The sequence below is a fragment of the Bradyrhizobium sp. genome (genome assembly GCF_030646015.1).
In the GTDB taxonomy this organism is placed as follows: Bacteria; Pseudomonadota; Alphaproteobacteria; order Rhizobiales; family Xanthobacteraceae; genus Bradyrhizobium.
The window spans coordinates 56,619-111,466 of sequence record NZ_JAUSLT010000087.1; the positions used below are offsets into that span (position 1 = coordinate 56,619).

Sequence of the window (54,848 nt, forward strand, 5' to 3'; positions counted from 1 at the left end):
CTGTTTCGCGAACTCGCGGCGGGCGTCACTACGCGGATTTTCGCCGGCGAGCATGCGATGCTCTCGGTGGTGACGCTGGAACCGCATTCGGAAGGGACCCGGCATCATCATCCTGAAGAGCAATGGGGCGTGTTGCTCGATGGCTCGGCGATCCGGTTTCAGGGCGACGAGCAGATCGAAGTGAAAAAGGGCGATTTCTGGCGCACCCCGGGCAACGTGCCGCACACCATGCGCGCCGGGCCGGAAGGCGCGCGCGTGCTCGATATTTTCAGTCCGCCGCGGCCGGAATATAAAAAGCCCGGATCGGGTTTCGGCAATTCATAGATCTGCGAATTAAAAAAACAGCGCAATCACCGGAGGAATAGCAATGCGGAAGATCACGAGACGTACCATGCTGGCGGCGTCGGCCGCTTTCGCCGTCACTCCGGCGCTGGCCCAGCCCGCCAAGATACTGACACTGGTGGTGCCGTTTCCGCCGGGAGGTTCCACCGACGCGCTGGCGCGGCTGCTGCAGGCGCATCTGCAAACCAGGCTCGGCCGCACCGTGCTGGTCGAGAACAAGTCCGGCGCCGCCGGTTCGCTCGGCGCCGCCCAGGTCGCCAAGAGCGCGCCGGATGGCCTGACGTATCTCGTGACCTTCGACTCGCATGCGGTGATTCCCGCCATTCTCGAAAAGCCGCAGCTCGACGTCGAGAAGGACCTGGAGCCGGTGTTCCTGGTCGGCACCGCGCCCTATGTGATCGCGGCCAACGCCAGCCGGCCGTTCAAGACCTTCGCCGACGTCATCGCGGCCTCGAAAGCCAAGCCGGGCTCGATCCAGTACGCCTCGGTCGGCATCGGCACGCTCGGCCATCTCGCCATGACGATGCTCGCCAAGCAGGCCGGCGTGGAAATCACCCATGTGCCCTACCGCGGCGGCGGTCCGGCCATGAACGACGTGCTCGGCGGACATGTCGATCTGATCGCGGGATCGGCGGCGCTGGTGACGGCGCAGCTCGGGCCCAACCTTCGTCCGCTGCTGCAGCTGGGGCGTGAGCGGCTGCCGTCACTCAAGGACACCCAGACGGGCATCGAAGCCGGCTTCCCGGATTCCGAGACGCTGGCCTGGTGGGGCATCTTCGCTCCCACCGGCACGCCTGCCGAGGCCACCGCCAGCATGGCGAAATCGGTCCGCGAGATCCTGAGCGAGCCCGCGATCGCAGCACAGCTGCGCGATACCCAGCAGATGTCACTGCTGCTGGCCGACGGCAAGGAGTTCGGCTCCTTCTTCGCCAAACAGGTCAGCCTCTGGGGCAAGGTGGTGCGCGAGAACAACATCAAGGCGTAGGCGCCTCATCGGCCCGGATCGAAGCCATCCGCCACGCTTTCGCTTTGATGCGTTGTCAGGACGTGAACAGGCAGCCCCCGCGCATCAGGCGCGGGGCCGGCTGTTGGTGGCATCCGGTGATGAGGCGACGCGAACGAAATGAAAGTCCTGTTCGCTATTGTTCTCTCCCTGCCGTTGAGCCTCGGCAGCCCGGCATCCGCAGAGCCGTCGCCCGCATCGCTGATTTCGGAATTCCGTGCGAAGCAGGGCGAAGGCAGTGTCGTCATCGATGCGACCCTGAACCGGATCGCATTGGACCAGGCCAGGGCCATGGCCGCCAGGGACAGGCTCGACCACGACGTCCTCGGATCCTTCAATTCGAGAATGGCGCCGGCAAAAGCCGGGCGGGCCGCCGAGAATATTGCGTATGGCTATGAAGATTTCAAAAGGACGCTCGACCAGTGGATCAACTCGGCGGGCCATCGCAAGAATCTGCTGCTCCCGAAAGCCTCCCGCGTCGGCGTCGCCAGCGCCAGGAGCGTCACCTCCAAAACCTATTGGGCGATGGTGATCGCAGGGGACTATGAGAAGCCGCAGCCGGCGGCCAAGAAAACCGCGTCGAAGACGGAAAGCAGAAAGCCCAGGCAGTCCTGCCGGATGACGGTGCTGGGTATCTGCTTCTAAGGCGCGGTCCTGCGCCACGCCGGAACTGGGCGTCGGGCAGGCTCTCGTCCGAAAACGCCATGGCAACGGTCTCCGGAGGGCTGGCGATCACCCGTCCGCTTTGGTATGAAACAGCCAAGCCCCCACGCATCGCGCGGGGCTTCGGTCCCGTAGCTCAGCCGGATAGAGCGACGGTTTCCTAAAATAATGCCCCATCATAAGTCATTGAGTTGATAGGGTTCACGAGATACACCCAGCCGCAGGTGAACACCGTCAAAGTGAAAAGAAAAGCGAGAGTGATGCCCCACTTGTCAGTGATGGCTTCGAACTTCTGGAAGACAGCGTTCATCACACCGCCCGGCGAAGGATGTGTGATGTGTCCGTGATGCGCCGGCTCATGATTGATGACCGGCGGCTGCGCCTTCGGTCGATCAATCTCAATAGCCTTAGGGATATGCTCGATAACGTCAGCAGGAGGCGTAGACATTTTAGGTCCTCGTTTCCGTGCGGGGACCGTCTCTTCGCCGTTTCTTTAATGAGTAGCCCTGCGTGGGCGACTTAAAGAAACGAAAGAACGGTACACCGCGTTTCGGTGCATGCTTTCCCCGCCATCAACCAAAAGGAGGCGGGAGCCTTCCGTCCGTCGTTGCTTTAAGTCGCGTCATCCCTTGGAGGGGACTTCGTCGGTTCGCCTCCGACTGCCAGTCATTTGGAACAGATGGGTAGTTCCCCACCTGGCGGCTGTCCGGCCTCTTGTCCGGATACCTACCGACTGACACACGACCACAGGCACGTGCGAAACTAGCTCCAAGGTAGAGCCCGAGTCGGGGGTTAGTCAACAGTTGCGCCTACGCGTTATCGCATTGGTGCTATAATATTTTCGTGTTCAACGCAAAAACATGAGCAATATCTATACGTTCGTCGCAAAACAGCGGGACGGCTGCTGCTCAAATAAGGTCACAATTACCGAGGGATACGGCTTTCCCAGTACGAAACCTTCCGGACCATTTTTACGATAACGACCGATTCCCATCCGGAAATACCGACAGCCTCGATCGCGAGAAGCCTTTCTTCAACATCGTGTCGTTGCGCAAGAACGTGGCCATACGTGCCACGGACCTCGACACTAAGGATGAAAAGATCGAGAGCGAGCGGATCACCAAGACCAGCTACGCCGAAACCTTCCTGCTCAATCTCGAGAGCCGCAATTGGATGAAGCTGGCGGGCTTCGCCCAATTCCTCAATCGTATGGGACAGACCCGCGCCAAGTACGGCGGCGTCCTGGTCAAGAAGACTGAGGCGGACGGGGGAGCTCGGCATCCATGTCGTCGCGAAGCTCACCTGCACCGGTTCAGCCGATCGCATCTCAACAGGCTCAAGATGCATAGCTACTTTTTGGCTGGGGCTTGGCTCCAAACAGTTTCGTCTTCCTCGCTGGGCGAGAACCCGAGTTTCGCGGCCAAGGCTTTGCCGCCGCGAGTAACAGGTTGAAGCTTTAGGTCAGGAAACTTGGCGCACAATGCCTCCAGCATGTTTGCACCGAATCCTTTGCGTTCCATACCATCGCGCGTTGCTATCGTGACAATTTCGCCCTTCTCTGGCTCGTAGTGCGCAAACGTAAGCGGTCCCTTTTCATCGCGTATGATCCAAATCTTTCCGGCCTCGCAATGCTCCTTAACCCAGCGGAGGAGCATTTCACTCTCGCCCCCTCGTAGGTTTTCATTCCGGTTTTGCTGAACACCTTGTTGTACAGCTCAGCTACTTGCTCTGCATCGTCAGCGGTCGCCTGCTCGACCTCCCCCATACTCGTCCCCTTATCCCCATGACAGCAGAAGATTGCAACAGCGTCGCGTTACACTCAAGGCATGACCCCCGACAAACGTGCGCTCGTAACGGCTTTCCTCGCAAACCCTCTGTTGGTCGAGGCCGTGCCAGCCGTGCGGTAAGACGTTTCGCTTGGACCTTGGATGCAATCTGCATCTGGCTTCGATGATCGCCTTGCTCACGCGGTTGTTCTAATCGGATCGGCCACCACAGCAATGTGGTGGCCTTTTCGTTTTAGAAGGTGCGGTCTTCCACGCGCTTCATTGCCGGACTGTTCGGGTTCTTAATCTTCAGCCAGCGCTGCGACCTCCCGCTCTCATAAGCGAGATCCTTGCTTCGCGACAATCCACTTCATGGCCGAGCTTGCAGACGTGCTCGAAGATGGCGGTGCCGTCACCTTCGATGTGGGCGTTGAACTCTATTCCGCCCTTCGCCTTCGCCAGCAGCTTCTGCAACTTGGACTTCCGATCGATCAGCGGCTCCCGGCGCAGTTCGGCACCATTCAGCTCCAGCAGGTCGAATGCCATGAGCGGTACGGCTTTGTCGTGCTTCCGTGAGTGCAGCAGGTCGAAGCTGGGCATGCCGGCGTCGTCGTACACGAGGCCTTCGCCGTCGATCAGCGCTGAGTGAGCCTTTAGCTGGCATACGGCTTCACTCCTCTGAGCCGGCACTAAGCTACAATAGGTTAATATCCAACAGAAACCTACGACAGCTCCGACACATATAGCGCGAGAGAATGGCAACGGCGGGCGACCAAAAAAGGGAGTGCCGCTCGCCCTTAAGCCTCTTTCCGATGCTTGAACGGTGTTTGCGCTATTGGCGGGCTCAATGAAAAACTCGCTTTAAGGCGAAGGTCTTTCTCTTTTGTCTCGCTCCATTCAGTAGTATTGTCGCTCAACTCCGAGGAGAAAATACCCATGAGTGATGCGTCTGTTCCTCCCGGAACAATGTCTATCCTGCGCGAGGTCTTGGACGCTTGGGTGAACCGCAATGAGCGCAAAGCTGCCAAGGGAGCCGGCAGTCTAACGTTTTGGCGGGATGGGATGTTGAGCCAACTGGACATAATCGCAAAGGATGGACCGTCTCCCGCTGTGGTGAAGGAGCTAAAGCAAAATTTCGAAAGTTCCAAGGACAGGGTTGATGACGCGATACAGGAGCTTCGGCAAGTTCGCTCGAAGATTGGCCCGACCAAGATCGGCGAACAATTGGATGCGATATTGCACCATCATATATACGGAAAATCCGGTATCAGAGACGATATTGAGCGGTTGATTCACCGTTGTGAATGGACTGATACCCCAGATCACTTACTCGAACTCCATAAGCAGACAGTCAGAGAGGACGCGCAGTTCATCGGGCGCCAAATCGAATCGTTCAATGGCGAGGTTCGTAGACTTCAGAGGTTAGTTCGCCCAAGTTAGAAGGCCTCACGGAAAGGGAGGCCTTCGGTAGAGCGAGTATAACCCGCCTTTGAAGCGCCTGTGGACGAAGGCGTGAAACGCTCCCGCGACCGTTGCGGACCGCCCATAGGGTCGTGCCCTTCACGTAGACGTAGGTTGTTGCGGCTGCCGAAAACGGTGGGTCCCAAATGTTCTCTTCACCCACTCGACGAGCAACGAGACGACCCAGGGTGAGGGCAGCGTCGCCATCGATGCGACCCTGAACCGGATCGCGCTGGATCAGGCCAAGGCGATGGCCGCCAAGGACAAGCTCGATCACGACGTCCTCGGCCCGTTCAATTCGCGCATGGCGCCGGCCAAAGCCGGGCGTGCCGCCGAGAACATCGCCTATGGCTACGAGGATTTCAAAAGGACGCTCGACCAGTGGATCAACTCGTCGGGCCACCGCAAGAATCTGCTGCTGACCAAAGCCTCCAAGGTCGGCGTCGCCAGCGCCAGGAGCGCCACCAACCGCACCTACTGGGCCATGGTGATCGCCGGGGACTATGAGAAGCCGCGGCCGGCGGAGGGGAAGAAGAGCGGGTCGAAAGCCGAAAGCAGAAAGCCCAGGCAGTCGTGCCGGATGACCTTGCTCGGTATTTGCTTCTGAAGCACGGTCCTCGCCACCCCTGAACTGGGCGTCGGGCAGGCTCTCGTCCGAAAACGCCATGGCAACGGTCTCCGGAGGGCTGGCGATCACCCGTCCGCTTTGGTATGAAACAGCCAAGCCCCCGCGCATCGCGCGGGGCTTCGGTCCCGTAGCTCAGCCGGATAGAGCGACGGTTTCCTAAACCGTAGGTCGCATGTTCGAGTCATGCCGGGATCGCCAACGCTCCAAGCACCACAAAACCAGCAGCAGATTTTTGGGTGCCCACTCGGTTCGGCGAGACGTGTTTCCGCCGCCACACACCAGATTTCCTGCAACCCGTCCCGATCTCACTTCGCCGCAGCAATCGCCCGTTCGACCGTATGCGCGGCATCGAGCAGGGTTTCGGCCACTTCCGCCTCGCGCCGCGGGTTGAGCCGGTGGCGGACCGCCGAGATGGTAATGGCCGCCGCGGGCGCGCCGTCCGGACCTCTGATCCAGGCCGAGAGGGACTTCGTTCCCGGCACCAGGCCGATGTCGCGCAGTTCATAGCCCCGGCGCCGCGCGGCCTGAATCTGCCCGAGCACCGCCGGCATGCTGGTGCGGTAAGCCTTGAACCTCACCTGATTGGCCGCGACGATTTTTCGCGCGTCCGGCGCCGGCAACGCGGCGAGGATGGCGACGCCGGCACTGCTGACGCCGAGCGGGCGCCGCGCGCCGACTTCGATCGACAGCACCTGGATCGGATAGGAGCCGATCCGGCGCGCGACGCACAGCGTATCGAGCCCGGTCCGCACCGTCAGGAACAACGTGTCCCCGAGTTGTGCGGAGACCTTCGCCAGATAGGGTTCGGCCGCGACCAGCAGCGGGGAGCGCGACTGCCGCGCCAGTGCCAGCTCGGACACCTGCCGGCCGATGACGTAACGCCCGCTCTTGTCGCTGCGCTCGGCAATGCCTTCCTCGACCAGCACGTGCACGATGCGGTGAACGGTGGGCCGGGTCAGGGCGGTGGACTGCACGACCTCCGAAAGCCGCACGCCCTCCTCACGCCCCGCCGCGAGAATGCGCAACACCGACAGCGCCCGCCGGATCGCCTGGGCGCCCGGTCGGGGCTGCGGAATCTCCCGTCCCGATGCGCTTCGCCGCTCCGCCATTGTCCTGAGATCCCGCCTCGCCGACGTCCATAATGTGGACATATCCAGCACAATTCCGTCGACAACGAACGGGGGCCGGCCATGATCGCGGCGCCCGACCAGCGACAGGTGCGCGGGCAGTTCCGGTTCACACCGCAACAACAATCTGGCGGCTCCAGCCGCGCGGCATTCGGGAGGATATGATGAGATTTTTCGCGATCATGTGGGCCGCCGTCGCCTTGTTGATGACCCCGCTGACCGGTCCGGTGGCAGCCCAGCAGTGGCCCGCGCGCACCGTGCGCCTGGTGGTGCCGTACCCGGCGGGCGGCAATGTCGACGGCGCGGCGCGCATCATCGGCAGCAAGCTGCAGGAAATCCTCGGCCAGACCTTCATCGTGGAAAACAAGGCCGGCGCCGGCGGGCTGATCGCCGGTGAGGCCTTCGCCAAATCCGCGCCCGACGGCTACACATTATTTGTAGGCGCCAACGGGCCGGTGCTGTTCGCCCCCGAAATCGCCCAGCGCGATGCCTACAACTGGAAGCGGGACTTCCTGCCGATCACCTCGATCTCGATGACGCCGCTGGTGCTCGAAGTGCATCCGTCGGTGCCGGCCAAGACCCTGAAGGAATTCTTCGAGCTTGCCCGCCGCGAGCCCGGCAAGCTGACGATGGCCTCGCCCGGCCCGGGCACCACCAATCATCTGCTCAGTGAACTGGTGCAGTCGACCCTCGGCCTGCAGTGGCTGACGGTGCAGTACCGCGGCAACGCGCCGGCTTCCACCGATCTGATCGGCGGCCAGGTCCAGTTCGCGTTCGACCAGATTTCGGTTGGCCTGCCCTTCATCAAGAACGGCATGGTGCGGGCGCTCGCGGTCACCGGCGCCAACCGCGCATCGTGGATTCCCGATGTGCCGACCTTCACCGAGCTCGGTTACAAGGAATTCGACGGCCAGACCTTCACCGGCCTGTTCGCGCCCGCCGGCACGCCCGCCGAGATCGTGACCAAACTCCACGACACGCTGGCCAAAATCCTGAAGGACCCTGAAGTCGTCGCGAAATTCAACGCACTCGGCGCCGAGGCGGTGGCGATGACCCCGGCCGAGTTCAAGAGCTACCTCGAGCGCGAGGATGCCAAATGGATTCCGGTGGTCCGCAAGGCCAATATCAAGGCCGGATGAACGGGGCGTTTGATGCGGATCGATCCGTCTGACCTTGCAGCCGAACAGGCCTACCGGCTGCTGACCGGCATCGTGGTGCCGCGCCCGATCGCGTGGGTCACCACTCTGTCCGGTGACGGCGTCGTCAATCTCGCTCCCTTCAGCGCCTTTACCTTCGTGTCGCCGAAGCCGCCGATGCTGGCGATCAGTGTCGGCCGCAAGGCCGGGGTCTACAAGGACACCGCGCACAATATTCTCAACAACGAGGAGTTCGTCGTCCATATCGCCGACTCCTCGCTGATGAATGCGGTGCATGAAAGCTCAACCGAACACCCGCCCGATGTCAGCGAGGTCGAGGAGCTGAACCTGGAGACGCTGCCGAGCGAGCGCGTCAAGGTGCGCGTCTTGCCGTGGCGCCAATCGCGATGGAGTGCCGGTTTCGGCAGTGTCTCGAATTCGGCGAGACTCGCAGCCGCCTCTTGGTCGGCGAAGTCCTGGTGTTCCACATCCGCGACGGCCTTCTCAACAACGGCAAGATCGAGACCGAAGCGCTCGATCCGATCGCCCGCATCGGCGGGCCACGCTACGCGCGCCTCGGTGAGATCTTCACCCTGAAACCGGTGTTCCAGACTTCGAAGTCGCCATCCTGAAGAAATGATTTCAGCCGTCTGAACGCGCTGATCCGGAGATCGAATTATGCGTCTTCTAAGTTATCTCGCGAGCGGCAGACCTGGCTACGGCGCTGCCGTCGATGCCGGCATCGTCGACCTGACCAGGCGGCTCGGAGCGCCATTTTCCGATCTGCGGAGCCTGATCGCCGGCGACGGGATCGACGCCGCGCGCAACGCTTGCGCCGGTCAAACGCCCGATTACGCGCTCGACGACGTGGTCCTGCTGCCGCCGGTCCCGGCACCCGAAAAGATCTGGTGCATCGGGGTGAACTACAAGGATCGCAATGCCGAATACAAGGACAATTCGGACCTGCCCAAATATCCGAGCCTGTTCGTTCGCAACCCGTCCTCGGTGGTCGGGTCCGGACAGGGAATCGAGAAGCCCAAGATATCCGAGCAACTCGACTATGAGGGCGAGCTGGTCATCGTGATCGGCAAGGAGGGGCGGCATATCCCGCGCGAGCGCGCCCTTGAACACATCTTCGGCATGACGCTCTGCAACGAGGGCAGCGTGCGCGACTGGCTGCACCACGGCAAGTTCAACGTCACGCAAGGCAAGAATTTCGACCGCTCCGGCAGCATCGGGCCGTGGATCGTCACGGCAGACGAACTCGATCCGCGCGGTCCGCACGACATCCTCACCCGCGTCAATGGCGAGTTGCGGCAGCAGGACTCCACCGAGCGGCTGATGTTCCCGTTCGATTTCCTGATCGCCTATCTCTCCACCTTTGCGACGCTGAAGCCCGGCGACATGATCGCCACGGGAACGCCGACCGGTGCCGGCGCGAGATTCGATCCGCCGCGCTGGCTGAAGCCCGGCGACGTGGTCGAGGTCGAGTCCTCCGGGATCGGCATCCTGCGCAACACCGTCGTCGCCGAGAAGTAGGCCCATGCTCGACCAGCCCACCATCGATCGCCTCGCGCACCGCCTCGACGAAGCCGAGCGCAGCAAGTCCCTGATCCGCGCATTCACGCAGGAACAGCCTGACCTGACGATTGAAGACGCCTACGCGATCCAGCGCACCTGGACGGGGCTGCAGCTGGCGCGCGGACGCATCGTCAAGGGCCACAAGATCGGGTTGACATCGAAGGCGATGCAAAGCGCGGTGGGCATTTCCGAGCCGGACTACGGCGTGCTGTTCGAGGACATGTTCTATCCCGACGCCAGCCCAATTCCGTTTGATCGGTTCCACGCGCCGCGCATCGAAGTCGAGTTGGCGTTCATCCTGAAAACCGCGCTGAAGGGGCCGGACTGCACCATCTTCGACGTGCTCAACGCCACCGATTACGTCACGCCCGCGCTCGAGATCCTGGAAACCCGCATGCATCGCATCGATCCCGAGACCAAGGCGCCGCGCAAGGTGATGGATACGATATCCGACAACGCGGCCAATGCGGCGCTGGTGCTGGGCGGGCGGCCGTTCCGGCCGCTGGATGTGGATTTGCGCTGGATCGGCGCGCTGCTGTTTCGCAACGGCCAGATCGAGGAAACCGGCATCGCCGCGGGGGTGCTCAACCATCCCGCGCGCGGCGTCGCATGGCTCGCCAATCGCCTGGCGCCTCACGGCGAGCAGCTCGAGGCCGGCGAAGTCGTGCTGGCGGGATCGTTCACCCGCCCGGTCGACATCGTCAAGGGCGACACGTTCCATGCCGATTACGGTCCGTTCGGGTCGGTGTCCTGCCAGTTCGCCTGAACCTACAGATATGAGGAAGCAGCGATGACGCGACGCAAGAGTATTCACATTGGCGAATTCAAGCATGCCAATCCGATTCCGAACGCCTGCCGCATCGGCAACTTGCTGATGTCTGGCGTCATTCTCGGCCGCGACCCCGCGACCGGAATCATGCCGGAGCGGATCGAAGACCAGTGCGCCAACATGTTCGGCCACATGAAGACGATCGTGGAGGCCGGCGGCGGCAGCACCGACGACATCATCAAGATGACGGTGTGGCTGCAGGACCGCAGTCAGCGCGCGCCCGTCAACACCGAATGGCTGAAGATGTTTCCCGACGAACGCTCGCGCCCCGCCCGCCATGCGCTGCAGATGCAGATGGATGGCGGTGCGCTGGTGCAATGCGATTTTACGGCCGTGATCGATTGAGAGACACGATCGACTGACCCGGCGTCATCAAGAGGACCTGCGAATGCCGACTTACCTTGCCTTCGATCCGAACCCGCGCCGTCCAACCCGGCTGCCGCCGCCGAAAAGCATCGACAGCCAGTTTCATGTGATGGGGCCGGTCGATAAGTATCCGGTGCGCCCGGGCGCGGCCTACGAGATGCCGACGGCGACATGGGAGGCGGCGCTGCGGGTCCACAAGGCGCTCGGCATCGAGCGCGGCATCATCGTGCAGACCACGACCTATGGCGCGGACCATGCGGTGGTGCTCGACGCACTCGCCGCCATGGGTCCGAATTACCGCGGCTGCGCCAACGCGCTGGTGTTCGCGGAAGCCGACGATGGCTATCTCGGCAAGCTGCACGACGCCGGCGTGCGCGGCGCGCGCTTCAGCTTTCGCAAGGAACTGGGCGCGGTGCTGTCGGACGCCGACTTCGCCCGCGCCATCGCGCGGATTCGCGAACTCGGCTGGTATGCAAAAATTCAACCGGAAAAGGACGGCATCGTCTCCAGCGTCGCCAAATATGAATCGCTCGACGTCCCCGTTCTGATCGATCATATGGCGCGCCCGGACCCGGCACGCGGCAACGACGATCCGAACCTGCGGAAGATGCTGGAGCTTTTGTCCAAGGGAAACTTCTGGGTGATGCTCTCGCTCGGCGAGAAGACCTCGAAGGCCGGGCCGCCGTGGGACGACGTGATTCCGATCGCGCGCGCCTATATCGATGCCGCGCCGGATCGTTGCGTGTGGGCGAGCGATTGGCCGCACCCGGTCTCGGTGGTGCAGCCGCCCAACGATGCGGATCTGCTCGAACTGCTCTATCGCTATGCGCCTGACGAGGCGGAGCTGCAGAAGATCCTGGTGACCAATCCGTCGAGACTGTTCGGATTCGATACTTAGGAGCAAGCGCTGTTGGCCGCGGCAGGGATCGCCAGAAAGCTGATGCTTGTTGGCGCGATCGACACAGCGCCGCGAGAAGTCCTGATACCCTGAAGGCGCGGCAGTTCGCCGCCGGGCTCCAGGGCGAGCGGACGGCCGTTCAGCCGCACTTGCGCATCCAGCAAGCCCGCCGCTTCCAGCGTATAACGTTCGGAATCATTGCCGAGTTCCAGCGTGTGGGATGCGTCGCGGTCGGTGTTGATGACCAGCAGGGTTACGCCACCCGGCATCCCGCGCTGGCAATGGGCATAAATGTGCAGGCCGGCCCGAATCGGCATACGTGAGTCGAGCACGCCGGTTCCCATCAACCGTCGCCACAACAGCGCGCCCCAGTAATTGGGCCGGGGCGCCAGCGTCTTCTCATCGAGCAGGCCGTAGTCGCTGGCCGCGAGCGTGTTGTGCATCACGACTTGAACGCCGGCCCTCGCCAGCCGTCCCAGCTGATCGAGATATCTGAACGTGTCCAGGAAGGTCGCGGCCCAGCGGTTGCCGCCGCAGGCGGCTTCCGCGGTTTCGGTGAGCCAGATCGGCTTGCCCGGTTCGAACCTGTCGCGCAGCAAGCGGTAGAACGTCAGGGTCTGATCGGTCCGCGCCAGCCATTGTTCGGACAGCGCCGCTTCCGGGGTATGCCCGCCGCGGCACCGCTCAGACAGCGTGCCATAGTGATGATATGAAAACGCATCGAGCCCGGTGGGGCCGGATGCAACGAGCAGCTCCGAAGCCGTTTCGGTCTCCCCGACCGTGCCCGGACCGAGCACCATGATGTCGGGAAAATTCTGCTTCACGAACGCATGGAAGTGCCTGAAGTCGCGTCCGTAGGCTGCTGCATCATAGCCGGCCGGTGCGCCGCCCATCGCGGCGAGGTTCGGCTCGTTCATGAATTCGGCGGCGGCGATCGCCCCGCCAACCGAGCTTGTGTAGGCGAGAAGGCGGCGCGCCTGCTCCGGCGTCCAGACGCCGGAGGGATCGCGGGTGCCCGGGCTTATGGCGAAAGAAGTCACGATCCCGGCCCCGACCGATTGCGCGAAATCGACCACGCCGCGCCATTGCCGGCGGCTGAGAATCCCATTGAATCCAGCCGGTGGCGCCGATGGCGCGGGTTCGGAGTCCGCAAACCAGGTGGCGTTGGCCCAGGTTCCGCTGACACGCACATAGGCCGGCGCCAGGGCCGCAGCGAGCATTCGTAGTCGAGGGTTGGTCAGGTCAATCGGCGTCCGCCAGGCGTACAGATCGGCGTCCGATGGGTTCGGCGCGTACGGCCGCCAAAATCTTCCACCGGTCACCTCGACCATTTCAACATTATAGGACTGGAAGCGTTCGTCGACCGTGCCGATGCGGGCCATGGTCGCGGGCGTCACCGTGACCGTCTCGGCGAGAGCTGGCGGGCAGACAGCTGCGATGAGCAGCGTGGAGATCAGGCCGGCCCGAAGGCAGGGCCCGATCCGCCGGACCTGCTGCACGCCAAAGCTCTCCGTCCGACCGAACAATACTCCCTCCCCAGCGCAGACGCACCATGGGGCGCAAGCGCCGTCCGAGTCATCGGGACTTCGAATCCCTAACTGCGGACGGGCGTGTCAGGTTGCACGATACCGGGGCTTTTCTCGGTCGGAAACACGCTTTCATAGAGGGCGCGTGACTGCTGAATAAGCCTGGCCTTATCGACTGCGGGATCGGGCTTCCGGAATTGTATTACTTCGCCCATTTGCTTTCCAGTCCATGAGGAATCGGTTCTGAGGAATTGGCTTGCATTTCACGCTTCGCGTTTGGGCGTGTATGTGCCCGCGACGCATTTGTAACCTTGCAGCCGCCACTCCCGGTAGGGACCCGTGGTCATCCACTGGGCAATGCCGATTTGCGCGTTGACCTGACAGGCAGTCATGGTGATGCCCGACTGATCACTGGTCGTGACGACTTTCTCAATGCATAGCTGGCTGCTGCAGAGAACAGCGACAAGGGTAACAAGCATCATGCACCTTTCCGACGAGAGAGCCCGGTCACTCCGCCTATGCAGCAATCGTGCCACGATTGATTGCAGCAATCGTGCCACGATTGAGTCGGCTGGTACGGGCGCGTTGGCAGTTGGACGCATCCGGCTGTCACAGCACGAAATTGCTGCAGCTCTCAAAGTGAAGCAGCGATGCGTTCACGCGAAGTTACTGATGCGTTTACGCGAGGTTACTATCGCGCGAAATCGTCACAGAAGTTCCTCGCGGTGAAGAAGCCGTTCTCTGGTCAACATGAACAGCCGTTCAAGAAGCTGTCGCCGATTTAATGTCGCGGTCCGGAACGTTGAACGTCTGCGGCGATTATCACTCCACATGTTAATTGGAGTGTTCCATGAAAAAGCTAGCTCTCGTATTTGCCGTCGGTGCAGCCGCGCTGTTCGGAGGTTCCGCCGCGAACGCCGCTGACAACACGGTGAAAGCGAAAGCCGCGACCGACGTGGCGCAGCAGTCCACCGATATCAGTGCGCACCGTCGCCATCGACATTATGGCCATCGTCATCACGGTTATCGTCACTATGGCTACCGCCACTACCGCCCGTATTACGGTAACAGCTACGGCTACGCGCCCCGGCCGTATTATGGCGGCTATAACCGCGGCTATGGTTATGGCGGCCCCGGCATCACCTTCGGCTTCGGCGGCCGCGGCTGGTAATCAGCGACAAAAAAGGCCCGCTGCCACGGTGGCAGCGGGCCTTTTCGTGCGACGGCTACGGCTCGGCGGTGCGGATGCCGGCGGGGCTCGCCTTCAGCGCGATCGGCGTCCCCCTGGTCAGGGTCTTGCCGTCGAAGGTGAACGGCACAATCTCGCTCTCCACCATGCACTGCGCCAGCAACGCCCTGGAATCCTTCGACCACGCGATGCCCTGGCACCAGTGGCCGATTTTGGCTTCCGTCACCGGCGTCAGCGTGGTGCCGTTGATGCGAAAAATCTGCAGCAATCCAAAATCATTGTAGAACGGCGAGGCCTTCGGCTTGTTGGAGCCGTTCATCGCGGTGACCGCCACATACGCCCCGTCGGGCGAAATCTTCAGCCCCTCCGGGGTTTGCGCCACGGACACCGTGGTGACGACGCGAACCGGCTTGGCGCGCATATCGATCAGGCTGATGCTGTCGTTGTCGCCGCTGCCGGTGCCGATATTGGCGACGACGGCCACGTCGCCATTGCCGGTGGAGTCGATCTGGTAGGGCCGCATCCCCGCCGTCAGGTCGCGCTTGGCGTATTCCACCTTGTTGCCGTCGACCGTGAGCACGGCGATCTTGTTGTCGCCATCCCGTGTCACCAGCGCTGAGGTGCCGTCACGGGAAAACATCGGGTGGCTGGGGCCAGACTTGGCGTCGCCGAGCGCGACCTTGCCGGCCGCGGTCAGCGTATTGCCGCTGATGGTGAACACCGAAACAGTACCCTCGGCGCGGTTGGCCACCAGCGCCAGCGTGCCCGCGCGATTGATCGAAACGCCGGCCGCGCCGGCACCGGACTGCAGCGTCGCCAGCACTTTCGGCGGCGAGGATTTCAGGTCGATTACGGTCAATTTGTCGTCGGGGATCGCCTTGGTCGGATCGGCGGGATCGATCTTCATCGCGCCGGTGACCAGCGCAAAACTTTCATCGGAGGCGACCGCGACGCTGGAGGGCGGACCGACCACGCTGGCCGGCACCGGCAGTTCCGCGACGATGCGCGGGGCGGCGCCCGAAAGCTCGATGATGGCGACGCTGTCCGGCACAGGCTGCTTGCGCACCTTCGCCACCCCGTCTTCCAGCACCATCTTGCCGTCATTGGCCGAAACCGCGAGCTCGGCGTGAGCCGCGCCTGCCAAAGCGACCAATGATGTCGTGATCAATGCCAGCATAGCCTTGCTGAATCGCATGCCGTCCTCCCGGAATTGGTCGGACCTCTGTCGGGTCCATGCTTGATAGTATTCAACGTGCGCGCGCGGTTGTCGACTGGCAAGATCAGTGGGCGCAATACCATTCCGGCCTGCGGGCGAATTCGGTGGGATCAAATGAAGATCGGCAGTCCACAACAGCTCGAGATCGCGGTCGGCAATGCGGGGTCAGTCTCCGCGCTGCTGATCCGCCCCGCCGATGCGCGGGCGTGTTTTATCTTCGCCCATGGGGCAGGGGCCGGAATGACCCATGCCGCCATGGAGGCTGCCGCCCAAGGCCTCGCCGAACGCGGCGTGGCGACGCTGCGCTACCAGTTTCCCTACATGGAGAAGGGCAGCAAGCGGCCTGATCCGCCGGCGATTGCGCATTCAGCCGTGCGCGCGGCGGTGGCTGAAGCCGGGCGATGTTGCCCCTCGCTGCGCCTGATCGCCGGCGGCCGGTCCTTTGGCGGCCGCATGACCTCGCAGGCGCAGGCGCTTTCGCCTTTGGCCGGGGTCGACGGGCTGGCGTTTTTCGGCTTTCCGCTGCATCCGGCCGGCAAGCCGTCCGACGATCGCGCCAAACACCTCGCCGGGATCAGGATCCCGATGCTGTTCCTGCAGGGCACCAACGACAAGCTCGCGGAGCTGGCGCTGCTCGAACCCGTGGTCGAGCGCCTCGGGCCTCGGGCGTCGCTGCATCTGGTGAGAGATGCCGATCATTCCTTCCATGTGCCGGCGCGTTCGGGCCGCAATGACCGTGAAGTCCTGAACGAAATCCTCGATGCGTTCGCGGACTGGATCGGCGCGATCGAGCCAGCCCAAGGGGTATCCTGAATTCGCGATCGAACGCTGCTTTGCGATATTGAGCTGCCAAATGGCCCGGCTCGCCGCCGCATTACTGGCAGAGCGGTTCGCCGGACTTCATCGGGCCTTCCGATTTCAGGCCGGGCAGGTCTTCCAGACGGTCGAGCGGCACCGCCGGCTTTGGAGCCTCGTACTTGACCTCCCGGTTCACCGGAATCTTGTCGAAAGGCAGAGCGACAACCCCGACGGCCTTCACCCAGTCGTCGAACCGGCGCCACTGCACACCATTGCTTGCCAGCGCCTTCTCGTAGGTGCGCCACCATTTTGTTTTCGTGCCGCCGAGATAGGCATGCGAAACCAGGATCATGTCGGAAGGCCGCCGCGCCAGCACCTTGTCGACAACATTCGCAAAGTCCTCGTCGGTCGAACCGCGCGCCCAGAGGCTGTAATCGCATAGCGAGCCCGTGCCCATCTCTCCGAACGGCACGTTGGACACGGAGATGATCTTCGCCTTGTATTCCCGTGGGGCGTAGACGGTTGCGCGCTCGCCGGCCGTGCCGCGCGCCAGCACGTATTCCACGCCGAGAGCGTCCGCGGCGCGCAGGGTATTTTCGTCGTAGGCGAAATACCTGCTCCCGAATACCCGCATGGATTTGACGACCGTGATCTTTTCGATGGCATCCTTCACCTCGCGCATCCGCGCGAGCTGCTCCTCATACGGTACATCCCAGAAGGCCTTGTCGGCATACAGGCCCGCGATCGGGTAGCCCTTGAGCGCGAGACGACCGAAATCTTTCGGGTATTCGGCGATCACATTGTGCTGCGCCTGCACCAGCGCGGTCAGGCCACGGCCGTCGAGCTGGCGCTCCCACTGACGGATGCCTTCGATCTTCTCGAACTCGATGAGCATGATCAGGCCGTTGGTCTGGCGGTCCATCTTCGGCGCCTGCGCAAGAGAAGGTTGCATGCCCGGCATGAGCACGATCGCGCTCGCCAGCAGGACGGCCGCGATCCGCTTCGCAAGCCGGCAATCGCCATCCCGGCCGAAGAAGCGGGCTTTCTTCAGGGATTGGGTGACCATGGCCTCCTCCAGCCCCGTCGGAAGGACCGATAACAATTATAATGATGAGGTCTAAACTGCTAAGGGTCTTGATGCATATCAAGCTCGTTGCAGGGAGATACGGGAATGGCAGACAGGCTCGGGTTGAAAGAAGCCCGCGAGATCGTCGATGCGATGTTGAAGGCGGCGGCCGAAAAGCGATTGAAATTCTCCGCCGCGGTCGTCGATGCCGGTGGCGACCTCATTCATCTCTCGAGGATGGACGGCGCTTCGGCCCTCAACGCGCGCATGAGCTACAACAAGGCCTATACGGCGACGAAGTGGCAAAGAGACACCAAGGCCATCAAGGAACGGCTTTTCGACATGTCGCTGGGCGACGACAGGCGCGAGATCGCGTGGTTCTGCGATCCTCTCTATACGCCGGTATGGGGCGGCATCGTTCTGAGGTCCAGCGACGGAACCATGCTGGGCGCCCTCGGCGAGAGCGGTGGAACGCCCGCGCAGGACGAAGAGATCGGCCAATTGGGCGCGAAGGTCTTCGCGGCGCTCTGAACCGCACGCGTCCGCCGGCATGGCGAGAGCATTCGCAGCGATCCACGGTATCGACCCCTGCGACGCAAAAAATGCAGGGTCGCGGGTTCCTGAATGGCGACTCCAGGTGGCCCATTGCTTAGCCTTCGTCATTGCATATATTAGAAGATGCAAATATATGGTGCGCTCGCTGACGCGGTTCGAGGCCGCCAACGCGGTCAGGTCTCGTGACAAGGGAAAGGCTGGTTCGATGCTGTCTCGGTTCTTGAGCAAGTTCTTGGCTACCTCCAGCACTCCGGCCATTGCGCATGAGGAACTCCTGCAGGCGCATGGAAGCGGAGCGTGCACGGTCGTGGACGTGCGTGAGGCGCACGAATATGCCGGCGGGCACATTCCCGGCGCGGTCAATCATCCGCTCTCGCAATTCGATCCCGCTCGCGTGCCGCGCGGCGAGCGCGTCGTGCTGATCTGTCAGGCCGGGGGGCGATCCGCAGCCGCCATGAAGCGAATGATCGCTGCTGGCAGGCAGGACGTGCAGCATTATCCGGCCGGCATGGGGGGATGGCGGGCGCGCAAGGGTCCGGTAGAGAAATGAGCGAACTTCAGGCGCGCTGACGCGACATCCTTGCCGTAATCGCCGAAATGCCGCATCCTGCCCGAAACTGCGGAAGAAAATTCCAGCAAGTGCCATGTTCTAGCAAGTGCCATGAGGATTCGCCGATGATTACCGCCCTCGTCCGGTTCAAGCTGCCCGCAGCCATCGATGTCGCGAAGGCGGCCGAATTGTTCAGGGGCTCGGCGCCGAAGTACCAGGGCCTGCCCGGCTTGATCAGAAAATACTATTTGTTCGACGCCGAAAGCCGGACCGGCGGCGGCTGCTATCTGTGGGAAAGCCGCGAGGCCGCCGAGCGCGTCTACAATGCGGAATGGCGCCAGATGATCACCGATCGCTACGGCACGCCGCCCGAGATCAGCTATTTCGAGACGCCGGTCGTGGTCGACAACACGCTCGGCAAGACCATCCTCGACGCGGCGGAGTGACGGTAGCCGCCTCGCGCATCATGACCCAGCAGAACCAGATGCCGCCGACGGATGGCGCGCCGGTCACCACCGTCCGGCTGCAGAACATCGCGCAGTCCTACGGGCAATCCGCGGCGCTGATGGCGGCGGTCGAGGTCGGCATGTTTACGGCGATCAGCAAGGGCGCCGGGACCTACGAGGAAGTGGCCAAGGCCCTCGACATCCATCCGACCAACGCCGAGCGGTTGATGGTGATGCTGTGTGCCACGGGCTTGCTGGAGAAGGCGCAGGGTCGCCATCGCAATGCTCCTGATGTCGAGCGCTTCCTGGTCGAGGGCAGTCCCGGCTACATGGGGCCGTGGATTACGTTCACCAAGCCGCAATGGAACGAGTGGGGGCGGCTGGGCGAGCATATCCGCACCAGGGAACTGAAGGTGATGGGCGCGATCGAGACGTTCACGGTCGCCGATGCGCGGCGCTACCACAATGCGACCTACTCGATCGGCATGGGCGCGGGCCGCCGCTTCGTGCGCCAGGTCGACCTCGCGGGCCGTAAGCGCATCATGGATATCGGCGGCGGCTCCGGCGCCTATTGCATCGTGGCGGCGAAGGAACATGCCGGCATCAGCGCCGTGGTGCTGGATTTGCCTGTGGTGTGCGAGGTGACGCGCGAGTTCATCGCCGAGAACGGCGTCGCCGATCGCGTCGAGGCGCAAGCCTGCGACTTCACGCGCGATCCGTTCCCGGCCGGCTGCGACGTCGCCATCATGGCCTCCAATCTGCCGATGTACAGCCGCGAGATCATCGCTGCTGTGATCCGCAAGGCACACGACGCGCTGCTGCCGGGCGGCGAGATGCATCTGATCGGCGAGACCACCAATGACGAGCGCACCGGGCCATGGGGGCCGGCCTATTGGGGCCTCGGCCAGGCGATCGGGGATTCGCTGGGGCTTGCCCATTCGGAGGCCGACGTGATCGGCTACTTCAGGGCGGCGGGCTTTGCGGATGTCGGCGTGCACGAATTCATCGCGGGCTCGCTCAGCCGCATCGCCGGCACCAAGGCGAAATAATCTGGCGCTGCCGGCGATCCCGGCGTATTGCCACCACGACAATTGCAACCATCCAACGAAGGAAAGCGTCCATGCCTGCCAACCCGGTCTTGTGGGATCTCGACGAACGCGGCGTCGCCACGGTCACGTTGAATCGCCCGGAGGTCAACAATGCCTATGATGCCGGTCTGATCAACGGCGTGCTGGCTGCGATGGATGAGCTGGGCAAAAAGCCTCAGCTGCGCGTTGTGGTGCTGAGGGGCAACGGCAAGCACTTTCAGGCCGGAGCCGACCTGAAATGGATCAATGGCGTCCGGCCGAAATCGGTTGAAGAGAACGAAGCGGTGTCGCAGGCCACGTTCGAGGCGGTGCAGCGGTTGAACCTGTTGCCGATTCCGACTGTGGCGCTGGTGCAGGGCGGCTGTTTTGGTGGCGGCACCGGGGTGATCTCCGCCTGCGACGTGGTGATCGCGGCCGACAATGCGCTGTTCTCGATCACCGAAGTACGCTGGGGGCTGACCGCAGCGATCATCATCCCGCAACTGTGCGACGCCATCGGCGTCCGCCAGGTCCGCCGCTATGCCCTGACCGGCGAGCGCTTCGGCGCCGAAGACGCGCGGCGTATCGGTCTCGTCCACGAAGTGGTGCCGCTGGCTGATCTGGAAGCCGCGGGCGCCAAGGTGGTGGCGCAGTTGCTGGGCAATGGTCCCGAGGCCATCGCCGAGACCAAGGCGCTGGCGCTGGAAAGCTCGTTCGGCGGCATGGGCGTCGACGACGAGGCCTATGCGCGGCTGGTGCGGATGCATTCGGCGCGCCGCCGGACGGCGGAAGCTTCGGAGGGCCTGGCCTCGTTCGCGGAGAAACGCGCGGGCAATTGGAAACAGAAATAACCCGCGGGTTGAGTTGGTGGGATGCGCTTCTTTCACCTCTCCCCGCTTGCGGGGAGAGGTCGGATCACATCGCAGATGTGATCCGGGTGAGGGGGTACCAGTCCATCAATTCACACCAGACTCGCGGATATTCCCCCTCACCCCGACCCTCTCCCCGCAAGCGGGGAGAGGGAGAAGATCAGCATCCCCGGCAAATGCCGCGCATGCTCCTGTATAGCGCCTCGTCTTCCCGCCGCATCTCCTGCAGCGAATCCATCGTCGAGGTGTCGGCGGCGGGCTCGGGCTTGCGTTTGGCGGCGAGTTCTTTTTCCTGGCGTTGATAGCAGGCCTCGCGCTCGGGCTTGGCCTGGATGAACCGGCATTGCTCCACCGCCGCGACAGCGGGAGCCGCGCCGAGGATCAGGCCAACTAACGTGGATAAGAGGAGCTTCAAGGCCGCGGCCCTTCGTTGTTTCGCAGTTCAAGTGTAACCCGGATTGCGCTTCGCTCCATCCGGGCTACGATGTTTTTTGTGTTAGACGAGGGCCCATGACAAAAATCCTGATCGTCAATCCGAATACCACCGCGTCGATGACCGAAACCATCGGCGCCGCGGCGCGCGACGTCGCCGCCCCCGGCACCGAGATCGTGGCCGTGACGTCGGCGATGGGGCCGGCCTCGATCGAAGGCTTTTATGACGAAGCCTTCGCCGTTCCCGGCCTGATTCAGGCACTGATGAATGCCCCCGACGCCGATGCCGGCATCATCGCCTGCTTCGACGACACCGGGCTGGACGCCGCGCGATCGGCGGTGCGTTTCCCGGTGGTCGGGATTTGCGAGGCGGCGCTGGTCACCGCGGGACAAATCGCAAAGCGCATCGCGGTGGTCACCACGCTGCCGCGCTCGATCGTGCCGCTGGAAGAGCTGGTGCGCCGCTACGGCTTCGCCGAGCGGGTGCGCGTGAGCGCGTGCAATGTCGCGGTGCTCGATCTCGAAAAGCCCGGCTCGGGCGCCGCAGCCAGGCTCGACGCCGAGATCGCGCTGGCGCTGGACAAGGGCGCCGAAGCGATCGTGCTGGGGTGCGCGGGCATGGCCGATCTCGCGGCCACGCTTTCGCGGAAGTTCAGCGTTCCCGTGATCGATGGCGTCGCGGCGGCGGTCAAACAGGCTGAAGCCCTGGCCGGCCTGAAGCTCACGACCTCGCGGCGTGGCTGCTACGCTTTTCCGGCGGCGAAAGCGTATTCGGGGCTGCTCGCGCCGTTTGCGCCCAGGACTTAGCCGCCATAGATCCGGTCGCGCAGCCGCCGCATCCCGGTCAGCCATCGCTCGGGGTTGGACGCCTTGCGCTGCATGTAGTCATGCACCTGCGGGTGCGACAGAATCAAGAAGCGCTCGGCCTCCATCGCCTCCAGCACCATGCGCGCCACTTCCGGCGCCTGCAGCACGCCGTCGACGCGCGCGGCACTCGGCCCCGGCGTCGTCATTCCCGTCTGCACCGACTGCGGACACAGCACGGACACCCGGATGCCGCGGTCGCCATATTGAATGGCGAGATGCTCGGCCAGCGCCACCGCGGCATGTTTGGTCACGCCGTAGGGCATCGAGTTCAGCGACGCCAGCAGGCCCGCGGCGGAGGCGGTGTTGAGCAGATAGCCGGAGCCGCGCGCCAGCATGCCCGGCACCAGCGCGCGCGCCGCGAACACGTGGCTCATGACATGCACCCGCCAGCTGACGTCCCAGTCGGCGTCGGAGGCCGCTTCCTGTCCCTTGCGCGACAGGCCGGCATTGGAAAAGAACACGTCGACCGGCCCATACTTGTCCTCGGCCGCCGCGATCAGCGCCTTGATGTCCTCTTCCTGTCCGACGTCGCAGGTAACGGCGAGGCCGTCGATCTCGCCGGCGACCTTTGCCAGCCGGTCGCGCGACGTCCTGAGATCGCCGACCACAACCCCGCGCGCGCCGGCTGCCGCGTAAGCGCGCGCGACCGCCTCGCCGATGCCGCTGGCGGCACCGGTGACGATGCAGACCTTGTCCTTGACGTGCATGTTTTGATTCTCACTTCCGATCATGTTTCATTCGGATTGAAGCACTGGCGAGATGGTGCGGCAACGGCGGTGAGCCCCCTCTCCCCCTGTGGGAGAGGGTTGGGGTGAGGGGTTCAGGTCCATCGGTGGAGCAAAACCCCTCACCCGGATCGCATCTTCGATGCGATCCGACCTCTCCCACAAGGGGAGAGGTGAAGGGGAGCGCGCGAATGCTGCGAGTCCGAATTCACGCGATGCCGCTCACCCCTGATAAAGCCCCTTCTCCCGCGCCATCCTGATCGCCAGCGCCGCCATCAAGTCGAGCATCGGCGTCGACAGTCCCGCAGCACGGGCGAACGCGGCCGGCGCGCGCACCAGCACATCGATTTCCATGGCGCGGCCGAGCTCGTAGTCCTGCAGGATCGACGGCTTGTGGTCGGGCGCGGGACCCGTGCGGGCGAGGCGCTTGACGCCGGGAAAGCAGCTTTGCGCGACGGAATTGGCCTCGTCGAGCAGCCGCGGGATGATGTCCTGCAGGTCGGGCTCGTCCCGCACGCCGCGCGCGGTCTGTCCGGTCAACAGGCACAGCACCGACATCGACATGTTGGTCAAAAGCTTGGTCCAGATCGTCTCCCGGATCTTTTCCACCGGCGACGACTGGATCGAAGCCTCGTTGAGTGCGGCGCGCAGGGCCCCGATCCGCGCGCTGCCGCGATCGTCGCATTCGCCGACCAGCAGCATGTTACGTTCGGGCGAAAGATTGGCGACGATGCCGGGTGCGATGACCTCGTTGGATGAAAGCACCACGCCGCCGATGATCCGCTCCGGGGCAACCATCGATCGCAATTGGCCGCCGGGATCGAGAAAGCCGAGGTCGGGCGGCGGCACATCGGAGACAAGCCCGATATCGTACCACCAGGGAATGCCGTTCTGGGCAAACACCACGGCGGTGTGGTCGCGCAGCAGCGGCGGCAGCCCCGTGACCAGGCTGCCGAGCGAGTTCGCCTTCAGCGTCGAGATCACGACATCCTGCGGCCCCAGCTCCGCCGGGTCGTCCGACGCCTTGACGTGCGCCGTGAATCCGGCGCCATCGACCCGAAGCGTCAGGTCCTTGGCCTTGACCGCTTCCAGATGCGGCCCGCGCATCACGCAGGACACCTCGTGTCCGGCGAGCGCCAGCCGCACCGCAAAATGGCTGCCGACGGCGCCCGCGCCGAAGATGCAGATACGCATGGGGGAGGGTGTCCTTGTCAGGTGGGCGACGGCGTGGCGGCCAGTTTCCACAGACGGGTGTCGTAGCGCAACCCATCAGGCGAGCCTTGACGAGATGGCTAAATTTCAGCACCCGGGGCATGATCATCCGCCACTCATTCGGGAACTCCAAAATTGCCGCTCAAAACCATCACCGAACCCGCCCGTCAAATCCCGCTCTACGGCGAATACGAAGTCGTCGTCCTTGGCGGCGGCCCGGCCGGCATAGCCGCAGCGGTCGCCGCCGCGCGCGCCGGGCGGCGCACGCTGCTGCTCGAGCGTTACGGCTTTCTCGGCGGCATGGGCACCGCGGCGGGGGTAACGAATTTCTGCGGGCTGCACGCCAATGTGTTTGGCGAGATGCATCGGGTGGTGCAGGGGGTGGCCTCCGATCTGCTGGCAAGGATAGATCATCTCGGCGGATTGAATGCGCCGCATTTGATCCTCGGCAAGATTTTCGCGCAGGCCTATGACACTGCGGCCTACAAGATCGCGGCCGACGGTCTGTTGGCCGCCCACAAGGTCGATATCCTCTTCCATGCGCTCGGCGCCGGCGTGGTGATGCATGACGAGACGCGCATCAACGCGCTGATGGTCGAGACCAAGGCCGGGCGGCAGGCGGTGCGGTCGGACATTTTCATCGACTGCTCCGGCGATGGCGATCTCGCGGCCTGGGCCGGCGCGCGCTTCGAGGTCGGCGATAACGCCGGCAGCATGCTGTACCCCTCGATGATGTTCCGGCTCAACGGCATCGACCCGGATAAGGCCGGCGACGCCTGGCGGACCATTCCGGCACTGATGGAGGCGGCCGCAGCCGCCGGCACCCATCATTTCCCGCGCAAGGCTGCGATCGTGCGGCCGCAGCGCTCTGGAATCGAATGGCGGGTCAATTTCACCCAGCTGTCGCGCGAGGACGGCACCGCGATCAACGGGCTCTTGCCCGACGATCTCACCCGCGGCGAAATCGACGGCCGCCGCCAGGCAGTCGCCGCGTTCGATTTTCTGCGCACGGTGACGGGGTTTGAAAAATCCTACATCGTCGACCTGCCGCCGCAGCTCGGCATCCGCGAAACCCGCCGGGTGATCGGCGGCTACATGTTGAGTGGGGAGGACGTGCTCGGCTGCGCCGCGTTCGACGACAGCATCGGCGTCAACGGCTGGCCGATGGAATCCCATGTCGCCGGCGATGTGATCTTCAAGTTCCCGCCGATCCCGGAATCGCGCGGCTTTAATGAGCTGCCGTACCGGATGCTGACGCCCGAGGGCATCGACAATCTGCTGGTGGCCGGGCGCTGCGCCTCGATGACCCATGACGGCCAGTCGGCGGCGCGGGTCTCCGGCGCCTGCTTTGCGATGGGGGAGGCGGCGGGAACGGCGGCTTCACTGGCGCTCGGCGGCAACACGATTCCGCGCGACATCACGGTGGAAAAGTTGCAACAAGCGTTGCAGCAGCAGGGTGCGTTCATCGGGCGGGACCAGGCTGTGCCCGAAGGGCTGTAGGAGGTTCTGACGTTCGTCATTGCGAGGAGCGCTTGCGACGAAGCAATCCAGCTTGCTTCACGATGGATTGCTTCGCTACGCTCGCAATGACGGTTTCAGATGACGGAGGAAACGGGATGACGGGATTTGCGCGGCTCGCATTGGCGGGCCTGATGGTTTTGATGGTGGGCGGGGCCGCGTCTTCCGAGGGCCGTTGCCAGGAGCCATTGAAAGCCAAAATCGGCGTGCTCCGGCTGTCGTCGTCGGCGCCGGTGTTCATTGCGCAGGACAAGGGTTATTTCAAGGAGGCCGGGCTCGAGATCGAGCTGAAATTCTTCGATGCGGCGCAGCCGATCGCGGTGGCGACCGCTTCGGGCGATGTCGATTTCGGTGTCACCGCCTTCACCGCCGGACTCTACAATCTCGCCGGCAAGGGCGCGCTGAAGGTGATCGGCGGCATGAGCCGCGAGAAGGCCGGCTATCCGCTGATCGGCTATTTCGCCAGCAATAATGCCTATGCTGGGGGCCTGAAGACCCCTAGGGATCTCGCCGGCAAGCGCATCGCGGTGACGCAGACCGGCTCCAGCTTCCACTACTCGCTGGGGCTGCTGGCCGACAAATACAACTTCAAGCTCGCCGATATCAAGGTGCTGCCGATGCAGTCGCTGTCGAATGCCGCCGCCGCGCTGAAGGGCGAGACGGTGGATGCCGCGCTGTTGCCGGTCTCGACCGCGCGCAAGCTGATCGACGATGGCGGCGCCAAGCTGCTGGGCTGGGTTGGCGACGAAACGCCATGGCAGCTCGGCGCCGTATTCGCCTCGCCGAAGGCGCTGACCAACAAGCCGCTGGTGACCAAATTGCTCGCGGCACTGGCCCGCGCCGACCGCGAATATCACGACGTGATCCTGGCCTCGATCAAGGACGGCAAGGCTGACATCAACGACAAGACAAAACCGTTGCTCGAAATCATCGCCAAATACACCAATTTGCCGGTCGAGCAGGTGGTCGGAAACTGCGCCTATATCGACCCGGACGGCAAGCTCGACGTCAGGAACGTCGCCAATCAGATCGACTGGCTGCAGGAGCAGGGTTTTGTCGACAAGGGATTTTCGGTCGATGCGATTATCGCGAAGGAATTCGTCAAGGCGGATTGATGTGGGCGCGGCAACCTATTTCGTCATGGCCGGGCTTGACCCGGCCATCCACGTCTTTCTTGCTGTTGTGCCGTTAAAGACGTGGATGCCCGGGTCAAGCCCGGGCATGACGAGATCGTAAACCGGTATTCCAGATGGACCTGATCTCCGACCATATCAGCCACCGCTTCGGCGCGCTCGAGGTGCTTGACGACGTCTCGTTCACGGTGCGCTCGGGCGAGGTGGTGGCGATCGTCGGTCCCTCCGGCTGCGGCAAGAGCACGCTATTGTCGATCATGGGCGGGCTCTTGCAGCCGAGCTCAGGACGGGCGGAATGGCGCGGCGCGCCGCCGGCCGACAGCCGCAATCCGCTGACATTCGTGTTCCAGGATTTTGCGCTGCTGCCCTGGTGCACGGTGGCGGAGAATGTCGAATTCCCGCTGCTGCATGCTGACCTTTCCGACGCCGAGCGCTGTGCCGTGGTGGATGACGCGTTGCGTCGTACCAGCCTGTCGGATTTCCGAAGCGCGTACCCCAAGCAACTCTCCGGCGGCATGCGGCAGCGCGTCGGCATCGCCCGCGCGCTCGCGGTGCGGCCGGCGATCCTGCTGATGGACGAGCCGCTGTCGGCGCTGGATTCGCAAACCAGCGAATTGCTGATGGAAGACTTTATCCGCCTGCTCGCCGATGGGTCGATGGGTGCGGTCTATGTCACCCACAATCTCGAAGAGGCGGTGCGGATTGCCGACCGCATCGTGGTACTGTCGCGGCGGCCCGGACGAATTCGCGAAGTGGTCACCATTCCGCTGAGCCGCAGCGAGCGCGGCGACATCCATGCCTGCGAACAATTGCTGGCGCTGCAGAGCGAGCTGTGGTCGCTGATCCGCGAACAGGCCGTCGAGGCCGAACGCGAGGTCCAGCATGCTTGACCGCGCCGGGGATCAAGCGGCGTCGCCGCCGGGTGACATCGCCGCCGAAGCGCGGCCCGTCACTTTTCGCGGCGCGGGGTTCGCGCCGAAGGCCGGCCGCTATTCCGGCTGGATCGCATTGGTGCTGGTGATCGGGCTGTGGCAGCTGGCCGGCAGCGCCGGCTGGGTTAATCCCTTGTTCCTGCCGCCACCATCGGCGATCGGGCTCGCGATCTGGAAGCTCGCGGTGTCGGGCGCGTTGTGGAATCACGTGTCGGCGTCGGTGGTGCGTATCGGGTCGGGGTGGATTCTCGGTACCATCGCTGGCGTCGTGGTCGGCTTCGCCATCGGGCTCTCGAGTCTGGCGCGCGGCGTCGGCATCACTTTCATCTCGGCGCTGTTTCCGATTCCGAAAATCGCGCTGCTGCCGCTCTTGATCCTGTGGCTTGGGATCGGCGAGGAGCCGAAGATCGCCACCATCGCGCTCGGCGTGTTCTTCTCGACCGCGATCTCGGTTTATAGCGGCGTCGATGCGGTGCCGCGCAACCTGATCCGGATGGCGCAGAGTTTCGGCGTGCCGTTCGCCTCGATCGTGCGCCGGGTGGTCTGGCCGGGCGCGCTGCCCTCGATCCTCGCCGGCTTCCGCATCTCCGCCTCGGTGGCGCTATTGCTGGTGGTGAGCGCCGAAATGATCGGCGCCCAATTCGGTATCGGCGCGTTTGTGCTGCAGGCGGGCAACCTGATGCAGACCGATCAGCTGCTGGCGGGCGTCGTGATGCTGTCGCTGTTCGGGCTGGCGGTGGGCAAGCTGATCAATCTGCTGGAGACGCGACTGCTGCACTGGCGGTGATACTTACCCTCCCCTGGAGGGGGAGGGTCGGCTCGCATCGAGCGAAGCGAGATGAGAGACGGGGTGGGGTGATCTCTCAGCCCGGGCACCGTCCAAATGGAGAGACTGTCACCCCACCCCGCCGCTCCTTGCAGTCGCGTCGACCCTCCCCCTCCAGGGCAGGGTAAGATTCTCTCACGCATTGCCGCGATCTTCCCGGAACAGATCCAGCTTCTGCTGCACCGGACGGTCCGAGAAACTGAACAGCACCGAATCCACATCCGCCTCATGCGTGACCCACTGCCAGCTCGGCACCACGAACAGATCGCGTGGACCCCACTCGAAGGTCTGGTCGCCGATCCGGGTGCGGCCTTTGCCTTCGATCGCCGCGAATACGGTGGCATCGGTGGCGCGATAGCGCGCGGTCTTGAATCCTTTGGGCAGCAGCTGGATGAAAGTGCCGATGGTCGGCATCGCGAAATCGCCGGTCTCCGGATTGGAGAATTTCAGCTTCAGGCCATGGCAGGCGTCCCACTCGTTGCGGGCCTTGGCCTGTTCCAGCGCCTCGCGGGTGTGGCTGTAGGGATAGTTGAAAATCGGCGAGGTTTTGGAGCTGCGCTTGCCGTCGACCGGCAGCAGATTGTGGCCGTAGCGGCCAAAACTGTCGCCGGGCGGCTTTGTGATCTTCTGCTGGTCTTCCTTGGAATCTTCGGCGAACGACGCGTCGAAGAACTGCACCATCGGGATGTCGAGACCGTCGAGCCAGTACATCGGCTTCGACGTCTCGTTGGAATGGTCGTGCCAGGTCATCGACGGCGTGATGACGAAATCGCCGGGCTCCATCAGCGTGCGCTCGCCATCGACGGCCGTCGCCGCGCCCTTGCCCTCGAGCACGAAGCGCAGCGCCGACTGGCTGTGACGGTGCGCGGGGGCGATGTCGCCCGGGATCACCATCTGCACGCCGGCAAACAGCGAGGTCGTGACCTTCGACTGGCCGCGCAGGCCGGGGTTTTCCAGCACCAGCACCCGCCTGGTGGCTTCCTTGGCCGTGATCAGTTTGCCGGCTTCGGTCATGTAGTCGCGGATGGCGTCGAACTTCCACAGATGCGGCCGGCAGGCGCTCCTCGGCTCCGGCGTGATCAGGTCGCCCATCACGTTCCACAGCGCCGAGAGGTTCTCGCCGTCGATCTTCTTGTAGAACGCCTCGCGTTCCGGCGTCTTCTGTACGGCTTCCATGACGGGCCTCCCGTGGCTCTCTTGACGTGGTTCTCGTTGTCTCGATTGACAGCATACTTACAATATGGATAGCGTCAACGACGCAGTGCAACCGACAAGAAGAATTCAGGGGAGGTTCGTCATGAAGCTGCACGGCTATTTCCGCAGCAGCGCGTCCTACCGGGTCAGAATCGCGTTGAATCTGAAGGGGCTGGACGCCGATCACCTGTCGCACCACCTTCGCAAGGGCGAGCAGCGCGGTTCCGCTTTTCTCGCCATCAACCCGCAAGGGCTGGTGCCCGCGCTGCAGGACGATACCGGCGCGGTGCTGACCCAGTCGCTCGCCATCATCGAATGGCTCGAGGAAACCCATCCGCAGCCGGCCTTGCTGCCGAAGGATCCGCTGCGCCGCGCCAGGGTGCGCGCATTCGCGCAGGCGGTCGCCTGCGACATCCACCCGGTGCAGAACCTCAAGGTGCTGGCGCGGTTGCGCGAACTCGGGCTGGCCGAGGAGCAGGTGACGGGCTGGGCGGCGTGGGCCAACCGCGAGGGCTTGGCTGCCTGCGAAGCCCTGATCGCCAATGAGCCCGGCCCGTTCTGCTTCGGCGAAGCGCCGACCATCGCCGATCTCTGTCTGGTGCCGCAGCTCTTCAACGCGCGCCGCTTCAGCGTCGATGTCTCGGCCTATCCGCGCCTGTTGAAGGCCGAAGCGGCGGCACAGGCCATGAAGGCGTTCGCCGACGCCGCCCCGGACAAGCAAGCCGATGCCGAGTAAACCGGATCCGATCACGATGGACGCGGTTTATACCGCGCCCGGCTATCTGTTCCGCCGGATGCAGCAGATCGCGGTGGCGATCTTCGTCGAGGAGTGCAAGGCATACGACCTGACGCCGGTGCAATATGCCTCGCTGGTTTCGATCCGCACCCATCCCGGCATCGATGCCACACGGCTTTCCGCCGTGATCGCGTTCGACCGTTCCACACTCGGCAGCGTGATCGAGCGGCTGGAAGCCAAGGCCTATATCGAGCGCAAGCCCTCGCCCGGGGACAAGCGGACCAAACTGCTTTATTTGACCAGATCCGGCGCAGCACTACTGCGCGATATCATACCGTCGGTCGAGCGCGCCCAGGCGCGAATACTGCAGCCGCTGAAACCGGCCGACCGCAAAACACTGATGGCGCTGCTGACGCAGCTGGTCGATCTCAACAACGAGGCCTCGCGGGTGCCGCTGCGCGCCGAGGATGCGCTGGAACATCTGGGGAAATCGGGCTGATGGCGTCGGCCCCCGTCATTGCTTCGCTTCGCTCGCAATGACGATTGGGCCACGGCACTCCTTACCTCTCCCGCTTGCGGGGGAGGTCGACGCGCTCGTAGAGCGCGGCGGGTGGGGGCATGCCGCGACGGCAGTGGCTTCTGAAGCACCCCCACCCCGGCCCTCCCCCGCAAGCGGGAGAGGGGGCGCAGCGGTACACGCGGCTACGCCTTCAACAACGCCTGTCTGTCGATCTTCCCCGTGCCCGTCTTCGGCAACTCGTCGAGGAAGCGCACTTCGCGCGGATATTTGTACGGCAGCAGTTTCGCCTTGACGAAATCCTGCAGCAGCTTCGTCGTCTCCGCCGCATCGAAGGCGCGGTCGTTCATCACCACCACCGCCTTCAGTGTCATGCGCCGGTCCGGCAGCTCCGCCGCGAACACAGCGCATTCGCGCACGGCGGGATGCTCGGCGAGGCAGAGCTCGACTTCGAGCGGGTAGACCCATTGTCCGGAGATTTTTATCAAGTCGTCAGCGCGGCCACGGAAGAAGTGGAAGCCGTCGGCATCCCGCACAAAACGGTCGCCGGTGTAGATCCAGCCACCGTCACGAATGGTCTCGGCGGATTTATCCGGCCGGTTCCAGTACAGCGGCGTGTTGGAATCGCCGCGCACCCACAGGATGCCTTCCTCGTTGTCGGCGACGTGGCGGCCGTCCTTGTCCTTCAGCTCGATCTCATAGCCGGGGACGCGCAGGCCGGCGGCGCCGAGTTTTTTCTGCTCGGGACGATTACTGAGATAGATGTGCAGCACTTCGGTCGATCCCAGCCCTTCGACGATTTCGAGGCCGGTCAGCGCCTTCCAGCCGTTGAACACCTCGGCGGACAGCACCTCGGCGGCGGACAGCGCCATCCGCAGCGAGGAGAAATTCGTGGCCGCCGCATTGTCGGCCTTGGTCAGGGACGTGTAGAGCGTCGGCAGACCGAAGAAGACCGAGGGCCGGAAGCGCTCGATCGCCGCAAAGATCGAGGCCGGCCTGGGCTGGCCCGGCAGCAGCAGCGTTGTGGCGCCCGCCGCGAACGGGAAGGTGATGGAATTGCCGAAGCCGTAGGCGAAGAAGATCTTTGGCACCGAGAAGCAGATGTCGTCGGGCGCAAGCTTCAAGACGTTGCGCGCGAAGGCGGCCTCGCTATAGGCCATGTCGTGCTGCAGATGGACGATGCCCTTGGGACGGCCGGTCGAGCCCGACGAGTACATCCAGAGTGCCATCTCGTTACGGTCGGTGTCGGCTTCCGCAAGCTCGGTCGGAAACGCCGGCAGCCAGTTCTCGGCGACGATGGTATTCGCCACGGCGTGAGCGGGTGCTGCGCCATTGACCACGATCAGCGTGCGCAATGCCGTGTCCTTGCAGGCCTCGGCATCGAAGCGCGAACAGAATTCGGCATCGGCGACGGCCACGGCGGCGCCGGAATCCGCGAGGTAGAACTGCAGCAGGTCCGGCGGCGTCAGCGTGTTGATCAAGAGCGGCACGAAGCCGGATCGCACCGCGCCGAAAAACGCCGCCGGATAGGCCGGCGTATCGTCGAGAAACATCAGGATGCGGTCGCCGCGTTGCAGTCCGAGCGACATAAAACCGTGGCCCCAGCGGCAGGCCTCAGTGCAGAGTTCGGCATAGCTGCGCGTCCCCAGCGGGCCGATCAGCGCAAGGCGGTCGCCGCGGCCTTTTGCGAGATTGTCGAACAGGATGCGGCTGGCGTTGTAGGTCTGCGGAATCGTAAAACCGATTTCGCGCGCGCCGGGGCTGTCCGACGGTACCTGGTCGGCGATTTCGGGTGTCATCGGCTGGTCCCGTGCAGCTTCGACGCCTCGTAGCGCGCCATGAAGGCCGGCGACATCGCGCGCAAACGTGCATCGTCGATCCGGCCGGAGCGGGTGATGTAGCTGTAGGCAAAATCCATCAGGCCGAGCTGCATATGCTCGGGGAACTTCTCGTACCAGTCGGCGCTGGTTCGCGCCGCCTTCACCAGCTTTTGCACGATCGGCTTGCGTTCGGCCTGGTAACGTTCGAGCGCCGCGGGAACATCCGTCACCGCTTCCAGCGCCTTGACCAGCGCGATCGCGTCCTCGATCGCAAGCCGCGTGCCGGACCCGATCGAGAAATGCGCCGAGTGCAGCGCGTCGCCGATCAGCACCATATTCCCAAATGACCAGCGCTCGTTCCAGATCCACGGGAAATTGCGCCACACCGACTTGTTCGACACCAGCCTGTGGCCGTCCAGCGTGGAGGCAAATACCTGTTCGCAGATCACCTGCGACTGCTCGATGGTCTTGTCGGCAAAGCCGTAACGCAGCCATGTCGCGGAATCGCATTCGACCAGGAACGTGCTCATGTCGGGCGCGTAGCGATAATGGTGCGCATTGAACGCGCCGAGCCCGGTTTGCACAAAGGTCTGTGACAGCGTCTCGAAGCGTTTTGAGGTTCCGTACCAGGCGAATTTGTTGGTGGAATGCGATACCGATGCGCCGAATTCGGCTTCGAAGCCGCGGCGCACCAGCGAGTTCAGGCCATCGGCGGCGACGATCAGGTCGTAACCATCAAGCTCATCCACCGACTGGATGACCGTGTCGTAGCGCGGCTCGACGCCGACCGCGCGGACGCGCGCCTGCAGGATTTTCAGGAGATCGAGCCGGCCGATCGACGAGAAGCCGACGCCGTCGATCTCGACGCTTTCGCCGCGCAGATTGAGCGTGATGTTCTTCCAGCTCTCCATCCGTGGCGCGATCGCGTCCACGGTGTCGGGGTCGTCGGCGCGCAGGAATTCGAGCGCCTGCTCGGAGAACACCACGCCGAAGCCCCAGGTGGCGCCGGCCGGATTTTGCTCGAACAGATCGATCTGCGCCTCGGGGTGACGCTTCTTCCAGAGATAGGCGAAGTAGAGACCTCCGGGGCCTCCGCCGATCACGGCGACACGCAAGCTCGATCCTCCCTAATCGACAGTATACTTACAATCAGGCGGACACACTAACGCTCGCCGGACATCGGCGCTACCAGAAATATCGGTCAGGACCGGGCCGGCGTCAGGTGCAGCGGCGCACTTTAACGCCGTTCACCACCACGGTTCGGCAAACCACAGCCGGCTTGCGCACGACCACCGCGCCGCGGGCGCCGGCGCAGCCGGCCCGGACCACGCCCCTGGCGCAGACCACCGCATTGGCCTCGGTCGATTCGAAGGTCATGGTTCCGGCAAAGGCCATCACGGCTGCTGCCACAAGCAGAAATGAGCGCATGTTTTCACTCCTGGTTAAAGCGGGTTGCTCCTTCACTTCACCCTCCCCTGGAGGGGGAGGGTCGGCTCGCATCGCCAGATGCGAGACGGGGTGGGGTGACGGTGTCTCAACTTGGACACTGCCGAACGGGAGAGACCTTCACCTCACCCCGCCGCTCATTTCATTCGCGTCGACCCAAGAGCGAGCTTCGCTCGTCTCGGCCCCTCCAGGGGAGGGTAAGAAAGGTGCTTGCGATTTTGAAGGCCGCCTACTTCTTTTCGGCGGCGGTCAAAACCTTTTTGCAGGCCGGCGTGATCTTGTCGCTCTCCTTGGCCAGGCAGGCGATGATCCGTCCGCCGCCGGGTGCTACGCCTTTGCAGAATTTTTCATAATCGCCCATGCAGGCGCTGCGTTGCTCGGCGGTCATTTCCTGCGCGAGGGCCGCTTGCGAGGCGAACAGCAGGGCGGCGGTCGTCAACATCGTGCGTAGCATGGGTCGTTTCCTCTCTTGCGTCGGGGATCACAGGTCTTCGTTGGCTTGCTTCCGGGTCGTGGACCCGCTGTATTGCGGCTTTGAAACCATCGCCGGTCCATGAAGGAGTATCCATGGGGGACATCAGAAACAGGTGGCTTGCGTTCTATTCCGGACATATGGAGCAGGCCTCCAAGGAAATATTCTCTCACGTCGAAAAGGTGATCATCGGCACCTTGATTGTTTCGGCGGGAGCGCATGTCTCGAGCGCCGATCCCGCGATCGAGCTGTTCGGCTATTTGTGTCACAGCCTGGTCGGCCGCGGCGTCGAGCTGTTCGGCGTCATCCTTCTGGTCCTGAATTTCATCGACGGCCTCTACAAGCTGGCAAGGCTGAACTGGCATTTGGCGTACCAGATCGTCATGACAATTCTCTATGTCGCGCTGTCGGTTCGGTTGATCCAGTTGATCCTCGCATTTCGCACCGAATAGACTGCCGCCTGCTTGATCCGGCAGGCCGGAGGCAGCGTCATCTCGGTTTACTGCGCTGCGAACTGGGTCAGCACCTCCTTGCACGCCGGCGAAATCGAGCCCGCCTGCGTCGCCAGACATTGCATGATCCGGCCGCCGCCGGGCGCAACGCCGCCGCACAGCGTGCGAACGTCGCCGCTGCATGCCGACCTCAGGACGAACAATTCTTCGCGCGGCCGCATCGGCCGCAACACGATGACCGCGGGCGCAGCGGCGGGGGCTGCTGCAGCCGTGCCACCGGCGGCAGGCGCTGTGCCGCCGGCTGCGGGTGCTGCACCGCCGCTGGGCGCGTTGACGGCCTGCGCGCAGGGCGCCGAAACCTTTGCCTTGTTCTTTTCCAGGCATTGCAGTGCCGGCGCGCCTCCGGTCGGCACTCCGGCGCAGACCTTCTGATAGTCGGAGCGGCAGGCGCTGCGGATCGCGGCAACCTGCGCATCGGTCGGCTTGCTGGCGGTCGTGCTTGCCGCCGCTTTCGGGGCCGCAGGCGCCGCGGTTGCGGGCTTCGCAGTTGCGGCAGCGGGCGCGGCAGCCGGAGCAGATCCGGCCTTCGGTGCAGCGGCAGGCGCCGTCTCTGCCTTGGGCGCCGCCGCGGGTTCAACCGCGCGCACCGCGCTCTGGCAGCCGGATGAGAGGCTCGACATGTTTTTCTGCAGGCACTGCAGCGAGGCCTCGCCGCCCGGCGGCACGCTGGCGCAATGGGTCTGATAGTCGGCGCGGCATGCGGACCGGATGGCGTTGCGCTGGGCGTCGGTGGGAGCTTGCGAATGGGCCGGTGTCGCCACCATGAATATGGCGGTTACGAGCAGCGCCGCATGTTTTAACGTGTTGATCATTTTAGGAAATCCTTATGCGTTGTCGCCAGCCGCCGCTGCAATGGAAACGAAATTCGGAATGGGTCGAACGAAGAAATTCGGAGGCCCGCATCATTTTCGGTTTCGGGTTCCACTGCAAGAGTATTGTTGCTATTCATGAGTGTCGAAAATTTTCCATCGAACCGAATATTTCCAGAACAAAACACAATTGAGGCAGGGGAATAATGCCGACGCATTCGCCAATATGCACCGGTCCGGCAGACAACTTGCGGCGCGGGGTCACGCACGCCCTTCGCATGACTTTCGTCATATCGGCGTTCGTCGTTTTAAGTGCCTGCGAACAAAATGCTTTTGTGCCGCCGCCGCCGCCGAAGGTGGAGGTCGGACTGCCGACACAGCGCGCCATCACGCGCTACCTCGAAGCCACCGGCAACACCGCGCCGATCAAGAGCGTCGATCTCGTCGCGCGGGTGCAGGGTGTGCTGCAATCGATCAATTACAAGGACGGCACCCCGGTGAAAGCCGGCACCACGCTGTTCACGATCGAGCCCGAGACCTACAAGCTGAAACTGGAGCAGGCGCAGGCCGCCGAGGCCGGTACGCAGGCGTCGGTGAAACAGGCCGAAGCCGACTTCAAGCGCCAGTCGGATCTGGTGCAGCGGCAGGTGGTGTCGCAGGCGACGATGGATAATTCGACGTCCGCGCGCGACAACGCCCAAGCCAATCTGCAGCAGGCCCAGGTCAACACCAGGATCGCGGCGGTCAATTACGGCTATACCAATGTCACGGCGCCGTTCGACGGCGTCGTCAGCGCGCATCTGGTCTCGGTCGGCCAATTGGTCGGCGCATCGTCGCCGACCCAGCTTGCGACCATTGTGGCGCTCGACCCGCTCTATGTGAACTTCAACGTCAACGAACAGGACGTGCTGAAGATCCGGGCCGAGGCCCGGCGCCGCGGCATGACGCCGAGCGATCTCGAGCAACTGCCGGTCGAGATCGGGCTGCAGACCGAGAGCGGTTATCCGCACAAGGGCAAGCTCGACTATGCGGCGCCGACGGTCAACCAGTCGACTGGAACGCTGGCGGTGCGCGGCGTGCTGCCCAATCCGGATCGCGTCCTGCTGCCCGGATATTTCGTTCGCGTCCGCGTTCCCGTCGAGCAACAGGCAAACGCCTTGCTGGTGCCCGACGTGGCGCTGGGCAGCGATCAGGCCGGCCGCTACGTGCTGGTGGTGAACAGCGACAATATCGTCGAGCAGCGCAAGGTGGTGGCCGGGCCGCTGGACGGTGACCTGCGCGTGATCGAAAGCGGCCTGAAGCCCGACGACCGTGTCGTGACGGCCGGACTGCTGCGCGCGATCCCCGGCCAGAAGGTCGATCCGCAGCTGCAGAAGAATCAAGCGCCGCCGGCATCGGCCAAATAGGACCGGTCCATGATTTCGAAATTCTTCATCGAGCGGCCGGTTCTTTCCAACGTCATCGCGATCCTGATGATTTTGATCGGCGGCGTCTGCCTGTTTCGCCTTGCGGTGGCGCAGTATCCCGACGTGGTGCCGCCGACGGTGCAGGTGACGACGCGCTATCCCGGCGCCAGCGCCAAAACCGTGATCGATACCGTGGCGCTGCCGATCGAGCAGCAGGTCAACGGCGTCGAGGACATGCTCTACATGCAGTCCTATAGCGGCGCCGACGGCACCTATTCGCTGACGGTGACGTTCAAGATCGGCACCGATCTCAATTTCGCGCAGGTGCTGGTGCAGAACCGGGTATCGAGCGCGCTGTCGCAACTGCCGCAGGCGGTGCAGAACCAGGGCGTCACGGTAGCGAAGCGGTCGACGGCGATCCTGCTGTTCGTGACGCTGACCTCGCCGAATGCCACCTACGACAGCCTGTTCCTCTCCAACTATGCCACCATCAACATTCGAGACGAGCTGTCGCGGCTGCCAGGGGTCGGCAACGTCACGGTGTTCGGCGCCGGCCAGTATTCGATGCGGGTCTGGCTCGACCCCAACAAGCTGCAGGTGCGCGGGTTGATGCCGCAGGACGTCATCCAGGCGATCCAGCAGCAGAGCCAGCAGGTCACCGCCGGCCAGGTCGGCGCGCCGCCGGTGCCATCAGGTCAGGCATTCCAGTACACGCTGAATGTCAGCGGCCGTCTGGATGACGTCAGCGAATTCGAGAACGTGATCGTCAAGACCGGCACCAGCGGCGACGTCACCCGCGTGCGCGATGTCGGCTGGGTCGAACTGGGGGCGCAGACCTACAGCCAGGTGTTCTCGCTCAACAACAAGCCTTCGGTCGGCATCGGCGTGTTCCAGTCGCCCGGCGCCAACGCGCTCGAGGTCGAGAAGGCGGTCGAGGCGAAGATGGCGGTGCTGGCCAAGGCATTTCCGCAGGACATCAAATACGACACGCCGTTCGACACCACCAAGTTCGTCTCGGAATCGATCAAGGAAGTTTACAAAACGCTGATCGAGGCCGGGCTGCTGGTGCTGGTCGTGATCCTGATCTTCCTGCAGGACTGGCGCGCGATGCTGGTGCCGGCCACGACCGTGCCGGTGACCATCATCGGCGCCTTCGCGGCGATGGCGGCGCTCGGCTTCACCATCAACATCTCGACCCTGTTTGCGATCGTGCTCGCGATCGGCATCGTGGTCGACGACGCCATCGTCGTGGTCGAAGGCGCCGCCCACAATATCGAGAAGGGCATGTCCGGCCATGACGCCGCGATCGCGGCGATGGATGCGCTGTTCGCGCCGATCGTCGGCATCACGCTGGTATTGATCTCGGTGTTCCTGCCGGCGGCTTTTCTGCCGGGCCTGACCGGCAAGATGTACTCGCAGTTTGCGTTGGTGATCGCCGCCACCGCGCTGCTCAGCGCCGTCAACGCCGCCACGCTGAAGCCGACGCAATGCGCGCTGTGGCTGCGCCGGCCGGTGCCGCCGGAGCAACGCAACTGGTTCTATCGCGGCTTCAATGCGGTCTACGACCGCGTCGAGCGCGGTTATGCCCGACTGATCGGCCGACTGGTCGCGCATAGCGGCGTGTCGGTGATGGCTGCGCTGATCCTGATCGGCATCGCCGGCTGGGGCCTGTCGCGGGTGCCGACCGGCTTCATTCCGATCGAGGATCAGGGCTATCTGCTGGTCGCGGTGCAGCTGCCCGATGGCGCAGCACTCGACCGCACCCAGAATGTGATGAAGCAGGTCAGCGATCTCGCCAGCACGACGCCCGGCGTAGACCAGGTGATCACCATCGCCGGGATCTCGGCGCTCGACAATTCGTCGAGCCTCGCCAATGCCGGCGTCGCCTATCTGATCCTGAAGGAGTGGAGCGCGCGCGGTCCGGGACAGGACCTGCGGTCGCTGTTCGTCGGATTGAACGAGAAGATGTCGGCGATCCCTGAAGCCCGGATCCTGGTGGTGCCGCCGCCACCGATCCAGGGCATCGGCAACGCTGCCGGCTTCGCCATGCAGGTCCAGCTGCGCGACGGCAATGCCGATTTCGGCAAGCTGCAGGCGGTCGCCGGCGCCATCGTTGCGAATGGCCAGTCGCAAAGCGCGCTGCAGCGTGTCAGTTCCTCGTTCCGTTCGATGGTGCCGCAGCTCGATGTCGAGGTCGACCGGGTCAAGACCCAGACCCTGCATGTCACTACCGACCAGATATTCTCGACGCTGTCGTCCTACATGGGGTCGAGCTTCGTCAACCAGTTCAACAAGTTCGGCCGCACCTTCCAGGTCTACGCGCAGGCGGATGCGCAGTTTCGCCTCAACCCGCGCGACATCGAAAAACTGATGGTGCGCAACTCGCAGGGCGAGATGATCCCGCTCGGCACCGTGGCCAGGATCACGCCGGCGGTCGGCCCGTCGCTGATCAGTCTGTACAACCTCTATCCGTCCGCGACGGTGATCGGCCTGCCGGCCACCGGCTATAGCTCCGGGCAGTCGATGGCGCTGATGGAGGAGATCGCCGCCAAGACCCTGCCGCCCGGCGCCGGTTTCGAGTGGACCGCGATGTCGTACCAGGAGAAGGTGGTCGGCGGCCAGATCTACTGGGCGTTCGGTCTGGCCTTGCTGCTGGTGTATCTGGTGCTGGCCGGACAGTATGAAAGCTGGTACGCGCCGATTTCGGTGATCCTGGCGGTGCCGCTCTCATTGCTCGGTCCGATGGCGGTGCTGACGGGATTGCGGATCGAGAACAACCTCTACACCCAGATCGGCATCATCCTGTTGATCGCGCTGTCGGCCAAGAACGCCATCCTGATCGTCGAGGTGGCGCTGGAGCTGCATGTGCGCGACCGCAAACCGTTGATGGAATCCGCGATCGAGGCGGCGCGGGCACGATTCCGTCCGATCCTGATGACGTCGTTCGCCTTCATCCTCGGCGTCGTGCCGCTGGTGCTGGCGACCGGCGCCGGCGCCAGTGCCCGCAAGTCGATCGGCATCACGGTATTTTCCGGCATGATCGCCTCGACCTGCCTCGCCGTGCTGTTCGTGCCGACGTTCTTCGTCGTGGTGCAACGCTTCGAGAACTGGCTGGCGGGCCGGAAGAGCGAAGCGCCGGCGCCGGTGGTGTCACCAAGCGTTACGCATTAGGGCGTCGAACAATCTCCGCCGTCGTCCCGGACAAGCGAGCAAAGCGAGCGCCGATCCGGGACCCATACGCCGTGCCGTCGCGTTAGGGCACCGCGTCAGGTACCTTTTTCCACGATCACCTCCGCGGAGTATGGGTCCCGGCTCGGAGGCCGGGACGACGGGTTGATGGAGCGCGCCCTACACCTTCACCATCCGCTTGCCGCGGTTTTCGCCGGCCAACAGTCCGATCAGCGCCTTCGGCGTGTTCTCCAGGCCGTTGATGACGTCCTCCTGGACTTTCAGCTTGCCGGAAGCGACCCAGGATTGCAGGTCCTTCAGCGCCTGATCGCGCTGGTCCATATAATCCATCACGATGAAGCCCTGCATGATGAGGCGTTTCACCACGATCAGGCCGGGCACGCCGCGCGGCCCGGTGGCCGAGGGAACGCCGTCATATTGCGAGATCGCGCCGCAGCAGGCGATGCGGCCGCGATTGTTCATCAGCGCGAGGCAGGCTTCCAGTATGTCGCCGCCGACATTGTCGAAATAGACGTCGATGCCCTTCGGTGCCGCGGCGCGCAACGCCTTGAACACCGCGCCGTCCTTGTAGTCGACCGCGGCGTCGAAGCCGAGTTCCTTGACCAGCCAGTCGCACTTGTCCTTGCCGCCGGCGATGCCGACGACGTGGCATCCCTTGATTTTCGCGATCTGGCCGACGATCGAGCCGACCGAGCCGGCCGCAGCGGAAACCACCACGGTCTCGCCGGCCTTCGGCTTGCCGACGTCGAGCAGCCCGAAATAGGCGGTGAGGCCAGCGATGCCATAGACGCTAAGCAGATGCGTCATCGGCTCCAGCTTCGGCATCTTGCTCAAATGTTTTGCCGGCACCGCCGTAAAATCCTGCCAGCCGGTATCGCCGAACACGATATCGCCGGCGGCGAATCCCGGCGCCTTCGACGACACCACTTCGGCGATGCCGCCGCCGGCCATCACGGTATTGGCCTCGACCGCCGCGCGGTAGGTCGCGCCGTGCATCCACGCCCGGTTGGCGGCATCGAGCGAGATGTAGCGCACCTTGAGCAGCACCTCGCCGTCCTTTGGTTCGGGGATGGCGGCCTGTGTCAGTTTGAAATGCTCGGGCCCGAGCTTTCCGGTGGGCTTTTCAACCAGAAGGATCTGGCGATTGACTGTCTCGCTCATGGCGCACTCTCCCTGACATGCGGTTTCCCACATTATGCGTTGGGTTCGACGCCAGAGCAAATTCACCGTCAGAAGAACTTCAAATCCTCCGCGCGGCCGCCTCGCGCAACGGTGGCATATTCGATCGCCAAAAACAGTCCGCCGGCCACGTATATCTTTCGCTTCCGCTCGGCAGCGAGCTGCTGGCTCATTGCCACGGCTTCAGCGACCGTCGCCGCCATGCGAACATCGGCTTGCGGATTGACCTTGCGCACTGCGCTCGCGATGACGGCTGCGTCGGCGCCCTTGTGGTGCGCACGGGTGCAGATGATGGTGCCGAAGGATGGAGCCAGCGCGCCGACGATCTCGTCGGCCTTCTTGTCGCTGGAAATGCCGATCACGAGGATCCAGTCCTCCGCGCCATGGATTGCCTTGAGACCGGCCAGCGACTGTCTGACGCCGTCGGGGGTATGGCCGACATCGACGACGGTGAGTGGGTCAGGCTTGATGGTTTCAAGCCGGCCGGGCCAGCGCGTCTCGCGCAGGCCAGATCGCACGGCGGCCTCACACCCCGCGGTATCGGCCCCGGGCCGCACTCGCCGCAGCCACAGCAGGAATACGGCAACCGCGATCGCGGCATTGTTGAACTGGAATGCGCCGAGCAGGTTCATTTCCAGCGCCCGAAAATCGTAGGCCCCGAACCGGAAATCGAATTGCTGCCGTGATGCGGTAGCGGTTTCGCCGCCGATTGCGATGTCGTCGCGGACAAAGTGCGAGGTCACCTCGCGATGGCGGTTATATTCGATCAGATGCGACCGCAAGGTCCGGCAATTCTCGCCATAGACGATGGTGCCGCCGGCAGCGCAGGCGTCGCTCTTGTCGGAGGCTATCAACTCGAGCGAATGGCCGAGCAGTGCGACATGCTCGTAATCGACCGAGGTGACGCAGGTTGTGAGCGCGCCGACCAGGCGCGTCACATCGTAGCGTCCCCCGATGCCGGCCTCGAACACCGCGAAATCGCATGCGGTCTCCTGAAAATGCAGGCAGGCCAGCGCGAACAGGGCTTCGAAGCCGCCGAATTGTTCGTCGCGCCGCGCCGCGATCCTGGCGATCGCGGCTTCGGTCCGCGACGCCAATCGCGTCAGATCGGCATCGCCGATCTCGACGCCATCGACCTGAATCCGTTCGTTGAAACGGTAGAGATGCGGCGAGGTGAACAATCCCGTGCGCAGGCCATAGGCGCCGCCGATGCTGGCGCAAAATGCCGCGGTGGAGCCCTTGCCGTTCGAGCCGGTGACGACCACTGAGATGCGCGTCAGCCGTGCGCGATCGATGGCGAGCTCGTCCAGCAGCTCGGCCATCCGGCCCAGGCAAATGCCGTTGCCGAATTTCGGAAGGTCAAACACTACAGCAGTCCCATCGCGGAAAAGGTGTGATGCCAGATTCTCAGGATCAGGTCGCCGCGACCGGATTGCTCGAGTAGACGGATCGACGGGTTGGAATTGACCTCGATCACCTGCATCGCCCCAGGCTTGCCACCGATACCGGTAAACAGGTCGATGGCGGCGACGCGCAGCCCGAGCGCCCGCGCTGCCTGCCTCGCCAGCGTCAACGCGGCCTCGGAAGGTGGCGCTTCGAGCAACATCGTTCCCCCGGCGCTCAGGTTCATCCGCCCGGGAATCTCCCAGCGTTCGTCCGCGGGCAGCACGGCGTCGAACGCGGCGTCGGTTTCGATGCAAACCGGCGACAGGCCGCGCGATTGCAGGCCGTCATTATGCGCGCTCAGGAGGTCGCGAATGCGGCTGGCGCCATCGCCGACAATCGAGGGCGGTTGCTTGCGCGCGGTAAAGAGAACCTCGTCGTCGAGCAGGAAAACCCGATACTCGTTGCCTGCAACGATCGGCTGCATCAGGATCGCGTCGTAATATTGCGCGACCTCACCGAGATATTTTATCAGCGCGTTCCCGTCATGCAGGGCCTGCGCGAAGTCGCCGCGCGATCCCGTCAGCGGTTTGACGAAGGCCGAGCCGCCGAGTTTCGCAAAATTCGCCAGCGCATCCTCGCGCTCATGCCCAGCCGGGCGATGGGCGCGGTGCCGGTCGTGCAGAAAGAAGTATTCGCCGCCGAGTGCGGCGACGCCGGCCTGCGCCAGAATCCGGCCCGCGAAATACTTGTCGGACGCCAGCGTCGAGGCGGTGGCGCTGTTCTGCGGATACCATGAACATCGTCCGGCGCCGAAATGGAGGCTTCGGTTCGCCGAACCGACGCTGAAGACCAGCCCCGTCCCGGCGTCGATGTCCGTAAAATCAAGGCCGAATTCGGCGCAGGCGTAGGCCGCATAGACCGATTGGTCCGGGTAATGGCTCGGCTTGCCCGATCGGAATTCCCTTAGGTTTCGCATGCAGTATCCGGCGAGCTGGCATTCCATTTTGGTGTTTTTATCTTTAACGATGTTTCCGGCCGCGCGGGGCAATTTACTGCCGGATCGACACCTATTTCAGCAAGTTAATTGCGCCTGCGTCGTTTGCACGATGCCAATTTCCTGAACCTGTTTTGCAGATGGATCGACTGTCATTGTGAGCGCGCAATTGCGCTTGAAGGCTGGTTGACTATCTCTCGTATTGGCGTAGGTGAAACGCCAGATCACCCATCATTGCAGGGGTTTTTAGCCTCTTTCGGGGCCAAACAACTCGTTCGTTCCAAAGCAAGCCGTCAGGAAAAACGAAATCACATGAGCGCATTCCATCGAGAGAAAGTTCTTTCTGTCCGGCACTGGACCGATACGCTTTTCAGCTTCACCGCCACCCGCAATTCCGGCTTTCGATTCCAGAACGGCCAGTTCGCCATGATCGGGCTGGAGGTCGATGGCCGCCCGTTGCTGCGCGCCTACTCGATGGCGAGCGCCAATCACGAGGAAGCGCTGGAATTCTTCTCGATCAAGGTCGCCGACGGCCCGCTGACCTCGAAGCTGCAGAAGATCAGGGAAGGCGATACCATCCTGGTCGGGCGCAAGGCGACCGGCACGCTGATTTCAGACAATCTGATTCCGGGCAAGCGCCTGCTGCTGCTGTCGACCGGAACGGGGCTGGCGCCGTTCGCGAGCCTGATCAAGGACCCCGACGTCTACGAGCGGTTCGAGAGCATCGTGCTGGTGCACGGCTGCCGGCAGGTCTCCGAGCTCGCCTATGGCGAGGAGCTGGTCGCGAGATTGCGCGATGACGAATTGTTCGGGCCGCTGCTGACGGAAAAACTCTCGTATTATCCGACGGTGACCCGGGAGCCGTTCCGCAACCGTGGCCGCATCACCGACCTCATCACCTCGGAGCAACTGTTCAACGACATCCACCAGCCGCCGCTCGACATCGCGACCGACCGCATCATGATGTGCGGCAGCCCCGGCATGCTGGAAGAGCTGAAGGTGATGTTCGAGACCCGCGGCTTTCTCGAAGGCAGCCACAGCGAGCCCGGCCATTTCGTCATCGAGAAGGCGTTCGTCGAGCGCTAGTTAGCTCTCGTTGTCCCGGACGCGGTGCAGCGCCACTCTTCGGCGCTGCATCGCAGAGCCGGGACCCACAGCCACCGCTGTCAATCTTGCGACAGCTTTGGCGATGGCCTGGCGCAACAAACTACCATCGGTGGCTACGGGTACAGCCCGTCATTGGCGAGCTATCGGGCGCGTTCGCGTGACCCGTTGGCTTCTCTCCAGGACGCTCCTGTCACATTGCACTGCAACAACATTTCAAGCGCCGCCGCCTGCGCGGCCTGACGCATTGATTCTCCGCCCGCTATTTCGGTAGCCTGCCGTGAAACGGTCCACCGTCATATCCGTAACCTGTAACGCCTGCTATCGTGTACAGCATTGTTCTGAAGTTCGATAAGGCTCAAGGCCGACAATAATAATTTGGCGCATGCGCCGGAGGGGTCCCATGGAAACGCTGATGCTTCCGTTCTCGCCGCGCTACATCGTGCTGACGATTTGCGCCGTCGTCACGGCATTGCTCGTCACTATCGGGATAGTCGATGCCAAACTCAAGGTGTGGGAACTGGTCGCGATTCCGATTCTGATCTTCGGCGGCCTCACATTGCTCGGTATTCGTGACCTCCTGCAGGAGAACCACGCGGTTCTGCGCAACTATCCGATCTCGGGGCATCTGCGCTTCCTGCTCGAGGAGATCCGGCCGGAGATGCGCCAGTACTTCTTCGAGAGCGAGAAGGACGGCATGCCGTTTTCCCGCGACACCCGCGCCGTGATCTATCAGCGCGCCAAGATGCAGCTCGACAAGCGGCCGTTCGGAACGCAGGAGGACGTCTACAAGGAAGGCTACGAATGGATGCACCATTCGATGGCGCCCAAGACCCATGCCAGCGAAAAATTCCGCATCACCATCGGCGGTCCGGATTGCACCAGGCCGTATTCGGCCTCGGTGTTCAACATCTCGGCGATGAGCTTTGGCGCGCTCAGCCCCAACGCGGTGCGCGCGCTGAATGCCGGCGCCAAAAAGGGCGGGTTCGCGCATGACACCGGCGAGGGCGGCGTCAGTCCCTATCACCGCGAGAACGGCGGCGACATCATCTGGGAAATCGGCTCCGGCTATTTCGGCTGCCGCAACCGCGACGGCACCTTCAATCCGGAATTGTTTGCGAAAGTCGCCGCCGACGACCAGATCAAGATGGTCGAGCTCAAGGTCAGCCAGGGCGCCAAGCCGGGGCATGGCGGCGTGCTGCCGGCGGCCAAGGTCTCCCAGGAAATTTCGACGATCCGGGGCGTCGCGATGGGCGAAGACTGCATCTCGCCAGCGTATCACAAGGCATTCTCGACGCCGCTGGAAATGATGGCCTTCATCGGCGAGATGCGGCGGCTGTCCGGCGGCAAGCCCGCCGGATTCAAACTGTGCATCGGCCATCCCTGGGAGTTCCTGGCGATCTGCAAGGCGATGCTGCAGACCGGGATCTATCCGGATTTCATCGTGATCGACGGCAACGAGGGCGGCACCGGCGCAGCACCGCTGGAGTTCATGGACCATCTGGGCATGCCGATGCGCGAGGGCGTCAATTTCGTCCACAACGCGCTAATCGGCATCAACGCGCGCGACCGCATCCGGATCGGCGCCGCCGGCAAGATCGCGACCGCGTTCGACATGGCGCGCGCGATGGCGATCGGCGCCGACTGGTGCAATTCGGCGCGCGGCTTCATGTTCGCGCTGGGCTGCATCCAGTCGCTGAGCTGCCATACCGACCGCTGCCCGACCGGGGTGACGACGCAGGATCCCTCGCGCAACCGCGCGCTGGTGGTGCCGCACAAGATCGACCGGGTGTATAATTATCATCACGCCACCCTGCATGCGCTGGCGGAGCTGCTTGCCGCCGCGGGCCTCGAGCATCCGCAGCAGATCCGGCCGATCCACTTCTCGCAGCGGACCTCTACCACCGAGGTGCTGACATTCGCGCGGCTCTATCCATCGCTTCGCCCCGGCGAGCTGATCGATGGCACCAGCGATCCGCGCTTTCGCGAGGCCTGGGCGATGGCGCGGGCGGAGTCGTTCGCCGCAGCGGGGTAGGGGATTACGCCGCAGCGCATCGCCCTCAACGGGCCAGCGGCGTCGCATATCCCGCGACCAGCTTGACCAGATCGGCTTGTCGCTTCACCCCGGTCTTTTCGAACAGGCGGTTGACATGCGTCCTGACCGTCGTGTCGGCGACGCCGAGCGCGGTGGCCACTTCGGGAACGCCGCCCACCTCGACGATGGCCAGCAGCACGCGCAGCTCGGTCGGGGTCAATTTGAAGGCCTTGCCGATGACTTCGGAACGCGGCGGCATCGCCAGCGCGGCCCTGCGAACGAACAGCGCCTCCACGGCCGTGTAGATGATGCCCGCGCGGCGCCGTGCGCCCGAGGTCAGCGGCAAGGCATGGGCGACGTAACGCTCGCCGTCCCTGCCGATCAGCGGCACGGCGATCCCCCTGGTGCCGAGGGCCGCGTCGCCCTGATCGGCGGCGGCGAATACCTCGCGCAAGGTCTGGTGCGCCTGCGCATCGCAGGCCACCAGGCGGCCGGCGACATCGCACAGGATGTCGCCGGCATCGAGCATGGCTTGCCCGGCGAGGTTGGCGTGAATGATTCGTCCGTTCGCATCGACCAGGCACAGCCCGGCATCCAGCCCGTCGAGCGTATCGGCGAATGTCCCGGCCTCCGCGATCTTCAGATCGAACATCCTGGCGATCATGACCGCGCGGCGGAGGTGGGGAGCGATCAGGCGCATGTGATGGCGCGCTTCGTCATCGACGAAGCCGTTGCGCTCGTGGCGGAAGACCCCGAACATGACCACGCTCGCCGCCGATTTGTCGAGGACGGCGCTGACGAAGTCGATGATTCCCCGCGGCCGCGCCCATTGCTGATAAAATCCGGTCGCGGCGAGTTCATCGTAAGGCAGCAGATCGGCGGTCGCGACCGGCTCTTCGATGTCCGCGATGAAGTGCCCCACCGCGGCAGGGTATATCTGGCGAAACAATTCGACCGGCAATGGCCAGGCAACGCCGAAGCTGCGGGTTACCATGACATGCTGCGCATCGACGTCCTTGCAGAACAGACCCGCTCCGACGCCGTCCACGAACCAGGTCACCCTTTCGATGGCATTTTCACAAAGCGATTGATCGATGGCGGCATCGTAGACCAGGCTGATCAGATCGCTCAGCTGTTGACGATCATCGCGGCTGGTTGTCGAGGCAGCCGGTCCAGAGACCGGTCGCAGACGAGACACCTTGTTCATTCCAAAATTTCCCCGGAAGCGCCGCAGCCAGGCGCTGGTTCGCGAGCGACGCCCTGCGAGCGCGGTGTTCGAGCAGGTCCATCCGATGGAGCCGCATCGTTCATATACGTCGATCGGACGAAAGACGCATCCGCCGATCGGAGGATGGCGGATTTCCGAACGCGATACGTGGCTCGGGCTGCGATCCGCGTTTTCGCCAGTTAATACTGCACCACCGATCGCACGCCGATCACCACCGCATTCCTGATCGGTTCGGTCGGCGATCTCGGGTCGGGCACGTTCCCGCCGGGATGGAAAATGAGATGGGCGGTGGGATAGATGGTCCAGCCCGGAACGATCGCGGCGCCATAGGTGAATTCGAAAGAGAGCTCATAATCGCGCAACGGCGCCGGCAGGCCGGTGAACAAGCGTGTATCGCGATCGAGCCCGCGTGCCCGGTCGGACATGTGCGAGTAGAGAAATGAGGCGCCAAAGACGTCTGCCGGGCGCGACGGCAGCATGCCGGCAAAGATGATGCCGGCGTCGAGATAGAAGTCGTTCAGGCTTCGATCGGACGGACTGTATACAGCGCGGCTGAACATCGCCACGCCGGAATTCACATCGCCGCCGGGCGGCCGGTACAATTGCTGGTCGATGACGGCATAGATCCCGTCATTGCCGCGCAGCCGGCGCGCGATGCCGGTGCTGAGCGGGCTTGCCAGCGAATGGCCGGCAGTGTCGAAACGCAGATCGTCGAATGTGCCGAAGTGATGCCATCCGCCAAGGCGGATGCCGCCGGCAAGGCCAGTCGAGTTGGCATCCTGGTTGTAGCGGTATTGAAACTCGCTTATTACGAAGGGCGGATCGTTGACGCGAAAGTTGAGGCCGTAGCGGTTGCGCAGTTCGGGATCGTTCAGGCCGGGGCCGGCCGGATCGCCGTTCAACACCGAGAGCAGGAACGTCGTTTGCGGCGTCAGATCGACCTTGAGCCGAAGGCCGGGCGTCGACAGCGGATAGGCAGCGCCGCCGCTTGGAATGTTGACCGCCGGATTGGTAGGCCAGTCGCTGGAGAGGAAGAAGCTAAAATACTGGCTGAACAGGAATTCGGTATCGACCACGAGCTGGCCGGCGCGAATGCTGGCCATGCCGCCGAGAAAGGTCTGTTGCAGCCACAATTCGGAAAGCCGAATGGTCCGCAGTGCTTCGATATTGCTGATGGTGTTGAGATTGCCGACCAGGTTGCGTCCCGGTCCGCCATCGCCCTGAAGGTAAAAGATGTTGCTAAACAGCGTCAGGCCGTCCCAACCGGCAAGCTTGCCGAAATCTATTCCGAACAGTGCCTCGAACTTGCCGCCGAAGACGGCGGCACGGTTGATGCCGCCCCGGAGGTTGGCGAGGCCCTCGGTCGTGTACACGAATCCGAAGGTGACGCCATGTCGGGCCAGCCAGGCCCGGGTGCCGAAAGGATCGCCGTTGTATGGCAGGCTGCTGGCAATCGACAGCCGGGGCGCAACGCCTTTCTGGGCGTCGAGATCGGCCAAGGGAGCCTCGGTGTCCTGCTGCGCGAGGGAATGACTTGCCGCCAGCAAGGCCGCGCCCGCAGCGAAAAGTCCCCAGCCCCTGCGCGCCATCGGTTTCACAGCACAAATTCCATTCGCAATCCCCGGCGACTCCTCTCGTTATCTCACGCGCGCCTGGCGAGCGCGATGAGATCGAAGGGAGGCCGGCAGATCGACCCAACACGAGCTGCGAATTATTCGCAAGAAAGTTTGGGAATGAGACCATCGAATGACATTCCGCCGTGACAGGCGTGCAACAACAATAGCCGGGTCGACATCGAATCGGAGCGAACCGGCCTTTCAAAAAAGTTGACCCGCCCGGGGGGACAACCGGGCGGGTCGGGTGCGACACGGGGTGGATGAGGCGCCCGTGCCGGACGCAGTATCCACGGTCAGAGCGGTTGCGAATGCGCGCTCTGATTCAGTCGATCAGTAATTGCAGGTGCGGATGCGGCCGATGTAGTTGCCGTAGGCGTCGAACTGGCGAACGAAGCCGCAGCGGCGATAGTCGTCGTAGTAATAGCCGGGGCTCGAAGCAGCGATCGCGGTGCCGATGACGGCGGCGCCGAAGATGGCCGGTCCAACCCATTTCGGGCCGGCCTGGGCCTCCGTGGTGGAAGACGCGATGCCGCCGGTGACGGCGAGGGTGGCGAGAGCAAGGGCAGCAATTTTGGTCTTGATCGACATGGGAAACTCCATCCGGTTGAGCGCGGTACCGTTGTGGTCCGCATGCCCAGTTGGACGGAGGGTCCTCGAATCCGGTTCGAGTTACCCCTCATTAAATCCGGGTAATGATTATTCTGTAGTAATTACAGTTAATTAGACGGGAAATTGCTCTGCCTGGCAATCGACAGCGTCGCCGGGTCGAACTTGTCGACATCGGCGAGCAATTCGCAAAAGGCATGCGCACCGTGATCGAGCAGGCGTTCGCCCTTCTCCGCGGTGGCCAGGGTGGCATCGCCGGCAGCACCACTGGGATGCAGGTCCTGGGCCTGCCACGCGAACGGCACCGGCCGGTGCGCCGAAAGCCAGCGGTATTGCTTTTCCATCGCGATGCTACGGGGCCGGAAATCGGCAACCGCGTCTTTGCGCACATGCTGCGGATAGCGCGCCAGCATGATCGAGGTCTCGACCGCGCCGCCATGGATGCCGTGGCGCAGCTCCTCCGCCGGGAACAATCCCTCGGGCGTGCCGAAGCGCGACCAGCTCGTCGTCACCGCGAGAAGTCCGTGATGCGCGCGCAGATCCTGCGCGACAAGGCTCATCGCAGCACTATTGCCGCCATGGCTCGTGACCATCACCAGTTTCCTGATCCCGGCGCGCGCGACGCTCTCGCCGAGCCCCATCCAGGCCTTCAGCGCCACCCCGGTCGGCAGCGTCAACGTGCCGGGATAGTGGATATGTTCGGTTGAAATCCCGACCGGCTGCACCGGCAGGAAGGTCGCGGGAATGCCTGATGGTAGCAATTCACGCACCCGGGCCAGATAGGCCTCGCCGATCATGACGTCGGTCCCAACGGGCAGATGCGGACCATGCTGCTCGGTCGCCGCCAGCGGCAACACCGCGATCCACCGCGCCGCATCGACGCTGGAAATCAAGGGCCAGTCGATGTCGGTCCAGTCGCGTGGCGGAAGCGGAGAAGTCATCGAGGGAGACGTTTCTTCAGGTCGATTTGCAGGGTAGTTTGCTGGGGAGTTTGGTAGTCATTCCCGGGGGTGTCATGTCCCCCGGGGAAGTCCATTGCCTCCCATCATGGGCCAGAACGATCGACGGAGTCCAACCATGAGCCCGGCCTTTTTGCCGCGAGCGTTAACCGCAATCCTGCTGGCCCTGACCGCGGCGGTCGCGCCGGCAATGGCCGAGACGCTGGACAAGGTCTCGTTTGGCACCAACTGGGTGGCGGAGGCCGAGCACGGCGGATTCTTCCAGGCCGCGGCCGACGGCACCTACAAACGATACGGGCTCGACGTCACCATCGTGCCCGGCGGCCCCAACGACAACAACCGCATGCTGCTGATCTCAGGCAAGCTCGACTTCTTCATGGCCGCGAACACGCTGATGTCGTTCGATGCGGTCGCCAACAATGTACCGGTCGTCGCGGTCGCCGCCATCTTCCAGAAGGACCCCCAGGTCTTCCTCACCCATGCCGATTCGAAGGTGGCAAAACTCGAAGACCTCAAGCCGCTGACGCTGTTCGTCTCCAAGGAGGGGATCTCCAGCTATTTTCAATGGCTGAAGTCCGAATATGGCTTCAGCGAAAGCAAGGTAAGGCCCTACACCTTCAACTCGCAGCCGTTCATTGCCAACAGGCTGAGCGCGATGCAGGGCTACGTCACCTCCGAACCCTACGCGGTCGAAAAGGCCGCCAACTTCAAGCCCGGCGTCATCCTGCTGGCGGATCACGGCTACAGCGCCTACTCGACCCTGATCGAGACGCGCCGCGACCTCGTCGACAAGAAGCCGGATCTGGTGCAGCGCTTCGTCGATGCCTCCATCGTCGGCTGGTACACCTATCTGTACGGCGACAACGCGCCCGGCAATGCCATGATCAAGAAGCTCAACCCGGAAATGACCGACGAGTTGATCGCCTATTCCATTGCCAAGATGAAGGAATACGGCATCGTCGATTCCGGCGACGCGGTAAAGGACGGCATTGGCGCGATGAGCGATGCGCGCGTCGGCAGCTTCTTCGACAAGATGGCGCGGGCCGGCGTGGTGAAGCGCGACATCGACTTCCGCAAGGCCTATACGCTCCGCTTCATCAACAAGGGCGTCGGCCTCGATCTGCGGCCCAAGAATCAATGAACCAATCAATGAACTAATCAGTGAATCAGCGCGCCATGGCCGAGTCCGCAGCCCTGTCCGACCCTGGCGCGCCTCGCGCGGGCCTCGCGGTAAGCCTGCGCGGCGTCACCAAGATCTATGACAACGGCGTGGCGGCGCTCGGGCCGCTCGACCTCGACGTAGCCAAGGGCGAGTTCGTGTCGTTGCTCGGGCCCTCCGGCTGCGGCAAGTCGACGGCCTTGCGGCTGATCGCCGGCCTCAGCGCGCCGACCTCGGGCAGCGTCGGCGTGGCGCGATCCGCAGGCGCCGATGGCGCAAGGCATTCGATCGGCTTCGTGTTTCAGGAACCGACGCTGATGCCGTGGGCCAGCGTGCGGGAGAATGTGCGGCTGCCGCTGAAATTGTCGCACGCGCCGCCTGAGGAAGCGGCGGTGCGCGTCAGCGCGGCGCTGACGCAAGTGGGGCTTGCCGATTTCGCCGGCGCTTTCCCTCGCGAATTGTCCGGCGGCATGAAGATGCGGGTGTCGCTGGCGCGCGCGCTGGTGACCGATCCCGACATCCTCCTGATGGATGAACCGTTCGCGGCGCTCGACGAGATCACCCGCTTCAGGCTCAACAACGATCTGCTGGCGCTGTGGCGCAGCCTGCGCAAGACCGTCATCTTCGTCACGCATTCGGTATTCGAGTCGGTGTATCTGTCGCAGCGGGTGATCGTGATGAGCGCGCGCCCCGGCCGGATCGGCGCCGAGTTTCACATCGACGCGCCGGAGCCGCGGGCCGAGGAGTTTCGCACCTCCGCCGATTATGCCGGCTATTGCCGCAAGGTTTCCAGCGCGCTGGCGCCGTCGTACCAGGGGCAGTCGGTCTGATGAGCGCCCTGCCGTCACCACCGGTCGCCGCGGAGCAGGCCAATGTGGGCAGTCGCCCGCTATTTCTGCTGCGCATCCTGCTTCCCGTCATCGTGCTGGCGGCCGGCATTGCGGCCTGGGAGTTCGTGGTGCGGCTCAACGATATTCCGCCCTATGTGCTGCCGGCGCCGTCGGTCGTGTTCCAGACCTTGGGTACCGACTGGCCGGTGCTGTCGGGGTCGCTGCTGACCACGCTATTGACCACGCTGGAAGGTTTTCTGGCCGCAGCCGTCGGCGGCATCGTGCTGGCGTTGTTGTTCAACCAGTCGAAATGGCTGGAATATTCGCTGTTTCCCTATGCCGTGATCCTGCAGGTCACGCCGGTCATCGCGATCGCGCCGCTGCTCTTGATCTATCTGCCGCAGCAGACCGCGGTGGTGGCCTGCGCCTGGATCGTCGCGTTCTTCCCGGTGCTGTCCAACACCACGCTCGGGCTGAATTCGGTGGATCGCAATCTGGCCGGGCTGTTTCAGCTGTACGGCGCTTCCCGGATGCAGACGCTGCGTTACCTCAAATTGCCGGCCGCGCTGCCGTACATTCTCGGCGGATTGCGGATCGCGGGCGGCCTGTCGCTGATCGGCGCCGTGGTCGCCGAGATCGCGGCCGGTTCCGCCGGCGCGGGGTCCGGCCTCGCCTACCGAATCGCCGAATCCGGCTACCGTCTCAACATTCCCCGGATGTTCGCGGCTCTGCTGTTGCTCTCCGCCGCGGGGATTGTCATCTATGCGCTGCTGGCGCTAACCTCGCATCTGGTGCTGCGGCGCTGGCACGAGAGTGCGCTTGGAAAGGACAACTGATGGCTACCGGTAGTATTTCTTCGGAGAAGATCGATTTGCTGATCTATGGGCCGGGCAGGCCCATCCTCCAGAACGGTTTTTCCGACCA

57 protein-coding genes, 1 tRNA gene and 1 pseudogene (2 of these 59 cut by a window edge) are annotated in these 54,848 nt (G+C 63.5%); 36 read left to right on the forward strand and 23 right to left on the reverse strand.

Annotated features, from left to right (window positions below; genetic code table 11):
- The 3 genes from Q7T45_RS13450 to Q7T45_RS13460 all read left to right on the forward strand — a co-directional run.
- Nucleotides 1-324, forward strand: the 3' portion of a protein-coding gene (locus Q7T45_RS13450; RefSeq protein ID WP_304871420.1) for a cupin domain-containing protein. The gene continues 48 nt to the left of window position 1, outside the view; the window shows 324 of its 372 coding nt (coding positions 49-372); its start codon lies off the left edge, out of view; the stop codon is at nt 322-324.
- 43 nt (nt 325-367) lie between these two features.
- Nucleotides 368-1,327 carry a tripartite tricarboxylate transporter substrate-binding protein gene (locus tag Q7T45_RS13455; RefSeq protein WP_304871422.1) on the forward strand — a complete coding sequence of 320 codons (960 nt, stop codon included), beginning with the start codon at nt 368-370 and terminating at the stop codon, nt 1,325-1,327.
- 138 nt (nt 1,328-1,465) lie between these two features.
- Nucleotides 1,466-1,990: a CAP domain-containing protein gene (locus Q7T45_RS13460; RefSeq protein WP_304871423.1), complete on the forward strand. Its 525-nt coding sequence runs from the start codon at nt 1,466-1,468 to the stop codon at nt 1,988-1,990.
- A gap of 178 nt (nt 1,991-2,168) precedes the next feature.
- Here Q7T45_RS13460 and Q7T45_RS13465 read toward each other — a convergent pair whose 3' ends face one another.
- On the reverse strand, nt 2,169-2,456 hold the full coding sequence (locus tag Q7T45_RS13465) for a hypothetical protein (RefSeq protein ID WP_304871425.1): 288 nt from the start codon (nt 2,454-2,456) through the stop codon (nt 2,169-2,171).
- Nucleotides 2,457-3,049: 593 nt separating this feature from the next.
- Here Q7T45_RS13465 and Q7T45_RS13470 point away from each other — a divergent pair.
- Entirely contained in the window at nt 3,050-3,460 is a 411-nt protein-coding gene (locus Q7T45_RS13470; RefSeq protein WP_304871426.1) for a hypothetical protein, read from the forward strand.
- 623 nt (nt 3,461-4,083) lie between these two features.
- Here the strand turns inward: Q7T45_RS13470 and Q7T45_RS13475 are convergent.
- Nucleotides 4,084-4,464: a hypothetical protein gene (locus Q7T45_RS13475; protein WP_304871428.1), complete on the reverse strand. Its 381-nt coding sequence runs from the start codon at nt 4,462-4,464 to the stop codon at nt 4,084-4,086.
- 246 nt (nt 4,465-4,710) lie between these two features.
- Here Q7T45_RS13475 and Q7T45_RS13480 point away from each other — a divergent pair, with 246 nt between their 5' ends.
- The 3 genes and pseudogenes from Q7T45_RS13480 (at nt 4,711) to Q7T45_RS13490 (ending at nt 6,061) form a co-directional block, all read left to right on the forward strand.
- Complete coding sequence (locus Q7T45_RS13480; RefSeq protein WP_304871429.1) at nt 4,711-5,214, forward strand: hypothetical protein; 504 nt, start codon at nt 4,711-4,713, stop codon at nt 5,212-5,214.
- A gap of 208 nt (nt 5,215-5,422) precedes the next feature.
- Nucleotides 5,423-5,842: pseudogene (locus Q7T45_RS13485) on the forward strand (CAP domain-containing protein); the annotation flags it as partial.
- 142 nt (nt 5,843-5,984) lie between these two features.
- Nucleotides 5,985-6,061 (forward strand) — tRNA-Arg (locus tag Q7T45_RS13490).
- A gap of 107 nt (nt 6,062-6,168) precedes the next feature.
- Here the strand turns inward: Q7T45_RS13490 and Q7T45_RS13495 are convergent.
- The gene (locus Q7T45_RS13495; RefSeq protein ID WP_304871507.1) at nt 6,169-6,972 is read right to left on the reverse strand and encodes an IclR family transcriptional regulator; all 804 of its coding nucleotides are present in this window, start codon (nt 6,970-6,972) and stop codon (nt 6,169-6,171) included.
- A 179-nt stretch (nt 6,973-7,151) separates the two neighbouring features.
- On the opposite strand from Q7T45_RS13495, the gene Q7T45_RS13500 reads away from it, so the two are divergent.
- The 6 genes from Q7T45_RS13500 (at nt 7,152) to Q7T45_RS13525 (ending at nt 11,800) form a co-directional block, all read left to right on the forward strand.
- Complete coding sequence (locus tag Q7T45_RS13500; RefSeq protein ID WP_370691266.1) at nt 7,152-8,129, forward strand: Bug family tripartite tricarboxylate transporter substrate binding protein; 978 nt, start codon at nt 7,152-7,154, stop codon at nt 8,127-8,129.
- 12 nt (nt 8,130-8,141) lie between these two features.
- Entirely contained in the window at nt 8,142-8,723 is a 582-nt protein-coding gene (locus tag Q7T45_RS13505) for a flavin reductase family protein (RefSeq protein WP_304871431.1), read from the forward strand.
- An 81-nt stretch (nt 8,724-8,804) separates the two neighbouring features.
- A complete protein-coding gene (locus Q7T45_RS13510; RefSeq protein ID WP_304871432.1) occupies nt 8,805-9,665 on the forward strand; it encodes a fumarylacetoacetate hydrolase family protein in 861 nt (286 codons plus the stop codon).
- A 4-nt stretch (nt 9,666-9,669) separates the two neighbouring features.
- Complete coding sequence (gene hpaH / locus Q7T45_RS13515; RefSeq protein ID WP_304871434.1) at nt 9,670-10,473, forward strand: 2-oxo-hept-4-ene-1,7-dioate hydratase; 804 nt, start codon at nt 9,670-9,672, stop codon at nt 10,471-10,473.
- A 24-nt stretch (nt 10,474-10,497) separates the two neighbouring features.
- Entirely contained in the window at nt 10,498-10,881 is a 384-nt protein-coding gene (locus tag Q7T45_RS13520; RefSeq protein WP_304871435.1) for a RidA family protein, read from the forward strand.
- Nucleotides 10,882-10,924: 43 nt separating this feature from the next.
- Nucleotides 10,925-11,800: an amidohydrolase gene (locus tag Q7T45_RS13525; RefSeq protein ID WP_304871436.1), complete on the forward strand. Its 876-nt coding sequence runs from the start codon at nt 10,925-10,927 to the stop codon at nt 11,798-11,800.
- Here Q7T45_RS13525 and Q7T45_RS13530 read toward each other — a convergent pair.
- Together Q7T45_RS13530 and Q7T45_RS13535 are read right to left on the reverse strand one after the other, a co-directional pair.
- Complete coding sequence (locus Q7T45_RS13530; RefSeq protein ID WP_304871437.1) at nt 11,797-13,326, reverse strand: hypothetical protein; 1,530 nt, start codon at nt 13,324-13,326, stop codon at nt 11,797-11,799. The two genes, Q7T45_RS13525 and Q7T45_RS13530, sit on opposite strands and share 4 nt — an antisense overlap.
- Before the next feature lie 263 nt (nt 13,327-13,589).
- Complete coding sequence (locus tag Q7T45_RS13535) at nt 13,590-13,808, reverse strand: hypothetical protein (protein WP_304871438.1); 219 nt, start codon at nt 13,806-13,808, stop codon at nt 13,590-13,592.
- Nucleotides 13,809-14,176: 368 nt separating this feature from the next.
- Between Q7T45_RS13535 and Q7T45_RS13540 the strand changes: the two genes are divergently transcribed.
- The gene (locus Q7T45_RS13540; RefSeq protein WP_304871439.1) at nt 14,177-14,497 is read left to right on the forward strand and encodes a hypothetical protein; all 321 of its coding nucleotides are present in this window, start codon (nt 14,177-14,179) and stop codon (nt 14,495-14,497) included.
- Nucleotides 14,498-14,552: 55 nt separating this feature from the next.
- Here the strand turns inward: Q7T45_RS13540 and Q7T45_RS13545 are convergent, their stop codons facing one another.
- Entirely contained in the window at nt 14,553-15,710 is a 1,158-nt protein-coding gene (locus Q7T45_RS13545) for a YncE family protein (protein WP_304871440.1), read from the reverse strand.
- Between the two features lie 135 nt (nt 15,711-15,845).
- Here Q7T45_RS13545 and Q7T45_RS13550 point away from each other — a divergent pair, with 135 nt between their 5' ends.
- Nucleotides 15,846-16,544 (forward strand): alpha/beta family hydrolase, encoded by a 699-nt coding sequence (locus Q7T45_RS13550; protein WP_304871441.1) that lies wholly within the window; start codon nt 15,846-15,848, stop codon nt 16,542-16,544.
- Between the two features lie 61 nt (nt 16,545-16,605).
- Here Q7T45_RS13550 and Q7T45_RS13555 read toward each other — a convergent pair whose 3' ends face one another.
- Entirely contained in the window at nt 16,606-17,595 is a 990-nt protein-coding gene (locus Q7T45_RS13555) for a hypothetical protein (protein ID WP_304871442.1), read from the reverse strand.
- 105 nt (nt 17,596-17,700) lie between these two features.
- Here Q7T45_RS13555 and Q7T45_RS13560 point away from each other — a divergent pair, with 105 nt between their 5' ends.
- The 5 genes from Q7T45_RS13560 (at nt 17,701) to Q7T45_RS13580 (ending at nt 21,064) form a co-directional block, all read left to right on the forward strand.
- On the forward strand, nt 17,701-18,126 hold the full coding sequence (locus tag Q7T45_RS13560; RefSeq protein ID WP_304871443.1) for a heme-binding protein: 426 nt from the start codon (nt 17,701-17,703) through the stop codon (nt 18,124-18,126).
- Between the two features lie 157 nt (nt 18,127-18,283).
- Complete coding sequence (locus Q7T45_RS13565; protein WP_370691267.1) at nt 18,284-18,700, forward strand: rhodanese-like domain-containing protein; 417 nt, start codon at nt 18,284-18,286, stop codon at nt 18,698-18,700.
- A 125-nt stretch (nt 18,701-18,825) separates the two neighbouring features.
- Nucleotides 18,826-19,146 (forward strand): YdhR family protein, encoded by a 321-nt coding sequence (locus Q7T45_RS13570; protein ID WP_304871444.1) that lies wholly within the window; start codon nt 18,826-18,828, stop codon nt 19,144-19,146.
- Complete coding sequence (locus tag Q7T45_RS13575; RefSeq protein WP_304871446.1) at nt 19,143-20,195, forward strand: methyltransferase; 1,053 nt, start codon at nt 19,143-19,145, stop codon at nt 20,193-20,195. Before Q7T45_RS13570 ends, Q7T45_RS13575 begins: the two co-directional genes overlap by 4 nt.
- Before the next feature lie 71 nt (nt 20,196-20,266).
- The gene (locus Q7T45_RS13580; protein WP_304871447.1) at nt 20,267-21,064 is read left to right on the forward strand and encodes an enoyl-CoA hydratase-related protein; all 798 of its coding nucleotides are present in this window, start codon (nt 20,267-20,269) and stop codon (nt 21,062-21,064) included.
- 178 nt (nt 21,065-21,242) lie between these two features.
- Here the strand turns inward: Q7T45_RS13580 and Q7T45_RS13585 are convergent, their stop codons facing one another.
- Nucleotides 21,243-21,497 carry a hypothetical protein gene (locus Q7T45_RS13585; RefSeq protein WP_304871448.1) on the reverse strand — a complete coding sequence of 85 codons (255 nt, stop codon included), beginning with the start codon at nt 21,495-21,497 and terminating at the stop codon, nt 21,243-21,245.
- 95 nt (nt 21,498-21,592) lie between these two features.
- Here Q7T45_RS13585 and Q7T45_RS13590 point away from each other — a divergent pair, with 95 nt between their 5' ends.
- On the forward strand, nt 21,593-22,321 hold the full coding sequence (locus tag Q7T45_RS13590; protein ID WP_304871449.1) for an aspartate/glutamate racemase family protein: 729 nt from the start codon (nt 21,593-21,595) through the stop codon (nt 22,319-22,321).
- Here Q7T45_RS13590 and Q7T45_RS13595 read toward each other — a convergent pair.
- Complete coding sequence (locus tag Q7T45_RS13595; RefSeq protein WP_304871450.1) at nt 22,318-23,088, reverse strand: SDR family oxidoreductase; 771 nt, start codon at nt 23,086-23,088, stop codon at nt 22,318-22,320. The genes Q7T45_RS13590 and Q7T45_RS13595 overlap by 4 nt on opposite strands.
- Before the next feature lie 240 nt (nt 23,089-23,328).
- Entirely contained in the window at nt 23,329-24,300 is a 972-nt protein-coding gene (locus Q7T45_RS13600; RefSeq protein WP_304871451.1) for a 2-dehydropantoate 2-reductase, read from the reverse strand.
- Nucleotides 24,301-24,453: 153 nt separating this feature from the next.
- Here Q7T45_RS13600 and Q7T45_RS13605 point away from each other — a divergent pair, with 153 nt between their 5' ends.
- The 4 genes from Q7T45_RS13605 to Q7T45_RS13620 all read left to right on the forward strand — a co-directional run bounded on the left by Q7T45_RS13605 (nt 24,454) and on the right by Q7T45_RS13620 (nt 28,688).
- Nucleotides 24,454-25,818 carry an FAD-dependent oxidoreductase gene (locus tag Q7T45_RS13605; RefSeq protein WP_304871452.1) on the forward strand — a complete coding sequence of 455 codons (1,365 nt, stop codon included), beginning with the start codon at nt 24,454-24,456 and terminating at the stop codon, nt 25,816-25,818.
- A 116-nt stretch (nt 25,819-25,934) separates the two neighbouring features.
- Nucleotides 25,935-26,951, forward strand: coding sequence for an ABC transporter substrate-binding protein (locus tag Q7T45_RS13610; RefSeq protein WP_304871453.1), 1,017 nt, complete (start codon nt 25,935-25,937; stop codon nt 26,949-26,951).
- A 134-nt stretch (nt 26,952-27,085) separates the two neighbouring features.
- Entirely contained in the window at nt 27,086-27,859 is a 774-nt protein-coding gene (locus Q7T45_RS13615) for an ABC transporter ATP-binding protein (RefSeq protein ID WP_304871454.1), read from the forward strand.
- Nucleotides 27,852-28,688 (forward strand): ABC transporter permease, encoded by an 837-nt coding sequence (locus tag Q7T45_RS13620; protein WP_304871455.1) that lies wholly within the window; start codon nt 27,852-27,854, stop codon nt 28,686-28,688. The genes Q7T45_RS13615 and Q7T45_RS13620 overlap by 8 nt, the downstream gene beginning before the upstream one ends.
- A 174-nt stretch (nt 28,689-28,862) precedes the next feature.
- Here Q7T45_RS13620 and gtdA read toward each other — a convergent pair whose 3' ends face one another.
- Nucleotides 28,863-29,903, reverse strand: a complete 1,041-nt coding sequence (gtdA, locus tag Q7T45_RS13625; protein ID WP_304871456.1) for a gentisate 1,2-dioxygenase — start codon at nt 29,901-29,903, stop codon at nt 28,863-28,865.
- Nucleotides 29,904-30,024: 121 nt separating this feature from the next.
- On the opposite strand from gtdA, the gene maiA reads away from it, so the two are divergent.
- Together maiA and Q7T45_RS13635 are read left to right on the forward strand one after the other, a co-directional pair.
- Nucleotides 30,025-30,657, forward strand: a complete 633-nt coding sequence (gene maiA, locus Q7T45_RS13630; RefSeq protein WP_304871457.1) for a maleylacetoacetate isomerase — start codon at nt 30,025-30,027, stop codon at nt 30,655-30,657.
- Nucleotides 30,647-31,156: a MarR family winged helix-turn-helix transcriptional regulator gene (locus Q7T45_RS13635; RefSeq protein ID WP_304871458.1), complete on the forward strand. Its 510-nt coding sequence runs from the start codon at nt 30,647-30,649 to the stop codon at nt 31,154-31,156. The genes maiA and Q7T45_RS13635 overlap by 11 nt, the downstream gene beginning before the upstream one ends.
- Nucleotides 31,157-31,359: 203 nt before the next feature.
- Here the strand turns inward: Q7T45_RS13635 and Q7T45_RS13640 are convergent, their stop codons facing one another.
- The 4 genes from Q7T45_RS13640 to Q7T45_RS13655 form a co-directional block, all read right to left on the reverse strand.
- Nucleotides 31,360-32,973, reverse strand: a complete 1,614-nt coding sequence (locus Q7T45_RS13640; protein ID WP_304871459.1) for a benzoate-CoA ligase family protein — start codon at nt 32,971-32,973, stop codon at nt 31,360-31,362.
- The gene (locus Q7T45_RS13645) at nt 32,970-34,109 is read right to left on the reverse strand and encodes an FAD-dependent monooxygenase (protein ID WP_304871460.1); all 1,140 of its coding nucleotides are present in this window, start codon (nt 34,107-34,109) and stop codon (nt 32,970-32,972) included. Before Q7T45_RS13645 ends, Q7T45_RS13640 begins: the two co-directional genes overlap by 4 nt.
- A 103-nt stretch (nt 34,110-34,212) precedes the next feature.
- On the reverse strand, nt 34,213-34,422 hold the full coding sequence (locus Q7T45_RS13650) for a hypothetical protein (protein WP_304871461.1): 210 nt from the start codon (nt 34,420-34,422) through the stop codon (nt 34,213-34,215).
- Nucleotides 34,423-34,669: 247 nt separating this feature from the next.
- Nucleotides 34,670-34,894, reverse strand: a complete 225-nt coding sequence (locus tag Q7T45_RS13655; RefSeq protein ID WP_304871462.1) for a cysteine rich repeat-containing protein — start codon at nt 34,892-34,894, stop codon at nt 34,670-34,672.
- Between the two features lie 113 nt (nt 34,895-35,007).
- On the opposite strand from Q7T45_RS13655, the gene Q7T45_RS13660 reads away from it, so the two are divergent.
- A complete protein-coding gene (locus Q7T45_RS13660) occupies nt 35,008-35,364 on the forward strand; it encodes a hypothetical protein (protein WP_304871464.1) in 357 nt (118 codons plus the stop codon).
- Nucleotides 35,365-35,411: 47 nt separating this feature from the next.
- On the opposite strand, the gene Q7T45_RS13665 is transcribed toward Q7T45_RS13660, so the two are convergent.
- Nucleotides 35,412-36,236, reverse strand: a complete 825-nt coding sequence (locus Q7T45_RS13665) for a cysteine rich repeat-containing protein (protein WP_304871465.1) — start codon at nt 36,234-36,236, stop codon at nt 35,412-35,414.
- A gap of 275 nt (nt 36,237-36,511) precedes the next feature.
- On the opposite strand from Q7T45_RS13665, the gene Q7T45_RS13670 reads away from it, so the two are divergent.
- Together Q7T45_RS13670 and Q7T45_RS13675 are read left to right on the forward strand one after the other, a co-directional pair.
- A complete protein-coding gene (locus Q7T45_RS13670) occupies nt 36,512-37,639 on the forward strand; it encodes an efflux RND transporter periplasmic adaptor subunit (protein WP_304871466.1) in 1,128 nt (375 codons plus the stop codon).
- A 9-nt stretch (nt 37,640-37,648) separates the two neighbouring features.
- Complete coding sequence (locus Q7T45_RS13675; protein WP_304871468.1) at nt 37,649-40,810, forward strand: efflux RND transporter permease subunit; 3,162 nt, start codon at nt 37,649-37,651, stop codon at nt 40,808-40,810.
- 177 nt (nt 40,811-40,987) lie between these two features.
- On the opposite strand, the gene Q7T45_RS13680 is transcribed toward Q7T45_RS13675, so the two are convergent.
- The 3 genes from Q7T45_RS13680 to Q7T45_RS13690 form a co-directional block, all read right to left on the reverse strand.
- Complete coding sequence (locus Q7T45_RS13680; protein WP_304871470.1) at nt 40,988-41,989, reverse strand: NADP-dependent oxidoreductase; 1,002 nt, start codon at nt 41,987-41,989, stop codon at nt 40,988-40,990.
- Nucleotides 41,990-42,057: 68 nt separating this feature from the next.
- Nucleotides 42,058-43,374 (reverse strand): folylpolyglutamate synthase/dihydrofolate synthase family protein, encoded by a 1,317-nt coding sequence (locus Q7T45_RS13685; protein ID WP_304871471.1) that lies wholly within the window; start codon nt 43,372-43,374, stop codon nt 42,058-42,060.
- On the reverse strand, nt 43,374-44,369 hold the full coding sequence (locus tag Q7T45_RS13690; RefSeq protein WP_304871472.1) for a RimK family alpha-L-glutamate ligase: 996 nt from the start codon (nt 44,367-44,369) through the stop codon (nt 43,374-43,376). Before Q7T45_RS13690 ends, Q7T45_RS13685 begins: the two co-directional genes overlap by 1 nt.
- A 330-nt stretch (nt 44,370-44,699) precedes the next feature.
- Between Q7T45_RS13690 and Q7T45_RS13695 the strand changes: the two genes are divergently transcribed.
- A complete protein-coding gene (locus tag Q7T45_RS13695) occupies nt 44,700-45,473 on the forward strand; it encodes a ferredoxin--NADP reductase (RefSeq protein ID WP_304871473.1) in 774 nt (257 codons plus the stop codon).
- A gap of 421 nt (nt 45,474-45,894) precedes the next feature.
- Nucleotides 45,895-47,526 (forward strand): FMN-binding glutamate synthase family protein, encoded by a 1,632-nt coding sequence (locus Q7T45_RS13700; protein WP_304871474.1) that lies wholly within the window; start codon nt 45,895-45,897, stop codon nt 47,524-47,526.
- A gap of 25 nt (nt 47,527-47,551) precedes the next feature.
- On the opposite strand, the gene Q7T45_RS13705 is transcribed toward Q7T45_RS13700, so the two are convergent.
- The 4 genes from Q7T45_RS13705 to Q7T45_RS13720 all read right to left on the reverse strand — a co-directional run bounded on the left by Q7T45_RS13705 (nt 47,552) and on the right by Q7T45_RS13720 (nt 51,917).
- Nucleotides 47,552-48,733, reverse strand: coding sequence for a helix-turn-helix transcriptional regulator (locus Q7T45_RS13705; protein WP_304871476.1), 1,182 nt, complete (start codon nt 48,731-48,733; stop codon nt 47,552-47,554).
- Nucleotides 48,734-48,933: 200 nt separating this feature from the next.
- Entirely contained in the window at nt 48,934-50,343 is a 1,410-nt protein-coding gene (locus Q7T45_RS13710; RefSeq protein ID WP_304871512.1) for a carbohydrate porin, read from the reverse strand.
- A 357-nt stretch (nt 50,344-50,700) separates the two neighbouring features.
- Complete coding sequence (locus Q7T45_RS13715; RefSeq protein WP_304871477.1) at nt 50,701-50,958, reverse strand: hypothetical protein; 258 nt, start codon at nt 50,956-50,958, stop codon at nt 50,701-50,703.
- Between the two features lie 128 nt (nt 50,959-51,086).
- Complete coding sequence (locus Q7T45_RS13720) at nt 51,087-51,917, reverse strand: creatininase family protein (protein ID WP_304871479.1); 831 nt, start codon at nt 51,915-51,917, stop codon at nt 51,087-51,089.
- A 136-nt stretch (nt 51,918-52,053) separates the two neighbouring features.
- Between Q7T45_RS13720 and Q7T45_RS13725 the strand changes: the two genes are divergently transcribed.
- The 4 genes in view from Q7T45_RS13725 to Q7T45_RS13740 are tightly spaced (at most 35 nt apart) and all read left to right on the forward strand, a layout consistent with a single transcriptional unit that may run on beyond the window.
- Nucleotides 52,054-53,076 (forward strand): ABC transporter substrate-binding protein, encoded by a 1,023-nt coding sequence (locus Q7T45_RS13725; RefSeq protein WP_304871480.1) that lies wholly within the window; start codon nt 52,054-52,056, stop codon nt 53,074-53,076.
- 35 nt (nt 53,077-53,111) lie between these two features.
- On the forward strand, nt 53,112-53,924 hold the full coding sequence (locus Q7T45_RS13730; protein ID WP_304871481.1) for an ABC transporter ATP-binding protein: 813 nt from the start codon (nt 53,112-53,114) through the stop codon (nt 53,922-53,924).
- A complete protein-coding gene (locus Q7T45_RS13735) occupies nt 53,924-54,760 on the forward strand; it encodes an ABC transporter permease (protein ID WP_304871482.1) in 837 nt (278 codons plus the stop codon). The genes Q7T45_RS13730 and Q7T45_RS13735 overlap by 1 nt, the downstream gene beginning before the upstream one ends.
- Nucleotides 54,760-54,848, forward strand: partial view of a 2-hydroxyacid dehydrogenase gene (locus Q7T45_RS13740; RefSeq protein ID WP_304871483.1) — the beginning only. The gene runs 898 nt beyond the window's last position; the window shows 89 of its 987 coding nt (coding positions 1-89); the start codon lies at nt 54,760-54,762; its stop codon lies beyond the right edge, outside the window. The genes Q7T45_RS13735 and Q7T45_RS13740 overlap by 1 nt, the downstream gene beginning before the upstream one ends.

Excerpts from the sequence above, each read along its gene's own strand:
- Q7T45_RS13455 (WP_304871422.1), top strand. The coding sequence starts at position 368 with ATGCGGAAGATCACGAGACGTACCATGCTGGCGGCGTCGGCCGCTTTC.
- Q7T45_RS13460 (WP_304871423.1), top strand. The coding sequence starts at position 1,466 with ATGAAAGTCCTGTTCGCTATTGTTCTCTCCCTGCCGTTGAGCCTCGGC.
- Q7T45_RS13465 (WP_304871425.1), bottom strand. The coding sequence starts at position 2,456 with ATGTCTACGCCTCCTGCTGACGTTATCGAGCATATCCCTAAGGCTATT.
- Q7T45_RS13480 (WP_304871429.1), top strand. The coding sequence starts at position 4,711 with ATGAGTGATGCGTCTGTTCCTCCCGGAACAATGTCTATCCTGCGCGAG.
- Q7T45_RS13495 (WP_304871507.1), bottom strand. The coding sequence starts at position 6,972 with ATGGCGGAGCGGCGAAGCGCATCGGGACGGGAGATTCCGCAGCCCCGA.
- Q7T45_RS13500 (WP_370691266.1), top strand. The coding sequence starts at position 7,152 with ATGATGAGATTTTTCGCGATCATGTGGGCCGCCGTCGCCTTGTTGATG.
- Q7T45_RS13505 (WP_304871431.1), top strand. The coding sequence starts at position 8,142 with ATGCGGATCGATCCGTCTGACCTTGCAGCCGAACAGGCCTACCGGCTG.
- Q7T45_RS13510 (WP_304871432.1), top strand. The coding sequence starts at position 8,805 with ATGCGTCTTCTAAGTTATCTCGCGAGCGGCAGACCTGGCTACGGCGCT.
- hpaH (WP_304871434.1), top strand. The coding sequence starts at position 9,670 with ATGCTCGACCAGCCCACCATCGATCGCCTCGCGCACCGCCTCGACGAA.
- Q7T45_RS13520 (WP_304871435.1), top strand. The coding sequence starts at position 10,498 with ATGACGCGACGCAAGAGTATTCACATTGGCGAATTCAAGCATGCCAAT.
- Q7T45_RS13525 (WP_304871436.1), top strand. The coding sequence starts at position 10,925 with ATGCCGACTTACCTTGCCTTCGATCCGAACCCGCGCCGTCCAACCCGG.
- Q7T45_RS13535 (WP_304871438.1), bottom strand. The coding sequence starts at position 13,808 with ATGATGCTTGTTACCCTTGTCGCTGTTCTCTGCAGCAGCCAGCTATGC.
- Q7T45_RS13540 (WP_304871439.1), top strand. The coding sequence starts at position 14,177 with ATGAAAAAGCTAGCTCTCGTATTTGCCGTCGGTGCAGCCGCGCTGTTC.
- Q7T45_RS13545 (WP_304871440.1), bottom strand. The coding sequence starts at position 15,710 with ATGCGATTCAGCAAGGCTATGCTGGCATTGATCACGACATCATTGGTC.
- Q7T45_RS13550 (WP_304871441.1), top strand. The coding sequence starts at position 15,846 with ATGAAGATCGGCAGTCCACAACAGCTCGAGATCGCGGTCGGCAATGCG.
- Q7T45_RS13555 (WP_304871442.1), bottom strand. The coding sequence starts at position 17,595 with ATGGTCACCCAATCCCTGAAGAAAGCCCGCTTCTTCGGCCGGGATGGC.
- Q7T45_RS13560 (WP_304871443.1), top strand. The coding sequence starts at position 17,701 with ATGGCAGACAGGCTCGGGTTGAAAGAAGCCCGCGAGATCGTCGATGCG.
- Q7T45_RS13565 (WP_370691267.1), top strand. The coding sequence starts at position 18,284 with ATGGTGCGCTCGCTGACGCGGTTCGAGGCCGCCAACGCGGTCAGGTCT.
- Q7T45_RS13570 (WP_304871444.1), top strand. The coding sequence starts at position 18,826 with ATGATTACCGCCCTCGTCCGGTTCAAGCTGCCCGCAGCCATCGATGTC.
- Q7T45_RS13580 (WP_304871447.1), top strand. The coding sequence starts at position 20,267 with ATGCCTGCCAACCCGGTCTTGTGGGATCTCGACGAACGCGGCGTCGCC.
- Q7T45_RS13590 (WP_304871449.1), top strand. The coding sequence starts at position 21,593 with ATGACAAAAATCCTGATCGTCAATCCGAATACCACCGCGTCGATGACC.
- Q7T45_RS13595 (WP_304871450.1), bottom strand. The coding sequence starts at position 23,088 with ATGCACGTCAAGGACAAGGTCTGCATCGTCACCGGTGCCGCCAGCGGC.
- Q7T45_RS13600 (WP_304871451.1), bottom strand. The coding sequence starts at position 24,300 with ATGCGTATCTGCATCTTCGGCGCGGGCGCCGTCGGCAGCCATTTTGCG.
- Q7T45_RS13610 (WP_304871453.1), top strand. The coding sequence starts at position 25,935 with ATGACGGGATTTGCGCGGCTCGCATTGGCGGGCCTGATGGTTTTGATG.
- Q7T45_RS13615 (WP_304871454.1), top strand. The coding sequence starts at position 27,086 with ATGGACCTGATCTCCGACCATATCAGCCACCGCTTCGGCGCGCTCGAG.
- Q7T45_RS13620 (WP_304871455.1), top strand. The coding sequence starts at position 27,852 with ATGCTTGACCGCGCCGGGGATCAAGCGGCGTCGCCGCCGGGTGACATC.
- gtdA (WP_304871456.1), bottom strand. The coding sequence starts at position 29,903 with ATGGAAGCCGTACAGAAGACGCCGGAACGCGAGGCGTTCTACAAGAAG.
- maiA (WP_304871457.1), top strand. The coding sequence starts at position 30,025 with ATGAAGCTGCACGGCTATTTCCGCAGCAGCGCGTCCTACCGGGTCAGA.
- Q7T45_RS13635 (WP_304871458.1), top strand. The coding sequence starts at position 30,647 with ATGCCGAGTAAACCGGATCCGATCACGATGGACGCGGTTTATACCGCG.
- Q7T45_RS13640 (WP_304871459.1), bottom strand. The coding sequence starts at position 32,973 with ATGACACCCGAAATCGCCGACCAGGTACCGTCGGACAGCCCCGGCGCG.
- Q7T45_RS13650 (WP_304871461.1), bottom strand. The coding sequence starts at position 34,422 with ATGCGCTCATTTCTGCTTGTGGCAGCAGCCGTGATGGCCTTTGCCGGA.
- Q7T45_RS13655 (WP_304871462.1), bottom strand. The coding sequence starts at position 34,894 with ATGCTACGCACGATGTTGACGACCGCCGCCCTGCTGTTCGCCTCGCAA.
- Q7T45_RS13660 (WP_304871464.1), top strand. The coding sequence starts at position 35,008 with ATGGGGGACATCAGAAACAGGTGGCTTGCGTTCTATTCCGGACATATG.
- Q7T45_RS13665 (WP_304871465.1), bottom strand. The coding sequence starts at position 36,236 with ATGATCAACACGTTAAAACATGCGGCGCTGCTCGTAACCGCCATATTC.
- Q7T45_RS13670 (WP_304871466.1), top strand. The coding sequence starts at position 36,512 with ATGACTTTCGTCATATCGGCGTTCGTCGTTTTAAGTGCCTGCGAACAA.
- Q7T45_RS13675 (WP_304871468.1), top strand. The coding sequence starts at position 37,649 with ATGATTTCGAAATTCTTCATCGAGCGGCCGGTTCTTTCCAACGTCATC.
- Q7T45_RS13680 (WP_304871470.1), bottom strand. The coding sequence starts at position 41,989 with ATGAGCGAGACAGTCAATCGCCAGATCCTTCTGGTTGAAAAGCCCACC.
- Q7T45_RS13690 (WP_304871472.1), bottom strand. The coding sequence starts at position 44,369 with ATGCGAAACCTAAGGGAATTCCGATCGGGCAAGCCGAGCCATTACCCG.
- Q7T45_RS13695 (WP_304871473.1), top strand. The coding sequence starts at position 44,700 with ATGAGCGCATTCCATCGAGAGAAAGTTCTTTCTGTCCGGCACTGGACC.
- Q7T45_RS13700 (WP_304871474.1), top strand. The coding sequence starts at position 45,895 with ATGGAAACGCTGATGCTTCCGTTCTCGCCGCGCTACATCGTGCTGACG.
- Q7T45_RS13705 (WP_304871476.1), bottom strand. The coding sequence starts at position 48,733 with ATGAACAAGGTGTCTCGTCTGCGACCGGTCTCTGGACCGGCTGCCTCG.
- Q7T45_RS13710 (WP_304871512.1), bottom strand. The coding sequence starts at position 50,343 with ATGGCGCGCAGGGGCTGGGGACTTTTCGCTGCGGGCGCGGCCTTGCTG.
- Q7T45_RS13715 (WP_304871477.1), bottom strand. The coding sequence starts at position 50,958 with ATGTCGATCAAGACCAAAATTGCTGCCCTTGCTCTCGCCACCCTCGCC.
- Q7T45_RS13720 (WP_304871479.1), bottom strand. The coding sequence starts at position 51,917 with ATGACTTCTCCGCTTCCGCCACGCGACTGGACCGACATCGACTGGCCC.
- Q7T45_RS13725 (WP_304871480.1), top strand. The coding sequence starts at position 52,054 with ATGAGCCCGGCCTTTTTGCCGCGAGCGTTAACCGCAATCCTGCTGGCC.
- Q7T45_RS13730 (WP_304871481.1), top strand. The coding sequence starts at position 53,112 with ATGGCCGAGTCCGCAGCCCTGTCCGACCCTGGCGCGCCTCGCGCGGGC.
- Q7T45_RS13735 (WP_304871482.1), top strand. The coding sequence starts at position 53,924 with ATGAGCGCCCTGCCGTCACCACCGGTCGCCGCGGAGCAGGCCAATGTG.